Consider the following 57,123-nt stretch of genomic DNA (forward strand, 5'->3'; position numbering starts at 1 on the left):
TCGACCGTTGGAAGTCCTGCCTCCTGTTCCTTGATCATCCCGATGATCTGCGCCTCGGTGAAACGGCTCTTCCTCATGCGTCTGCTCCTTCTCGTGGGCAGACTCTACATCAGAATGAGGGACCTTTCGGGGGGCAGGTCAACGTTTTTTCAGTTAACTTATTGAAATTATCTATATTATGCAGAGAGGCGCCCTTTTTTTTGGCTGTTCAGTCCCTCAGCAGTGATGTGACTTCCTCCTTGTCACCCAGAATCACCCCAATGCGCTGATGAAGTTTTGATGGCAGGACTTCCATCAGTCGCTGTTCGCCGTCGATGGCTGCGCCGCCTGCCTGCTCTACCAGAAAGGCCATCGGATTTGCCTCGTACATCAGGCGTAGTCTGGCCGTACCATCCGGGCGGGCATCTTTAGGGTAAAGGAAGATACCCCCTCTTTTCAGGATGCGGTGTACATCGGCCACCATCGAGGCCGTCCAGCGCATGTTATAGTCCTTGCCCAAAGGCCCTTCCGCCCCCTGAATTCGTTCGTCGACATAGCGTATGATTTGCGGCGACCATTGGCGGCGACGCGCCATGTTTATGGCAAATTCGCGATTGCCCTGGGGCATCTGCATGGGGCCGTCGGTCATCCGCCATGAGCCGATTTCACGATCGAGAGTGAATTCATAGACACCAGATCCAATTGTCAGAACCAGCAGCGTTTGTGGTCCATATATGGCATAGCCGGCTGCGACCTGATGTATGCCGGGTTGCAGAAAGTCCTGCTCTGTTACCTCGCGCCCTGAAGCATTTTCGGGTGCCTTGAGTACGGAGAAGATCGTTCCGACGCTCAGGTCGACATCAATGTTGCTTGAGCCGTCGATCGGATCGAACAGCAGCAGATATTCGCCTTTGGGATAGCGGTTGGGAATAGGGTAGAGGGTCTCCATCTCCTCGGAAGCCATGGCTGCCAGATGGCCACCCCATTCATTGGCATCGAGCAATAGCTCGTTGGCAATGACATCGAGCTTTTTCTGAACCTCTCCCTGAACATTCTCGCTGCCCAGGCTACCAAGAACTTCACCCAGTGCGCCCTTGGATACCGCGTGACTGATCGTCTTGCAGGCGCGTGCGACCGTTTCGATGAGCAGGCGCAATTCTCCTGGCAAAGCCTGGGCCTGGCGTTGCTGCTCGATCAGGAAACGGCTGAGGGAGATGGCTTGCATGGAAGGCCTTTGCATTGAGGGGGAGGGGGCTTAATCAGCTATTCGTGCAGCGACGTCTGCGCCGTGGGCATATCGCGCTGCTTCACGGATGTCGTCGGCGCCGGGGCTCACGCCCGTGTAAAGAATAAATTGCTCCACCGCTTGCAGGACGATGACCTCTCCGCCGGAAATCACGCTCTTTCGAGCAGCTCTGGCTGCGCGGACGAAAGGGGTGTCGACCGGTTGGGCAACGACGTCGAAAGCGGTGCTGCAGGCCGCGATCTGCTCTGCGCGGAACGCCAAGGCGTCTCGGTCCTTGCCCTCCATACCCAATGGCGTGACATTGATCAGCAGTGGTGCGCTATCCGATGGTAGATCAGCCTGCCAGCAAAAGCCATATTGGTCTGCGATCGCCTGCCCGGCCATTTCGTTGCGCGCGATGATCGTGCCGTTGGCGAAGCCAGCATCTCTAAGCGCGGCCGCGACGGCTTTCGCCATTCCACCACTTCCTCGGAGTAGAAATGGTACCGGTTTTTCGATGCGCTTCTCGAGAAGCTGGCGAACCGCAACATAATCAGTGTTGTAGCCAGTCAGCCGGCCATCATCATTGACGATGGTGTTGACGCTGTCGATTGCACGGGCTGAGCTTTCAAGGTCATCGATCAGAGGAATGACCGCTTCCTTGAACGGCATGGAAATGGCGCATCCGCGCACATTCAACGCGCGGATGCCGCCGATCGCAGCTGCCAGATCCTGTGTACTGAAACTTTTATAGACATAGTCCAGCCCCAGAATCTCATAGAGGCAATTGTGGAAGCGGGATCCGGCGTTACCAGGGCGACCTGACAGCGACATGCACAATCTGGTGTCCCTGCCGATTGGCGGTTTCATATCCTCATACCCCATTCTGGTTTGCTGATTTTTCACGACGGATCGTAGATCCGCGGATGATGAGACGCCCGCTCAGAACCACCTTACGAGCGGCGGCGTTCGGATGGTCGAGACGGTCGAGCAGCATGGCCATGGCGGTGCGCCCGATCTCCTCCACGGGTTGTTCGATAACGCTCAGTCCATCAGCTGCAAATTCCGTCCAGGTGTCATTGTCGAACCCAGCCAATGCGAAGTCGCCGGGAACGCTCAGGCCCAGCGCATGTGCGGCTCGCAATACCGACATCAGCATCAGGCCATTGCTCGCAATGATCGCTTCGGGCCGATCAGGCGTTTGCAGGAGAGCGCTGACCAGCCTCTCCGCTTCACCCTCTCCATGCGGCACAGACAGGGATCGCGTAGGGATGCCGATCATTTGGGCTGCCTGCTCAAAGCCGGCGCGTCGTTCGGCACCCGTGGTGCTGGCTGCGCCGAACAGGCCGGTAATCGATCTGAATCCCTGCGCATGCAAATGGGCAACCAGTGTGCGAGCCATCGCATCATTGTCGAGCACGACGCAGTCTGTGGTCGTCGCTGCTACGCGATCGATCAGGATGATGGGATGCTCTGCCTTTGTCTGCGATGCCTTCTTGGCGCCTTGCCGAGTGGGTGCCAGGATCACCCCTGTCACCCGTTCCTCCTGCATCAACTGGAGATACATCGCCTCTTTGGCGGGATCTTCATCCGTATTGCACAATATAACCCGCAGGCCGCGTTCATAGGCGATATCCTCGACCGTGCGAGACACTGCCGTGAAAAAGGGGTTGCGGATATCTGCAACGATGAGGCCGATCGTGTTGCTGTGACGCGAACGGAGCCGACGGGCCGCGAGGTTGGGCCGGTAGCCTGTTGTCCTGACCGCTGCGAGCACCCTGTCGCGCATGGCTGGATCAACCGCACGCCCCGAAAGTACCCGGGAGACGGTGGCAGGCGATACTTCGGCCACTCGCGCTACGTCCTTGATTCCGACCGTCATGGGAAAATCGTTTTCCTCACCCTCTCTCAATTCTGCACGAGATATGGCCGATCGCAGGGGGTAAATGCAAGTGTATTGACAGAATCATGAGAAAACGTTTTCTTGAAAGGAAGAGAGAGGATGCTGAAGAGTCATGATTGCCGCCCCCCTAAGTGCGCTTCGCCATGAAGACCTGATCCGCATCGACGCGCAGGCGTCCGACAAGGAGGCCGCCATCCTCCAGGCCGGCCAGATATTGGTCGCCGCTGGCTGCGTTTCGGCCGGCTATGAACAGAGCATGGTCCGGCGGGAGGCGGTGGCAAACACCTATCTGGGGGCGGGCGTCGCCATTCCCCATGGCCTGGGTGAGGACAAAGGGCTGGTGCGCCACGACGGGATCGTGGTCCTGCAACTGCGCGAAGGGATTGAGTGGAATCCTGGGCAGCGCGCCCATCTCATTGTCGGTATCGCCGCCAGTTCCGACAGTCATATCGCGATCCTGCGCCGCCTCACCCGCCTGATTCAGGATGAGGCGCGTCTCGCGGCCCTTCTCGCCACCGACGATCCGGCGGCTATTGCCGCTGCCCTCCATGAAGACGCCAACCCCAGCGAGGCCCGTCCCGCTGCCGAGGATCTGGCCGAGCGGATCGAATGGACGGTCGACTATCCTGCTGGTCTGCATGCCCGGCCCGCCTCAGCCTGGGCGGAAGCAGCCAAGAGCCTGGCTACGCCCATACGCATCCGACATGACGAAGACATGGCCGATCCGCGCAGTATCGTCTCGCTGCTGCAACTGGGGCTGAAGGCAGGCGAACGCGCTACCATTTCGGCGAGCGACAGGAACACGCTTGACCAGTTCATGCGCACCGTCACGAGCCTCACGGTTCGTGAGAAGGCCGATGCCGCCCGTGCCGCCGAAAAGGCGAAGGCGCCGGTGCGCGGCTGGAAACCGGCCGGCAATCCCGCGATGATCGCCGGGGTCGCCGCCAGCCCCGGCCTCGCCATCGGTCCCGTCCACATCTTGGCCTCGGCGGAACTGGACGTGCCCGACCAGCCGGTCGATCTGGTCGCGGGCGGCGCGCTGCTGAACGATGCGCTGGTGCGCACCCGGGCGCAGATGAAGGCGCTGGTCGATGACACCACCCGCCGTCTGGGGGCGGAGGATGCCGCGATCTTTGCGGCGCAGGCCGGGCTGCTGGACGATACTGACCTCATCACGCTTACCTGTCAGTTGATGGTGGAGGGCCATGGCGTCGCCTGGTCCTGGCATCAGGCGATCGATCGCATGGCAGGACAGCTTTCGGCACTGGGTAATCCGGTGTTGGCTGCACGCGCTGCCGATTTGCACGATGTCGGCCGGCGCGTGCTAGCCCAGATTGATCCCGCGCTCAGCGCAGGGACATTGGCCGACCTGCCAGACCAGCCCTGCGTGCTGGTGGCGACCGATCTGTCGCCATCGGATACGGCGACGCTCGATACGCGCCGCGTGGCGGGTATCGCCACCGCATTGGGTGGGCCGACGTCGCACAGCGCGATCCTGGCACGTACGCTCGGCCTGCCGTCAGTCGTGGCAGGCGGGGCCGATCTGCTGACGCAGGCGGCCGGCACGACCGCCATCGTCGATGGCGACAGCGGTCGTATCTGGCTCGATCCCTCGGCGCAGGACATTGCCTCCGCCCGCGCCTGGATCGAGGAGATCGCGGCGCGACGCGCCGCCGAAGAGGCGGAGCGGGCTCTGCCGGCACGGACCAGCGACGGTCATGATCTGGCGATCGGCGCCAATGTGAACCGCCCGGATCAGGTGGCCTTCGCCATGGCACAGGGCGGCGAGGGGGTCGGGCTGATGCGCACCGAATTCCTGTTCCTCGAACGCGGCGACAGCCCGAGCGAGGAGGAACAATGCGCCATTTATCGCGGGATGATCGACGCGCTGGGTGATCGGCCGCTGATCGTCCGTGCGCTGGACATTGGCGGCGACAAACAGGTGCCGCATCTCGACCTGCCGAAGGAGGAGAATCCCTTCCTGGGGGTGCGTGGCGCTCGCCTGTTGCTGCGTCGGCCCGACCTGCTGGAACCGCAACTCCGCGCCCTGTATCGCGCGGCGAAGCTGGGCGGCGATCTGTCGATCATGTTCCCGATGATCACATCCGCAGCCGAACTGGTGATCCTGCGGGAACGTTGTGAAGCGATCCGGGCGGAACTGGCTGCACCGGCCGTTCCCATCGGCATCATGATCGAAGTCCCCGCCGCCGCCGTTCAGGCCCATGCGCTGGCGGAGCATGCGGATTTTTTCTCGATCGGAACCAATGACCTGACGCAATATGCACTCGCCATCGACCGTCAGAATCCGGAACTGGCGAGCGAAGCCGACAGCCTGCACCCGGCCGTTCTGCGCCTGATCGCCATGACCGTGGAGGGCGCGCGCAGGCATGACCGCTGGGTCGGCGTGTGCGGCGGCATTGCCGGCGATCCGTTCGGCGCGGCGTTGCTGGCGGGCCTCGGGGTCCATGAATTGTCCATGACCCCGCGCGACATTCCTGCCGTAAAGGCACGGCTCCGCGCCAGCAGCCTTGGCGATCTTCAGGGGCTCGCCGCTCGTGCGCTCGACGCGACAAGCGCCGCCGATGTGCGCGCGCTGGATGGGGAGGGGGCATGATGGCCGTCTTCACCGTCACGCTCAATCCGGCAATCGACCAGACGGTCATGCTCGACCGTCTCGTTCCCGGGGAGGTGCATCGCGCGCGCTCCGTGCGGCAGGATGCCGGCGGCAAGGGGATCAACGCGGCCAGTTGCCTGGCCGACTGGGATGTGCCCGTCACCGTCATGGGCCTGTTGGGCGGCGCCAATGCGGCGCCCTTCGATGCGCTTTTTGCCGAAAAGTCGATCATCGACCGCTGCCAGCGCCATGGCGGTAGCACGCGCGTCAATCTGAAGCTGGTCGATGTCCATGGCACGACCGACATCAACATGGATGGCGCACCGGCAACCGGAGCGCGTATCGATGCCGTCATTGCGGCGCTGGATGAACAGGTTGGCGTCGGCGATCTCGTCATCCTCTCGGGCAGCCTGCCGCCCGGCTGCCCGGTCGATATCTATGCCTCCCTTACCGCCATGCTGCGGGCGCGGGGGGCTCTTGTCCTGCTCGACAGCAGCGGCCCGGCGTTGCGCCATGCGCTCGCGGGCCCCGTTCTGCCGACCATCCTGAAACCCAATCTGCATGAACTGGCCGAATGGCATGATGGTCCGGTCGATGCGCCGCATCAGATCGTCGACGTCGCGCGCGGGTTGCTGGATCGGGGCGTCGACCTGATCGCCGTGTCGATGGGCGCGCAGGGCGCACTGTTTCTGACCGGCTCGGAAATGCTGCGCGCGCGCCTGACCGCGCACAGCGTGGAAAGCACGGTCGGTGCAGGCGATGCCATGGTTGCCGGTCTGGCCGCCGCCCTGATCGAAGGCGCGGGGCTGGATCGTATCGCGCGTCTGTCCACCGCCTTTGCCGTCGGCAAGCTGGGCCGTGCCGGACCGCATCTGCCGACAAGGGACGAGATCGAAGCCCTGGCGGCCAGCGTTGAGACGGATATTCTGATGGGAGAGACGCAATGAGCAGGATTTTCGCGGTGGTGGATGCCGGCGAAGCCGGTGTCGCCGGCGTCCTGGCCGGCGAAGCGCTGCGCAAGGCCGCAAAGGCCAGTGGCCAGGCCATCGAAATCGAATTGCGGACCGCACAGGGGATCGTCAATCCCTTGCCGGGCGACGCGGACGGCGATCTGCTGCTGATCGCACCGGAAGGCGCCGACGCCCCGTCGGAAAACCGCCCGCATCGCCGCCTGACGCTGGAGGCGGTTCTGGCCGATCCCGTCGCCGCGCTGCACGGGGGCAAGGTAGCGGGCGTGTCGAGCGCCGTGCCGCGCATCGTCGCCATCACCTCCTGCCCGACCGGCATCGCCCATACCTTCATGGCGGCCGAGGGGCTGGCCGAAGGCGCGCGCCAGCTTGGCTATGCCATTCGGGTCGAGACGCAGGGGTCGGTCGGCGCGGGCAACGCGCTGACGGCCGAGGAAATCGCTGCCGCCGACATCGTGCTGATCGCCGCCGATCGAGAGGTCGATCGCAGCCGCTTTGCCGGCAAGCGCGTCTTCGCCGGCAATACCAAGCCCGCCATCACCGGTGGCGCGAAGCTGATCGAGCGGGCGCTGGCGGAAGCGACCATACAAGGTGGCGAGGGGAGCGCATCGCAACCGGCCGAATCTGCCGCCGCGACATCGGGCGCGAAGCGCGCCGGCCCATATAAGCATCTGATGACCGGCGTGTCCTTCATGCTGCCCTTCGTGGTGGCGGGTGGCCTGCTGATCGCGCTCGCCTTCGCGCTGGGCGGTATTCACGCCAATGATGCGGCAGCGAAGGGCACGTTGGCCTATGCCCTGTTCGAAATCGGCGCCAAGGGCGGCTTCGTGCTGATGGTGCCGGCGCTGGCGGGCTATATCGCCTATTCGGTTGCGGACCGCCCCGGCATTGCACCGGGCATGATCGGCGGCATGCTGGCCGCCAATCTGGGCGCGGGCTTCCTCGGCGGCATCGTCGCCGGCTTCATCGCGGGCTATGGCGTCGACTGGCTCAATCGCCTGATTCAGCTGCCCAAGAACTTGCAAGGATTGAAGCCGGTCCTCATCCTGCCGCTGCTCGGCACGCTGCTGACCGGTCTGCTGATGCTCTATGCCGTGGGCACGCCGGTTGCCGCTGCGCTGGCTTTCCTGACCGATTGGCTGCGCAGCATGCAGGGGTCGAGTGCGCTGATGCTGGGCTTGATCCTGGGCGCGATGTCGGCATTCGACATGGGCGGGCCGGTCAACAAGGCGGGCTATGCCTTCTCGGTCGGCCTGATCGCCAGTCAGGTCTATACACCGATGGCGGCCACCATGGCAGCTGGCATGACGCCGCCGCTCGCCGTTGCGCTCGCCACTCGACTGTTCCGCAATCGCTTCACGCCTGAAGAGCGCGAAGCCGGCGCGGCCGCCGCGGTCCTCGGCCTGGCATTCATCACCGAAGGGGCAATCCCCTTTGCCGCGCGCGATCCGCTGCGGGTCATTCCGGCGCTGATGGCCGGTTCAGCTGTGACCGGGGCCATCTCCATGGCGATGGGCGTGGAGCTAAAGGTGCCGCATGGCGGACTGTTCGTGCTGCCGATCCCTGGCGCGGTCACCCATGTCGGCGTCTATGCGCTGGCCATTTTCGCCGGCACGCTGGTGAGCGCGCTGCTGGTCGGGCTGGTCAAGCGTCCCATAGCAAAAATCAAGGCCTGACGCCCCGAACGCGTCACGATAATCGGAGAGGCTATTCATGTATTTCAGGAAGATGGGTGCCGCCTGTATGGCCGGCGCCATGGCCTGTACCGCGCCCGTCGCGCTGGCACAGGATCAGGCGGTTGCCGATGTCGATCCGCCATCGGTCCAATCGGACGCGCCGGCCCCATGGCAACCGCTGGCAGCGGAGGGGGTAACATTGTCGCTCAGCTATACCGGCGAGGCGGCGACCAATGTATCGGGCGGGCTTCGCCGCGACGCGACCCATGCCGGGCAGGTCTATGTCGGCGCCGAACTAGATCTTGACCGGATGATCGGCATCGATGGCGCGATGCTGCATTTTGCCGTCACCAATCGCCATGGCAAGAATCTTTCCGCCATGGCGATCGGCAATAATACGTCGGTGCAGGAAATCTATGGCACCCAGAATACCCATCTGGCGATATTGACCTGGCAGCAGAGCTTCCTGGACGGGCGACTGGATATCGAGGCCGGGCGCAGCCAGGCGAACATCCATTTCCTCAACTCGCCGCTCTATTGCCATTTCCAGACCAATTCGGCCTGCGGCAATCCGACCTTCGTCTTCAAGAACAGCAATTTCACCTATTTCCCGGCATCCAGCTGGATGGCCCATGCCAAGCTGCATGTGACGCCACAGGTCATGCTGCATGCCGGCGTTTACGAAGTGAGCCCGGACCGCAAGCGCGCAAGCGACCATGGTTTCAATTTCAGCACGAAGAATGCGACCGGGGTGATCATACCCTGGGAATTAAGCTTTAGCCGGGATGCAGCCGATGATCGGCTGCCGGGCCATTATATTCTGGGCGGCTGGTTTGATCGTGGCGACTATGCCGATCCGCTGCGGGACGACCAGGGTGGCATTGCGATCCTGACCGGGCGAGCGGCGGCGACGCGGAACGGGCGGTCGGGCCTCTATGCCCGCTTCGATCAGCAGCTGACCCGTCCCGATCCGGCCTCGCCGCGGGGGGTGAGCATCTTTGGCGTGGCGATGACCAACCTGTCCGGCCAGGTCGAGGAAAGCCGTTATCTGGGCATGGGGATCGTACAGACCGGTACCTTCGCCGGGCGTGATCAGGACACGATTGGCTTCGCCATCAACGATCAGCGTTTCAGCGACCTGGCGATCCAGCGGATGAACACCGCGCGGGTTGCGGCGGGCGGGCGTGCCGATATTCGTCGCCATCAATATATGATGGAACTGGCCTATGGATTGCAGGTCAACCCGGCAATCCGACTGTCGCCCAACCTGCAATATATCCTGCATCCCGACCAGACCGGGGCGCCCGATCGCACGCGGAACATCCGGAATGCCTTCATCCTGGGATTTAAGTTCACCGTGGATGCGATGCAACTATTGTCTAGCTAATGCCATTATGATTGCATCGATCTGCAATCATCATTTCTCTGATCGTGTGCTCTAGCCGCCAATAGGCTAAATTGGAATTTGATGGGTGCGGCTTTGTAATTCCAAAGATGAGAACATCTGGTTTAGAAGGATTGAGGATTATACTTCCGCCAAGGAGGCGACGGCATCGCTTTTGAGCAAAGAAATCAGGTTCGGTGCGTAGGTAGAGAATAGCGGAAGCAAGCCAGCGCCTATCGCAGGAGCCTTTTCCCCATTCTCGCCAATCTTGAGTTCTGGGCAGAAGAAATCGCGGGGGGCGGTCTTTTGGATAGTATTTTTGACGCGTTCTGACAGATGGCGTAACTGGGTATGTGGTAGTCCGCCCCCGATGACCACGGCATCAAGGTCTAGAAGGCTGTTCGCGCTAATAATCACGAATGCCAGCGCCTCAGCGCAGTGTTTCAACCACGCTTCCCAAGCCGGATCGTGTTCGCCTTCCCCACTGGTTGTCATCTGGTACAGGGAGGCGGCGTGTAGGAGGAAGTCCGTGCTGGTACCTTGAGGAATTGGCATTGAGGCAAGAGCCCCAGCATTGCCGTTTTTACCGCGCTTGATCTCTCCGTTCAGGATAAGGCCACCGCCAACGAAACTCCCGATATGGACATAGAGGAAATTGGTCAGCCCCACGGCTGATCCCGACATCAGTTCGGCAAGGGCGCCTGCATTGCCGTCATTTTCGAAAATGACCGGGCCATCCAGTTCCTTCTGGAAATACTCCTCGAGCCCTGGTGCTGCCCAGGCAGCGGCCTGCTGGGCCGCGATGCCCGCCTCTTCGCGCCATTCGCCGATGAACCAGGGCATGGCGATGCCGAAACCCAGAAAGCCTTCGCGCTGTTCTTCCCTTAGCTGCGGCAAATGTTTTTGCGCAAAGCATTGGATAAGCTCCACGGCACTGGCGGGGCTGGGATAGGATGTAGTCGTGCTTTCGCAGGCGATGATGCGGCCATCAAAATCGAGCATGGTGCAAACCAGCCGATCGCGGCCGATTTCAGCTCCGATGGTGCAGCCACTGCCTCCGTTGATCCGGTAGATGATCGATGGCTGTCCCATGCCTCCTGTGCGCTTTCCGGCCTTTATCAGTCGCCCTTCGTCAGCAAGGCTTTCGACAATTCGGACAGCCGCCTGCGGTGAGAGACCGGTTATCCTGGAAAGGTCGGCCTTCGAGGCACCGTTGAGCCGTCGCACCGTCGCGAGAATGAGGCGCTCATTATACCGTCGCACGCCCACCGCATTGCTGCCACGCTTGTTCACCTGCGACTCCGCTCAATATATCGGCAGCAAGATGATGCGCGATAGGTGTGGTGGTTTGGAACAGCCTTGCTCCAAATGGCAAGGGCGAGTCATGGCAAGAGCTGCTTGACAGACTAAATCACATTGATAGATTTAGTCTGTCAGGTAGCAGATTCGAGTTTGAGACTATGGCAGGGCGGGCAGCATAGTTCCTTGTCATTTGGCTTCGTTCGGACCTGCGGGCGCGCGGCGGCTGAGAACCTCTCCTTTCTTCCACTGCGAGCGCCTGACCAACCCGACAAAGCTCGTCCAAACCGGACGGGAAGTGCCCAGTTTCCAGACTGCACGCTGGAAATGTAAGGGGGGAGGATAGGGGCTTACAGCCCAGATCCTCCCCCATTTTTTTGGGAGGTACGGGCCCCTCTTGCAATCGCAAAGAATGTGATTGACACACTAAATCACATTTGTAGATTTAATGGAGTCGCAAGGGCGGCTGGCAAGCACGAATACGTGCTGCAGGACAGGGAAGAGGATGACCTTGGAGGCTATTCCACATAATTTTTTACGCAGATTGCATGGCGCCTCGACGGTGTCTTGTTTCTGGTCATGTGTGGAGCAGGCGGCGCGCCATGCCCGCAGTCAATTCTTTCCCCTTGAAGCTTCATCCCCGGCCCTGTTGGGGGCGGGACAGCTTGTCGTGCGAGTAAAACATGCAGAATGACAACCTTCTCCTGGGTGCCATCGAAGCGGGGGGTACGAAATTCCTCTGCGGCATCGCCGACCGCAATGGGCGCGTCATCCGGCAGCAACGGATCGCCACTACGCTCCCTGCAGATACGCTGGGTGCGGCCACCGCATTCTTCGAGCAGGCCGAACTCGACCTGGGACGATTGTCCGCTTTTTCGATCGGCAGCTTTGGTCCCCTGTCTCTCAATCCAGTCGCGCAGGACTATGGTTCGATCACATCGACGCCCAAGGCGGGGTGGCAGGATGTCGACCTGCTTGGTCATTTTGCCCGGACGATCGATGCGCCGATGGCGCTCGATACCGATGTCAACTGTGCGGCAGTCGGCGAAAAGCTGTTCGGCAGCGGGCAGGGGCTCGATACCTTCTGTTATGTGACGGTTGGAACCGGCATTGGCGTGGGTCTGCTGATCGATGGTGCGCCTCATGGCGGTGCTAATCATCCCGAGGCGGGGCATATCCGACTGCCGCGTGCTGCGGGCGATGAGCTTTTTGCGGGCATTTGTCCTTTTCATGGCGATTGCCTTGAAGGTCTGGCTTGCGGCCCAGCAATGCGCGCCCGCTGGGGTGTTCCAGCTGAGCAACTTCCCCCAGATCATCCTGGCTGGGAGATTGAAGCGGACTATCTTGGCGCCCTGTGCGCGACATTGACCTACATCGTGCGCCCCGACCGTATCATCATCGGCGGTGGCGTCATGGAGTCTCCCGGCATGTACCAGCGCGTACGGCGCGCTCTGAACGGTAAACTTGCCGGCTATGACGCCAGTATGCGCGCCCTCGAAATGGACGACTATATCGCCGCACCCACGGCGGGCGCATCGGCGGGACTGACCGGCGCGTTCGCGCTCGCCTATCGGACCGCGACACGCCAGTGGCCGATGCACTGGTCTGTCGAACTTCCGTCATCTTCCAATCAATCCTCTCTCTCAGGAGCTGCACTTGCATAGTCCTTCCCTATCGGATCACGCGGCTCACAGGATGGCAGGGCCGAGCGACGCTCGGGTGACCGGTGCAATCGTCCTGAGCGCAGCCGGCGCGGCGCTTGGTGGCCTCTTGTTTGGTTTTGATACTGCCGTGATTTCTGGCACGACCTCGGCGCTGCAGGCGCGGTTTGGCCTGAGCGATGGCATGCTGGGCTTTACGGTTGCATCCGCTCTGATCGGTACCGTACTCGGCTCGCTGGTGGCGGGCGCGCCGGCTGACCGGTTCGGTCGGCGTGCGGTCATGCTTGCAGTTGCGATCTGCTATGTTGTGTCGTCGCTCGGCACGGGCCTGGCGGGCAGCTGGGGCACGCTCCTGGCCTTTCGGTTCCTAGGAGGTCTGGCGATTGGCGCTGCCTCGGTGGTTACGCCGATCTATATTGCCGAAGTTTCTCCAGCGCGTTTCAGAGGGCGGCTTGTTGCGCTGAACCAGCTCAACATCGTGATGGGCATTTTGATTGCTTTTCTATCCAATTACCTGATCGCCAATCTCGCCCCTGAACAAACCGCGTGGCGGTGGATGTTCGGCATCGTCACCCTTCCGTCAGCACTGTTCCTTGCCGTTAGTCTCCTATTGCCGGAAAGCCCGCGCTGGCTGGCGATTCATGGGCGGGGGCCGCAGGCGCTGGGCGTTATGAAAAGGCTGGGATTTCTCGATCCGACGGATGAACTTCGTCATATCCAGGAGGCCGAGGCCCGTCTTGATCGATCCATCGCACCGGGCCTGTTTCAGGCCGCCTATGCTCGCCCGGTCGCCTGCGCCATCGCAATTGCCATGTTCAACCAGCTCTCCGGTATCAACGCGCTGCTTTATTACGCGCCGCGTGTCTTTGAACTGGCCGGTGCAGGCTCTGACAGCGCGCTGCTGCAGTCTATCGCCATTGGCGGCACCAATCTGGTTTTTACCATCTTGGCGCTGTTTCTGATCGATCGCTTCGGTCGCAAGCCACTCCTGTACACCGGGTCGATCCTATGTGCCGTAGCCCTGCTTCTCGTGGGCTATCAGCTGGAAAGCTCTGATCCCGACGGCACGTTGATCCTTGTTGGTCTGTTGGGTTTCATCGCCGCCTTTGCCGTGTCGCAAGGCGCTGTCATCTGGGTGTTCATTTCCGAGGTTTTTCCCAGCGCGGTGCGCGGCAAGGGGCAGGCGCTTGGCAGCACGACCCATTGGGTCATGGCTGCTGCGATCACCTGGGCCTTTCCCGTATTTGCAGCCCGGGTCGGTGGTTGGGTCTTTGCCTTCTTTGGCGCGATGATGCTGCTCCAGTTCATCTGGACCTGGAAGGCGATGCCCGAAACCAACGGTGTCGCGCTCGAAGACATGGACCTTGGGAGTGCGCAGGCATGATCAGGACGCTTTTCTTGATGACCGCTACAGCTCTGATGGTTCCGGCCGCAACCCAGGCGCAGCGAGCCGATCCTCGCCCGACATATCATTTCGCGCCCAAGCGCAACTGGATGAATGACCCCAACGGTCTGGTCTATTTCGAAGGCGAATATCATCTCTTCTATCAATATAATCCCCATGGTGACCGCTGGGGGCATATGAGTTGGGGTCATGCCGTCAGCCGGGATCTTGTGACCTGGGAGGAATTGCCGGTCGCCATCCCGGAGACCGCCGACGTCATGGCGTTTTCCGGCAGCGCAGTGATCGACTGGAAGAATAGCAGTGGCCTGGGCCGTGACGGTAAGCCGCCGATGATCGCGGTCTACACCGGTCATAATCCCAAAGCCAAACTGCAGTCCCAATATCTTGCCTACAGCAATGACCGCGGACGAACATGGACCGTACATGGCGAGGTGCTGAGTGTGGGATCTCCGGAATTTCGGGATCCCAAGATCTTCTGGCATGAACCGACAAAGTCATGGGTCATGGTCGCTGTCATGGCGACCGAAAACCGCGCCGTCATCTTCACGTCACCCAATCTCAGGCAATGGACCTTTGCCAGCAGTTTCGGTCCGGCGGGCGGCCGGGGACGAAATTGGGAATGCCCCGATCTCAATCTCCTTCCCGTCGAAGGCGGAAAGCCCGGAGAGCAGCGCTGGGTTCTCAGCGTCAATCTGGGCGACCAAGCTGTGGGCGGCGGTTCGGGCGGCCAATATTTCGTGGGCGACTTTGATGGTCGTCGCTTCACGCCTGTCGAAGGGTGGGGCGGGGAACCGGTCTGGACGGATTATGGCGCCGATTTCTACGCGGCGGTCGCCTGGAATGATCTTCCCAAGGACGACCCTCGCCGCATCTGGATCGGATGGGCCAATGACTGGCGTTATGCCGAGGCGATACCCACCTATCCCGCCCGCGGTATCATGACTGTACCGCGCAGCATTTCCCTGAGGAAAACCGCCGAGGGCTATCGGCTGACGCAGCGGCCGGTGCAGGAACTGGAACAGTTGCGAGGCGGCAAACAGGCCGTGCGTCAATTGTCGCTGGGCGAAGAACCCGTTCCGCTCCCCGTCGAGGGTGGTGCCATTGATCTTCAGGCCAATCTTTCATTGGGACAAAGCGAGCAGGTGGCGATCACGCTGACCGATGGCGAGGGTTATCAGATGGTGATCGGCGTCAATCCGACGGTAAACGAGGTCTTCATCGATCGTTCGCGCTCTGGCCCGCATTTCCACGACGGGTTTGCAAACCGTCATGTGGCGCCGGTTGACCTGAGTAAGGGCAGGGTGTCTCTTCGCCTGCTTGTGGATGAATCGATCGTCGAGCTGTTCATCAACGATGGTGAGCAGACGATCACTGATCGCTTCTTTCGCGGTTCAGGAACCTTGCGCTGGAGCGCTTCTGCGCGCGGCGCACCTGCAATCATGGATATCACTGCATGGCCGATCAGGCCGGAGGTGTCCCGCTGACGATCACGCCACACGAGAGCTGAACAGCTCGATCACCATCGGATGATTTTGAATTTCCGCTGCATGGACAGTCGGAACGCAGCTTCGCGCGGCCTGCATAGCAATAAACAAAGGGAGGATAATCATGAATTTCAAGGCAGTGGCACTACTTGGATCAACGTCGCTCGCATCGCTTCTGCTGGCTGCGCCGGCCATCGCGCAGGATGCAGGCGGTAACGCGGCTTCGGCAAAGAAGAAAGGCGAGGAGACGATCGATTCCGCGTCGGTTCCAGACATTGTCGTAACGGGTTATCGTGCCGCGCTGGGCTCTGCGCAGGACATGAAGCGCCAGTCCGATGCGATTGTCGATGCGATCGTGTCGGAGGATATCGGCAAGCTTCCTGACAATAATGCGGCTGAAGCGATCTCGCGCGTCGTGGGTGTGCAGGTGCTACGCTATAATGACGAGGCGGGTGTGGTGCTTGTCCGTGGACTTCCGGACGTGAACACGACCTTCAACGGACGGGAATTCTTCACGGCTGATGATCGTGTACTGCATCTGCAGGATTTCCCGGCTGGCGTGGCCGCAGGTTTGGAGGTCTACAAATCGGGCACGTCCGATCTCATCGAGCCAGGGCTTGCCGGCTTGATCAATTTGCGTGCGCGTCGGCCGTTCGACGTCAAGGACACGCAAATTGCCGGCGAAGTGCGCGGATCCTATAATGACCAGTCCAAGGCCTTCGACCCTTCCGCCAACCTCCTGTTGACCAAGCGCTGGGATACGCCGATCGGCGAGATCGGTGCGCTCGTCAATTTCAGTTATGTCCGGATGACCTACCGCAACGCCGATCGTTATGCCGATTCCGCTATCATCAGCCCGCTGGGCTTTGGTGCTGATGACCCCGCCGATGACATGACCGTTACGACGCCAGGCGTGGGCAATTTCCGCTTTCCTGCCAATGCCGGCAATTTCTACGAGAAGGGCGTTCGGCATCGGCCCGCGATCAATGGCGCGATCCAGTGGCGACCGACCCCCGATCTGGAAATCTATGCGGAAGGCCTTTGGCAGGCCTATCGGGGCAAGGTTCTTCGCGATGGTTTCAACGTCAATTTCGAGCGTCGCAGCATCGATGGCATCGCCCCGACACTGAGCAATGTGGTCCTAGTCGAAGGCGAGCCCCTCAAGGCGGCAAGCTTCACCAAGACCGGCGGCTATGTGCCCGAATTCTTCCGGTCCACCCAGGACGACCAGACCGACACCTATCAGGCGGCACTGGGATTCAAATGGAAGACCGACCGAGCCACCTTGTCGGGCGACTTCGCCTACACCTACAGCAAATATGAGGCGGACGAAGACAGCGTCGATGGCCAGCTCGCCAGCTCGCCGACGATCAATGTTGAATGGGACGTCAAGGGTTCGGCCATCTTCGATCTGGGTGACTTCGACAAGACGAACCCCGCCAACTATATCTGGCGCGGCTATTATCAGCGGCATTTCGTCACCAAGGGTGATGGCGTGCAGGGACGGCTCGACCTGGATCTCGATACCGATTTTGACTGGCTGCCCAAGATCCAGGTCGGCATTCGGGCGAGCGACCGCACTGCGCTCATGCAGAATAACAACCGCTACGCCTACACGGCTGGCCTGGGTCTCCCGCTCGCGAGCCTGCCGACAGGCGAGCTTGAACTCATCAATGATGGCTTCCGGGGCGATCCGCAGCGCTTCCAGAACTGGCTGGCACCGACCCGCGGTTCCATCCGGGACAATGTGGAAGCGCTGCGGCAGCTGGCCTATGCGTCTGTGCAGCAATTGACGATCATGTTCCCTAATGACGGTGGTATCCGCGACGCCGTGACCAAGTTCGCGACCGAGGAAATACCGTTCGATCCGCTCAATGGCTTCACTGCCAAGGAAAAAAGCTATGCCATGTACGGCCAGGGCAAATATGAGTTTGACCTTGGGGATGTCGCTGTCGACGGTACATTCGGCGTTCGCGTCGTCAACACCGATGGCCGCTATTCCGGCTTCTCACGGGTAAACGGCTCTGATGGCACATCCCAGATCGTCCCGCAGGTATCGCGCCAGAACTATCTTGATGTCCTGCCTTCGTTTCAGACCCGGATCCGATTGACGCCCGAATTCCAGGTGCGACTGGCCTATAACCAGACCCGGACGCGGCCGAGTTTCGGCCAACTCAACCCATCCCTCAATATTACCCGTAACAGCCCTGGTCCTGACGGCTCGCCGCCGCAATATGCCGCATTTGGCAACGGCGGTAATCCGAACCTCAAGCCGCTGACGTCGAAAAATTATGACGCGACGCTCGAATATTATTTCTCCAAAAATGGGTCGGCGACACTCGCAGTCTTCTACCGGGATCTCCAGGGCTTCATCAGCAACTACACCCGGGACGTGATGGACCCGGATTACGGCCGTATCCAGATCAACCGCCCGGAAAATGCCGGTAAGGGCGAAATCAAGGGGGCCGAAGCGTCCTTCCAGACCTTCTTCGATTTCCTGCCAGGGTTCCTGTCCGGCTTTGGCGTCCAGGCCAACGTCACCTATCTCGACGGCACCAATGCACTTCCAACGGTGCTGGGCGAAGGCGCTCGCCAGGTACGGATTACCGGCCTTTCGAAATGGGCTTATAATCTGACCGGATTTTACGAGAAGGGACCGGTGTCTGCCCGTCTGTCCTACAATCACCGTTCGAGCTACATCAACAGCTACAACCGGAACTCGAACGAGGATCAATATGCCGGGGAAATTACCCGCGGCATTTCGCGCCTCGATTTCTCCGCCTCCTATGAAGCGATCAAGGGAATTACGCTCGTCGGCAATGTGAGCAATATCCTGGGCAAGCCGTTCAACAATTATCGCTATTATAACGAAACTCAGTATTTCCCCCGCGATCTTAGGGTTGAGGGGCGTTATTTCAGCCTGGGTGTCAGGTTCAAAATGTAGTCCAGGTGCATTGTTGTAGGGGGTGAGGCACTTGTCTCACCCTCAAAACCTGGAGAGCGGACTTCTGGAATCGATTCATCATCCGATCCATTAGGTTGACGTATTCAAAGACTATCCCACGCGGTTTTGAATCGGGCTATGCGCAGTCTTCAACAAAAGACTACGTGGGCAGTCTGAAGCAAGTTCATGGGGAATTATGATCATTCTCGGCGACGAAGTTGAAGATGTTGTGACCGATACGGGTGGCTTGATGCGCATCCATCTTTTTCGCCCTGCTCGAGAGGGGCGGTTTCCTGCTCTACTATTCTTTTCGGAAATATATCAGGTCACGGCGCCAATCAGAAGGATCGCTGCATTTTTAGCCGGACACGGGTTCCTGGTGGCCGTTCCGGAAGTCTATCATGAATATGAAAAGGCGGGCACGTTCCTGCCATATAATTCTGAAGGGACCGACAGAGGCAATGCGCTCAAGTTTCTCAAGCCGGTCGGTGCCTTCGATGCAGATGCCCGCGCGGGTCTTGATTTCCTGACTTCTCATCCGTCATCGACCGGACAGGTCGGCACGATTGGTAAATGCCTTGGGGGCCATCTGGCCTTGCGTGCGGCATTTGATCCTCGGGTGAAGGCGGCAGCCTGTTTTTATCCAACGGACGTCCATAGCGGAACATTGGGGGAAGGACGAAGCGACGACACATTTGCCAGGTTGATCGAGCTACGCGCTGAGACGCTGTTCATATGGGGACGGCAGGATCCTCATATTCCTTTTGAAGGGCGCGAAAGGATTCGCTCGCGGCTTGAGGCAGTCGGGGCGAGCTACGAATGGCTGGAGTTCAATGCCGCACATGCTTTCATGCGCGATGAAGGTCCTCGCTATGATCCTGCTCTGACTGTGCGCGCGCTCTTGGCATCCATCGCGCTATTCCAGCGAGCACTGTGAATACGAATACGCGGTGAATGCCATGGGCCAGCTCTCATGTTAGCCATCAAATAGATTTCAGAAGGTGAGAATAAGCTGTGGGTCGTCGCCGAACTGAAGATAATTCCGCGGGCCTTTCCAAGGCGCCTGCGATCACGCAGAATCCCGACATCCGTTATCTGGGACGCCTGCTGGGCGATGTCATTCGGGCCTATGGCGGGGAGAAACTCTACAAGCAGACCGAATATATCCGCTCCGCCTCGGTCGATCGCGCGCGCGGGCTGCAGGGCGCGGACCTGACCGACACGGGCCTGGATGCCCTCAATCTCGACGACACGCTCAACTTCACCCGCGGCTTCATGCTGTTCTCGATGCTCGCCAATCTGGCCGAGGATCGGCAGGGGGTGGCGGCGGAACCCGGCGCCGATGTCGCATCGGCGGTGGCCAAGCTCGAATCGCATGGCATCGGCAAGGATGCGGTGCTGGAATTGCTGTCGCACAGCCTGATCGTGCCGGTGCTGACCGCGCACCCGACCGAGGTGCGGCGCAAGAGCATGATCGATCACAAGAATCGCATCGCCGACCTGATGCAGCTGAAGGATGCCGGACGGACCGAGACGGATGATGGCGAGAATCTGGACGAGGCGATCTTCCGCCAGATCGCGCTGCTGTGGCAGACGCGGCCGCTGCGCCGCGAGAAGCTGTTCGTGCAGGACGAGATCGACAATGTCCTGACCTATTTCCGCGACATCTTCCTGCCGACGCTGCCGGCGCTTTATGGCCGGTGGGAACGGGTGCTGGGAGCGCGGCCGCACAGCTTCCTGCGGGTCGGCAACTGGATCGGCGGCGACCGTGACGGCAACCCGTTTGTTCAGGCGCCGCAGCTGCGATCGGCGCTGGGCCGCGGCTGCGAGGCGGCGCTGGCCTATTATATGGAATCGATCCATGCGCTGGGCGCGGAATTGTCGGTCTCGACCGAACTCGCCCATGTGCCCGAAGCGGTGCTGGCGCTGGCGCTGGCGGAGGCGAGCGGCGACGCATCGCCCAGCCGGCAGGATGAGCCCTATCGCCGGGCCATTTCAGGCATCTATGCGCGGCTGGCGACCACCTATGTCAATCTGGTCGGCAAGGCGCCGCCGCGCCCGTCGGCGCTGAAGGGCGAGCCCTACGCCGCGCCGGGCGATTTCCGCCGCGACCTCGTCACCGTGGCGCAGGGGCTGGCGAGCGAGGGTGATGGCGCGCTGTCGACCGGCGGCGCGCTCGGCCGGCTGATCCGCGCGGTCGAAACCTTCGGCTTCCATCTCGCCACGCTCGACATGCGGCAGAATAGCGACGTGCATCAGCGCGTGGTCGCCGAACTGCTGAAGGTTGCCGGGGTCGAGGCGGATTATGCCGGGCTGGACGAATTTGCCCGCATCGCCCTGTTGCGCAGGGAACTGGCGACCAACCGGCCGCTCGGCACGCGCTTTTCGGAATATTCCGAGGAAACGGCGTCGGAACTCGCGATCGTCCATGCCGCCGCCGAGGCGCACCGCACCTATGGGCCGCAGTGCATCACCCATTATATCATTTCCAAGGCCGAAAGCGTGTCCGACATGCTGGAGGTCAATATCCTGCTGAAGGAGGCGGGCCTGTGGCGCGCGCCGGAAAATGGCGATCCGGCCAAGGCGGCGATCATGTCGATCCCGCTGTTCGAGACGATCGGCGACCTTGAGGCCGCGCCCAAGATCATGACCGCCTATTTCGGCCTGCCGGAAATTGCCGGGGTGGTGCAGGCGCGCGGCCATCAGGAAGTGATGATCGGCTATTCCGACAGCAACAAGGATGGCGGCTACATCACCTCGACCTGGAGCCTCTACAAGGCGAGCCAGGCGCTGGAGCCGGTCTTTGCCGAGGCCGGGGCCGCGATGCAGCTGTTCCATGGTCGTGGCGGCGCGGTCGGGCGCGGCGGCGGCTCCGCCTTCAAGGCGATCCAGGCGCAGCCGCGCGGCAGTGTGCAGGGGCGCATCCGCATCACCGAACAGGGCGAGGTGATCGCCGCCAAGTTCGGCACGCGCGACGTGGCGATGACCAATTTGGAGGCGATGACCAGCGCGACCCTGCTCGCCAGCCTGGAACCCGAAGGCGTGTCGGCGAAGGATGCCGCCCGCTTTGCCGCGGCGATGGATGAACTGTCGAAGAATGCCTTCACCGCCTATCGCGACCTGGTATACGGCACCGATGGGTTCAAGGAATTCTTCCGCCAGCTCACCCCGATCCAGGAAATCTCCGGCCTCAAGATCGGGTCGCGTCCGGCGAGTCGGACCAAGAGCACCGCGATCGAGGATCTGCGCGCCATTCCCTGGGTGTTCAGCTGGGCGCAGGCGCGGGTGATGCTGCCGGGCTGGTATGGTTTCGGCCATGCGATCGCCGCGTTCGAGGACAAGGCGCTGCTGGCCGACATGGCGCAGCATTGGTCCTTCCTGCAGTCGGCGCTGGCCAATCTGGAGATGGTGCTGGCGAAGTCGGACCTGGGCATTGCGGCGCGATATTTGCCGCTGGTCGAGGATCAGGCGCAGGCGGAGACGCTGTTCGGGCGTATCCGCGATGGCTGGTCGCTGACCCATGACGGGCTGCTGGCGGCCACCGGCCAGTCGCGCCTGCTGGAACGGAGCCCGACGACCGAGACGTCGATCCGGCTGCGGCTTCCCTATATCGAGCCGCTCAATCTGTTGCAGGTCGAATTGCTCAAGCGCTATCGCGCCGGCGAGGATGATGCCCGGATCAAGGAAGGCATCGAACTGTCGATCAACGCGATCGCGACCGCGCTGCGCAACAGCGGCTGAGTTGGAACGCTACGGAGCGGGTGGGGATGGCCGACCCGCTCTGTAGGATGTGCCGCGCTTAACTTCGCACATTTCCCGCACATTTTGATCTTATCGATCAATTGTGGGAAATCATGTTGCGAGCGGCCAGCCGGTCCATCCCCCTTATAGCATCGCCCCGCTGGGTAGGACAGGCGCGGTCAGGGGAGGAGGGTGATGCGCCAGGTCTCGCCCTCGATCGGGTCGCCGAAGACGGTGTGAACGTCGCTCGATACGCAGACGAAGCCATGCCGGGCATAGATGCGGCGCGCAGGTTCCAATATCTTGTGCGTCCAGAGGGTGACGGCGCGATAGCCCTTGTCGCGGGCGAATTGCAGGCAGGTGGCGACCAGCGCGTCGCCGATGCCGCGCCGCCGGGCAAAGGGCTCGACATGGAGCAGGCGCAGCCGGGCGAGGCCGTCGCCCTCGTCGGTCAGGAATATCGCGCCGGCCATGATGCCGTCGATCTCCGCGATCCAGCATTGTTCCCGGTCCGGCTTGAAGTCGCGCAGGAAGGCGGCGACGGTTTCGGCCTCCAGCGTTTCGAGCGGCCGGCCCCAGCCATGGCTGGCGGCGTAGAGGATCGACTGGCGGGTGACGACCTGGCTGACCTCGCCGGTGCGGAAGGGGCGGATGGTGAAGGGGCCGCCGCTGGCGGGATCGAGCAACAGCCGGGCGCGGGTGAGCGCCTGGAGCAGGTCCTGCTGCTCGACGCTGTCGAGCCGGTCCAGATCCTGGGCGACGACGGCGCGCTGGCGGCTGTCGATCTGGTCGAAGGCGGCGCGGCCGGCAGCGGTCAGGCGGATCGGGCGGGCGCGGGCGTCTGCCGCTTCCTGGTCGCGGACGATCCAGTCCTTCTTCTCGAAGCGGGAGATCATGCGGCTCAAATAGCCGCGATCCAGATCCAGTTCGGCCTGGAGCGTGCTGGCCAGCACCGGTTCCAGCCGGGCAATCTCGAACAGCAGCCGCGCCTCGGGCAGGTTGGCGTCGCTGTCGAGGAAGCGCGCGTCGATTGCCCCCACATGGCGGGTGAAGAAGCGGTTGAAGGTGCGGATGGTTGCAATCGCCTGTTCCATGCCGACGCTTCAGCATAGATTGTTGACGGAGTCAACTATATTGGGGCAGGCGAATGCGGGACGGCCGCAGTCCATGGCCGTCCCGCACCCCATATCCCTTTATGGAAAGGGATGAAGGCTGGGCGGGTGGGCCGATCAACGACCGGCCCACCCGTTCATGCGATCAATATTTGACGACGACGCCGGCCATCGGGCGGATCGAATGGAAATTGCCGGTGGTGTCGGCCTGGACGCGCAGGCGGACATTGCTGCGCTCGGCCGAGCTGCCAAGGTCGGCGGGCGACAGTTCGAGGCCCGCGCCATATGTCATGCCATGATAGTCGCGGCTATCCTTGCCCAGCGCGTCGAAATTGGTCCACTGATAGCCGACCTTGCCGAAGAACATGCTGTCCTTGCCGGCCTTCACGCCGACGCGGCCGGCCGCGCCATATTCCCAGTCGATGTCGCCGCTGACGCCCTTGGACACGGTGCCTTCGACACCCAGCACAAGCGGGCCGGCGACATTATAGTTTACGCCCGCGACGCCTTCGACCATGCGGCCCTTGTAGCCGACGGGGGGAATGCCCTCCTTGCTGGTCTCGCTGTCATAATTATGCACGCCCGCCATCACGCCGACATAGGGTTCGATGCGGCGGGTGGAGCTGCTGTCTTCCTGCGCCATCGCGGCGGCAGGCAACAGGGTGGCGGCAGCAACTGCCGTGAAAAGCAGTGTCTTCATGGGGGTGACCCTTTATCTGTTTCTGAAATTGGGCCGGGGTGTGGACCCGCCGGCATGTCCCGTGCGCTGCAAGCGTCTGCGAGGACATGGGGGATCAATGGTCGGGGCCGGCGGAAGGTTTCCTGAACGAAATGCGAAATATCGGCCGAACCATGATTATGTGTCGGAAACGACACGGTTTCTGTCAGGGGGATGAACGAAAGTCGCTTTTTCTGAACCACAGATAAATGCCCGATCTTGAACCGCTTTTCATTCACCACCAATTCAACCGCGCGGCGTTAACCGGGGTCATGAAGCATATGAGGAGACAGGCAATGACGCGGACCGGATCACGATTCCTGGCTGTGCTTGGTCTCGCGAGCGCGATGGCCCTGGGGGGCTGCGCCTATGATGACGGCTATGGCTATGGCGGCGTGAGCGTCGGCACCGGCTATTATGGCGGTGGTGGCTATTATGGCGACGGCTATTACGGGCCTTATGGCTATGCGCCGGGCGGCTATGGCGGCTGGTACAACGACTTTTATTATCCGGGACGCGGCTATTATGTCTATGATCGCGCCGGTGCGCGGCATCGCTGGAATGACAGCCAGCGCCGCTACTGGGAAGCGCGCCGCAAGGACCGGCCGGGCAATGGTCGGCCCGGTGACGGCAGGCCCGGTTATGGGCGCCCCGGTGACGGACGTCCGGGGGATGGTCGGCCGGGCTGGGATCGTCCGGGTGGCGGGCGCCCCGAGGGCAATCGGCCGGGCGACGGACGCCCTGGCGGTCGCCCCGGCTGGAATGGCGGCGATGGTCGGCCCAATGACGGCAATTGGAGCCGTCCGCGTCCGCCGCGCGGCAATGACACGCCCGGCCGCGGGCGTCCCGGTGCCAGCGGCGGCGACCAGCGCTATGTGCCGCAACCCGGCCAGCGCCCGCCCCAGGCGAGCCGCCCGCCGCGCGACATGGGCGGCAGCGCCCGCCCGGCACCGCGCATGCGGAGTGGTGGTGAAATAAGGGGTGGCCGGGAGCCGGAACGGACCCGGCCCCAGTGATGCGGGAGAAATCTATGAGGGGGATGACCGGCGCTGCATTGCTGCTGGGCCTGGTGAGTTTGGCCGCCTGTGACGGGCGCGAGGAAAGCGCGATCGACAATCTGGCCAATGGCGCCAATGCCAGCCAGGTGGAGAATAATGTCCGGGCCGAGGCGCAGGCGCTGATGGAGCCGCTGGCGCCGCCGGTGCCCGGCACGCCCGGCGGCCTGCCGGTCGAACCGGCCCCGGCCGAGGAAGGCGCGATCGACCCCGACAGCGCGCAGGGCGCGGCCCAGGTGGTCCAGGGCTATTATGGCTTGCTGGAGGAAAAGCGCTTCAGCGACGCGCAGGATCTGTGGAACGACAAGAGCGCGATCGGCGCGCAGGATGATGCGCATTTCGCCGCGCGCTTCCGTGGCTTCAGCGAGATCCATGCCAATATCGGCAGCCCGGCCGAGATCGAGGGCGCGGCGGGATCGAGCTTCGTGACGGTGCCGGTGCAGGTCTATGGCCGGCTGAAGGCGAACGGCAAGCCCTGGTATCGGTTGCGCCAGGTGGTGCTGCGCCGGGTCGATGAGGTACCGGGCGCGAGCGAGGCGGATCGGCGCTGGCATATCGAATCGATCGGCGCCTATGTCGCGCCGCCGGCGGACGAGTCGGACAATGCGACCCAGACCGCGCAGCTGATTTCCGCGACCGACGGCATGGCCCGGAAACACTGACACCGGCGCGGCGGGGCCGCACCGGTGTCGGGGCTTGGCCTGCTGCCATGCCCATGAGGGCTGGCGGTGGCCTTGACGGCGTATCGCTTACGCGACGGTCGCCTTGACGATCTTGCCCGGAGTCTTGGGCGGCTCGCCCTTGGGCAGCGCGTCGACATGTTCCATGCCCGACGTCACTTCGCCCCAGACGGTGTACTGGCCGTCGAGGAAGGTGGCATCGTCGAAGCAGATGAAGAACTGGCTGTTGGCGCTGTTCGGGTTCATCGCGCGGGCCATCGAGCACACGCCACGGACATGCGGTTCGCGGCTGAATTCGGCCTTGATGTCGGGCAGCTTGGAACCGCCCATGCCGGTGCCGGTCGGATCGCCGCCCTGCGCCATGAAGCCGGGGATGACGCGGTGGAAGACCACGCCGTCATAGAAGCCGTCCTTGGCAAGGGTGGTGATGCGTTCGACATGGCCGGGCGCCAGATCGGGGCGCAGCTTGATCACGACGTCGCCGCCGCTGTCGAGGGAAAGGGTAAGGGTTTCGTCGGCCATGAAAGATCCTCTCATTGGGGAAGGCGTTGATCGCCTCATATAGAGGCTTGGGATGGGGATGGAAGCGGCTGTTTGGCAAAGCCTGTCCCATCTGTTGCCAAAGCACGTCCAACCCCATTGCAATTATATTGTGCATCGGCGAAAGCATCGAAATGTTACAGGAACCGGACAGTTGCGCGCGCCATGACCGAACGTGGCGATTTGGCCGAGCCGCGGCCGCACGAGGAACTTGCTGACGAGAGTCTGATCTCGGCCGGTATGGAGCAGGCCGAGTCGAGCCTGGACGAGGATGACCGGCTGAAGCCCGAATTCCTGTCCGCCGTGCTGGATGCGGTGGACGAGGGCGAAATCGACCATGCGCGCGAGCTGGTCTCGCCGCTGCATCCCGCCGACATTGCCGACCTTCTGGAATTGACCCCGGCGGAGCAGCGCGGCGATGTCGCCGCCGCGCTGGGCGACCTTGTCGGCGCGGAGGTTCTGTCCGAACTCAACGATTATGTGCGCGACGACCTGATCGGCGCGCTGGCGCCCGAGCAGGTCGCCGAATTCGCCTCCGAACTCGATACCGACGATGCCGTCGCGATCATCGAGGACATGGAGGAAGCCGATCAGCAGGCGGTGCTGGAGGCGATGGAGCCGGAAGATCGCGCTGCGATCGAGTCCGCGCTGTCCTATCCAGAAGAATCCGCCGGCCGCATGATGCAGCGCGACCTGGTCGCGGTGCCCGAGCATATGACGGTCGGCCAGGTGATCGACTATCTGCGCGACAATGGCGACCTGACCCGCGATTTCTGGGAAATCTTCGTCGTCGATGAAGGGCATAAGCCGATCGGCACCTGTCAGCTGAGCTGGGTGCTGACCTGTCCGCGCGGCATTGCCATGGCCGACCTGATGAAGCGCGAGCAGACGCTGATCCCGGTCGACATGGACCAGGAAGAAGTGGCGCTGCGCTTCCAGAAATATGCGCTGATTTCCGCCGCGGTGGTCGATGGCAGCGGCCGGCTGGTCGGCATGATCACGGTCGACGACATCGTCCACATCATTTCCGAGGAAGCGGGCGAGGATATTCTCCGCCTGTCGGGTGCGGGCGAAGGCGACATCAACGAGCCGGTGATGGACAGCTATCGCGCGCGCGTGCGCTGGCTGCTGACCAATTTGCTGACCGCGCTGGTGGCGTCCACCATCATCGGCATTTTCGAGAATACGATCGAGAAGATGGTGGCGCTCGCCACGCTGATGCCGATCGTCGCGGGCGTGGGCGGCAATGCCGGCAGCCAGACCATGGCGGTGACGGTGCGCGCGCTGGCCACCAACCAGATTACCGGGTCAAACGCCCGCCGCACCATATTGCGCGAAATACGCGTGGCTTTGCTCAACGGCTGCACCGTGGCGCTGGTGCTGGGGCTGGGCGTGGGGCTGGTGTTCCACAATGTCGCGCTGGGCAGCGTGATAGCCGCGGCGATGATGACCAATATTGTGACGGCCGGGCTGGCGGGTGCGGCGGTGCCGCTGGCGTTCGACCGGATGAACCTCGACCCGGCGGTGGCATCCTCCATCTTCGTCACCATGATCACGGATTCGATGGGCTTCTTCGCTTTTCTGGGGCTGGCGACGGCGGCGGGATTGACCGGCTGAACCGCCGCCCCATCTAGACGCCAATGCCGCTGCACCTGACCAAGATCGCCTTCCAGAGCGAAAGCCCCGCGACCCTCAAGGCCTGGCTGGAAAGCCATGCGGACGAAGCGCGCCTGACCACCCGTTACCTGCCCAAGCGGCTGGAGGAGATGGATGGCGGATCGCTCTACTGGATTCACGGCCATGCGCTGGTCGGCCGCAGTCCGATCCTGGGATTTCAGGAGACCGGGCAGGGGCGCTACTGGATCCGGCTGGCGCCGCGGCTGATCCCGGTAAGGACGGCGCCCAAGCGCGCGCATCAGGGCTGGCGCTATCTGGAGGACAAGGATGCGCCGCCCGATCTGGGCGGGGGCGAGGCGGACGATCTGGAAGCGATGCCGCCGGCCATGCTGAACGAACTGGCGCGGCTGGGGCTGGTCTGACGCCAGCCCCAGTCGAGGTTCAGATCATCGGCTTGCCATCGGCCTTCACCACGGCGCCGCCCTTCATGACGAAGCCGACCTTTTCGAGCTGGCGGACATCGGCCAGCGGATCGCCGTTGACCGCGATCAGGTCGGCATAGCGGCCGGCCTGCAGCGTGCCCACATCGGCGCTGCCCAGCAGGTCGGCGGCATTGGCGGTGGCGGCCTTGATCGCCTCCATCGCCGGCATGCCGGCGCGCACCATCAGCGCGAATTCCTGCGCATTTTCGCCATGGTCGGACAGGCCGAACGTGTCGGTGCCAAAGGCGATCTTGACCCCAGCGGCATAGGCATCGCGCAGATTCTTCTGCAGCAGCGGGCCGATCACCAGCGCCTTTTCGGCGGTCGAGGGATTGAGCTGTTCGGGATGTTCCTTGGCGCGCTGATAGACGCGCTCGCCCACCAGCATGGTCGGCACCAGATAGGCGCCATATTGCTTGAAGATCTTGTAGCTGCCGGCGTCGGCATAGGAACCATGCTCGATCGAATCGACACCCAGCGCAATCGTGTGGTCGATCGCCTCCTTGCCATGGGCATGGGCCGCGACCTTCATGCCCAGACTATGGGCGGTGTCGATCACCGCCTTGATCTCCTCGTCGGTCATCAGCTGATGCTTGGGATCGTCGCCGATCGACATGACCCCGCCAGACGGCATGATCTTGATGAGGTCGGCGCCCTCGCGCTTCAGGCGGCGCACGGCGATGCGGGCGGCTTCCGGGCTGTCGATCACATTGTCGCTGATGTGGGGAATGTCGGCAAATTCGACGCGCAGGCCGTTGACCGCGTCGCCATGGCCGCCAGTCGGGCCGAGCGGCGTGCCCGCCACCCACAGGCGCGGGCCGGGGATGACGGCGCCGTCGATCGATTTCTTGAGCGCGACGATCACCTGGGTATCGGCGCCGCAGTCGCGGACCGAGGTGAAGCCGGCGAGCAGTGTGTTGCGCACGAAGCCGGTCGCCTCGATCGCGTCCTCATAGGCGCTGCGCGTCACCGCGTTGCGGATCGGGTCGCCGCTGTGCCAGCCGGCGGTGATATGGTCATGGGTGTCGATCAGGCCGGGAAGCACGGTCTTGGCCGACAGGTCGATCACCTCCGCGCCGGCGGGCGTGACGAAGCCCGACTGGATCGCGGTGATGCGATCGTCATGGATCAGGATCGACACTTTCTCGCGCGCGGTGGCGCCGGTGCCGTCGATCATCCGTCCGGCATGGACCACGACATCCTTGGCCATTACGGCCGGCGCCGACACCGCGACCAGTGCCGCCATGCTGCATGCGGCCAGCGCCGCTGCCTTCCCCCAGATCATGTAACCCCCTGTTTAATTTGATGGCGGCAGCGTCGCGCGCAGCGGGCCGGCCGTCAACGAATTTATATCAGGCGAGGGCGTGGAGCCGTTCGCCGACCATTCGCAGATCGGCGACGAAGCGGGCCTGTTCTTCCGCCTGGCGATCGGGGTCGGGCAGGCGCAGCAGATAGCTGGGATGGACGGTGATCCAGGCTTCGGCGCCGTCGTCGAGCGGGAGGGGGCGGCCGCGCATCTGGCTGATCGTCACCGGCTTGCCCAGCAGGGCGCGGGCCGCGGTGGCGCCCAAAGCGACGATGATGCGCGGGCGGATCAGGTCCAGTTCCTGTTCCAGCCACCAGCGACAGGCCCTGATCTCCGGCACGTCGGGCGTCTGGTGCAGGCGGCGCTTGCCGCGCTGCGCATATTTGAAATGCTTGACGGCGTTGGTGACATAGGCACGGGCCCGATCCACGCCGGCCTCCGCCAGCGCCGTGTCGAACAAATGACCGGCGGGGCCGACAAAGGGGCGGCCAGCCAGATCCTCCTGATCGCCCGGCTGTTCGCCGATGAAGAGCAAAGATGCGTCGAGCGGACCTTCGCCGAACACGGTCTGCGTGGCTGGTCCGTGCAGCGGGCAGCGGGTGCAGGCCATCGCCTCGTCACGCAGCGCCTGCCAGACGGCACGGAGATTGCCGGGGCGGGCTGTCGGGCGGGGTGCGGGGCGCGGGGCGGTGGCGATCATCGCCGCCTCGCGCGCCTGGGCGCCGGCAACCAGATCGGGGATCAGGGCGGCTTCGGGCAGGTTGCGCCAATATTTGCGCGGCATTTCCGACAGCATCGCCCCGGTCTTCAGCCGGGCCGGGTTGAAGATGGCGGCATAATAGCCCTTCCACACATCTTCGACCGGATCTTCGGCCGGGGCGTCGCCGCGCTGTGCGCCCGGCCCTTCCGTCAGTTTCTCGCCATCCCAGTGGATGCTGACCTCCGGCGTCAGGATCGACCAGCGCATCGATGCGAAGCGGCGGGTGAAGAAGCCGGCATTGGCGCGGACGATATGATGGTCCGGTTCGAACCAGGCGATGAAGCGCGGGCCGTCGCCTTCATCCAGCTCGCGGAAGCGGACGAAGGCGCGCATCTTGTGGATATCGCGCCGTACCGCCTTGGCCAGATCCTCGACCCGGCGCAGCAGCGGATCGGCGCGATCCTCCATCCGGCCGGGCACTGTGCGCACCGCCAGCAACAGGCTGTAGAGCAGGGCGAAGCGGGCGGGATCGCGATGAAGGATCGCGCTTTGCGCCAGTTCGACAAAGGCGCGCGGCACGGAAAAGGCCGCATCCGCCGGAGCCGGGGGCAGGGGCGTCGCGTCGCTGCCGAACAGGTCTGGCGTGGCGCTGCCCGCGACATCCCAGAGGATGGCGTCGGCGGGAATGGCGGCCAGGGCCAGCGCGCGGGCCGCATCGCGCCAGCCCTCAAAATCGTCCGGCCCCGCCAGCGTCACCCGATGCATGGCCGTCCGGTCAGTCCTCCGCCTCGGCACGGGCCAGTTCGGCGGGCTTGCGGCGCGCGAACAGCTTTGCGAGCTTTTCCTCCTCGGCGGCGCTCAGTTCTTTGGCGGCGTCGGGGAACATCTCTTCCTCTTCCTCCTCGATATGGTGGAGGTAGCGCTTCTTGAGCTGGTCAAAGGTGCGGCGCCAGGCATCGCCATTGAATTTCAGGCCATCCAGCTCCTCCAGGAAATCGTCGATTTCCTTATGTTCGGACACGCTGTGCTGGGCATCTTCGCGCAGGTCGGGCTGGGCGAGCATAGTGGCGTAGAGCGTCTCTTCCTCGGCGGCGGCATGGGCCGTCACCTCGACCTTGAACTGGTCGAACAGCTTTTCCAGCCGGTCGTCATCCTTTTCGCGCGTCGCCTCCGCCATCTTGTCGAACAGCTGGCGATGGGCGTCATGATCCTGTTTCAGGCGATCGAAAATGCTGGCCTTGGCCATGGGCAATCCTCCTTCATGCGATGAAGGGGGAAACGACAGCCTGGTAAAAAGGGTCCGGCGCTTAGCCGAACAGCGCGTGGAAGATGATCGCGACTGGCACCCAGAGCAGCGCGCCCAGCAGGCTGGTGCCCCAGAGCTGGAGCAGGTCGCGCCGGAAGCGCAGCCGCAGGCCGGCATGGGACAGGCCGCTATGATCCAGCATCTGCCAGCGATGTTCGAGCGCGCGGGCGGCGATGGCGAAACCGCCGATCGCGATGATGACGCCAAGGTGCAGGACCAGCGAGCCGCCCATCTTGGCGACGATGAAGATCTGGAGCAGGCAGAAGACGACAAGGGCGGCCGCAAGATGCGTGCTGATGCGCTTGGCAAAGCCTGCGCCCTGCCGCTCCATGGCCTGATTGTCGAAAAGTGTCGCCAAAGTCCCGATCCCCTTGCTGATCGTGTTACAAGAGTTTCATGAACCGTGCTTGCGATCAACCGCAAAATTGCCTCGGCTCCCCTTAAAAAAGTTCGAGCTGGGCGGCGGGACGCCGCAATTGCGCGGACAGATCGACTCGGTCGGCCAGTTGCACCGGGCGCCAGTCGGCGGCGATCAGGAAGGGGCGCAGCTTGACGATGGATGTGGTCAGGCGGGCGACATCCTCCAGCCGCAGCCGGCGATGGCGCCGGCTGGCCAGGATGCGGTCGACCGCCTTCACCCCCAGCCCCGGCACCCGCAGCAGCATTTCGCGCGGCGCATGGTTGACGTCGACCGGGAAGCTGGCGCGATGCTGCAAGGCCCAGGCGAGCTTGGGGTCGATGTCGAGCGGCAGGCAGCCACTGTCCCGGTCGGTGGCGGCGGCGACCTCGGCCGCGGAATAGCCATAGAAGCGCATCATCCAGTCCGACTGGTAGAGCCGATGTTCGCGCATCAGCGGCGGGCGCTTGAGCGGCAGCACGCTGCTGGGCGAGGGGATGGGGGAGAAGGCGCTATAATAGACGCGGCGCAGCCGGTGCCGGTCATAGAGGCTGCTCGCGCGCTGGATGATGGCGCGATCGTCGGCGGCATCGGCACCGACGATCATCTGGGTCGACTGGCCCGCCGGGGCAAAGCGCGGGGCGTGGCGATATTTGCGGCGGGCGTCGCCCATATCGTCCATCTGGCTGCGCATCTGCGCCATTGCGCCCTCGATCCGGGCACCATCCTTTTCGGGCGCCAGCCGCTTGAGGCCGGGTTCGGTCGGCAGCTCGACATTGATCGACAGCCGATCGGCATGGAGGCCGGCCTGACGCAGCAGGTCCGGATCGGCGTCGGGAATGGTCTTCAAATGGATATAGCCGCGAAAATCATGATCCTCGCGCAGGCTGCGGGCGACCTCGACCATCTGCTCCATCGTATAGTCGGACGAGCGGATGATGCCGGAGGAGAGGAACAGCCCCTCGATATAGTTGCGGCGGTAGAAGCTGAGCGTGAGGTCGACCACTTCGCGCGCGGTGAAGCGGGCGCGGCGGACATCGCTCGACCGGCGGTTGATGCAATAATGGCAGTCGAAGATGCAGCTGTTGGTCAGCAGGATTTTCAACAGCGAGATGCAGCGGCCGTCGGGCGCATAGGTATGGCAAATGCCCATGCCTTCGGTCGAGCCTATCCCCTTGCCGTCGCGCGAATCCCGCTTGGTCGTGCCGGACGAGGCGCAGGACGCATCATATTTGGCGGCATCGGCAAGGATTTCGAGCTTTTCACGGGTGGACAGGGCGGACATATGTTCATGTTACGTTCCCCGTGCCGCCTTGTCCATAATCCAGATCAGGCCGGCTCCTCGTCCAGCACCTGGCGCACCTTGCCGGCGAGCTGGTCCATGGTGAAGGGCTTGGCCAGGAAGGCGACGCCGGGATCGAGCATGCCGTTATGGACGATGGCGTTGCGGGTATAGCCGGTGGTGTAGAGGACACGCAGCTCCGGCCGGTCGGCACGGGCGCGGTCGGCCAGGATGCGGCCGTTGATGCCGGGCATGACGATGTCGGTGAAGAGCAGGTCGACCCGCGGTTCGATCGCCAGCATCGCCAGCGCCTGTTCGCCATCGGCGGCCTGGACGATGGTGTAGCCCAGTTCGCGCAGGGAATCGACCGACATGTGACGCACCCGGTCCTCATCCTCGACCACCAGGATGATCTCATCCCCCTGGGCACGGGGCAGGTCGAGAGCGATGGCGGGCGCCACCGGATCGGCAACCGGCACGCCATAATGGCGGGGCAGATAGATTTTGATCGTGCTGCCCTGACCGGGTTCGGAATAGATTTTCACATGGCCGTGCGACTGGCGGACGAAGCCGAACACCTGGCTGAGGCCCAGGCCCGTGCCCTTGCCCACGCCCTTGGTGGTGAAGAAGGGGTCGAAGGCGCGCTCGACCACGTCGGGCGTCATGCCGGTGCCGCTATCGGTGACCGACACCAGCACATATTGGCCAGGGATCACCTCCGCATGGGCGGCGGCATAGGCATCGTCGAGATAGGCATTGCCGGTTTCGACCGTCAGCCGGCCACCATCGGGCATGGCGTCGCGGCCATTGACGCACAGGTTCAGGATCGCCGCTTCCAGCTGGCCGGGATCGATGCTGGCCCGCCACAGGCCGCCGGCCAGCACGCTCTCCACCCGCACCCGCTCGCCGATCGTCCGGCGCAGCATGTCCGACATGCCGCCCACCAGCTTGTTCACGTCGGTCGATTGCGGCGCCAGCGGCTGCTGGCGCGAGAAGGCGAGCAGCCGCGCGGTCAGTTGCGCGGCGCGCTGCGCCCCCTCGGTCGCATTGTCGAGTCCGTTGCTGATGCGCCGATCGATATCGGCGGGCAGGCGGCGCCGCGCCATGTCGAGCGAGCCGATCACGACCGCGAGCATATTGTTGAAGTCATGGGCGATGCCGCCGGTCAGCTGGCCGATCGATTCCATCTTCTGCAACTGGCGGACCTGCGCCTCCATCGCCGTGCGCTGTTCCGCTTCGCTGACCAGCCGGTCATTGGCGTCCGCGAGTGCGCGCTTGGCGGCGATCGCCTCCACCATGCGGCGGCGGGCGTTGCGCAGCGCCAGCAGGCCCAGGATGATGACCAGTGCGCCGCTGACCGCCAGGCTGGCCGTCACCATGGTGGTCAGCCGGTTAGCCTCGACACTGCGCAGGCGCAGCAGCTGCTCCTCGCGCGCCTTCATCCCGGCGATATGGGCGTGAATCGTCGCCATCGCCATCAGGCCGGGGGCGAAGGCGTTGGGATCGACCGGCAGGCCGCGCCGGCGCAGTTCGATGCCGCCCTCCAGCAGGGTCAGTCGCTGGCCGAGCATCCGCCCCAGCGCATCGACGGCCGCAGCTTGGTCCGCATTGTCCTGCACATCGGCGCGCAATTGCGCGATCTCGCGCGGCCAGTCCGCCTTGAACGTGTCGAACGGCCCCAGAAAGGGATCCTGCCGGGTCAGCATATAGCCGCGCTGGGCGCTTTCGGCGGCCTGCACGCGCGACAGGATCACCGACAGGCGGTTTTCGACGCGCAGCGTGTGGTTGACCCAGCCGATCTCGGCTTGCTGGCTGCGATAGAGCCAGATGGTGCCGCCTACCGCGATGATGACGGTGGCAAGCGCGAGCAGCAGAACGACGATGGATCGTTCGGGGCGGAGCGCATTCATCTGGTCTTAATGGGCAATTAACAACGGTGGGGCAACCCGATTGTGTCTGTCATGCGACGGGTCGTTGCGGTTATGTCCGGGCACTTCGTTGAACCGGTCGGCAGATAGGGGGCGGGATGATGGACAGACGCGATTTTCTGGCGCGGGGCCTGGGCGGGCTGGGCGCCCTGTCGCTGGCGGCGGGGGCCGATGCGGCCAGCCTGTTCGATCCGCTGGCAGGGCTGGAGCCGATCCGCGCCACGCCCGATCGCATCTTTCGCATCACCGTCTGCCTGCGGCCCTTCCGCGCGGCCGGGCCGCGCATTGCGGTGGAAGAGGTGGGACGCAAGCGGGTCGTCCATCATTATGGCCATGGCGGCAGCGGCTGGTCGCTGTCCTGGGGATCGGCCGAGATCGCGGTCGGCATGGCGCTGGCGGAGGGGATGACGGATATTGCCGTGATCGGCGCCGGCGCGATCGGCCTCACCACTGCACTCACCGCCCAGCGCGCAGGGGCGAAGGTGACCATCTATGCCAAGGAGCAATTTCCCGACGTGCGGTCGGCGCGGGCGACCGGCACCTGGTCGCCCGATTCACGGATCGCGATGGAGGGCGTCGTCGATGCCGGCTTTGGCGATCGCTGGGAGGCGATGGCGCGGCGATCCTTCGCTTTCTATCAGGGGCTCCTCGGCCTGCCGGGCGATCCGGTGGAATGGACCGACCGTTACATGCTGTCGGACGGTCCGGCCGTGGCGCCTGCCGTCGAGAGGGTGACGCCGGAGCGGCCCGATCGCTTCATCCGGCTGGAGGACCGGCTGCACGACATCATGCCGCGATCGGTCGAGCTGGCGCCGGGGACCCATCCCTTCCGCACCGAGCGGGCACGGCGCAGCAGTTCGCTGACCTTCAATGTCGCCGATCTCGCCCATCAGCTGACCACGGATTTCCTGATCGGCGGTGGCCGGATCGTGCCGATGGAGTTGCACGAACCCCAGGACGTGACGCGGCTGAAGCAGAAGACCGTCATCAACTGCACCGGCTATGGCGCGCGGGCCTTGTGGCGGGACGAGAGCATCGTGCCGGTGCGCGGCCAGATCGCCTGGCTGATCCCGCAGGCGGGCGCGACCTATGGCGTCTATCATGACAAGCTGGCGATGCTGGCGCGGCGCGACGGCATCGTGGTGCAGGAGGTCGGGGAGGATGACTGGTTCGGCTATGGCGATGCCAATGAAGCCCCCGACCGCGCAGCTGCCGAGGCATCGGTGCGCAAGCTGGCGGGCTTCTGGAAATAGCGCGGCGCCGTCCAGGCCCCTCGTCCCCGCCTGTCAGGCGAAGACCAGCGACTGGTGCGCGCCGACCCCGGCCTTGACGCCGGACGCGGATGCAAAGGTCGCATTATGCATGGGGGAGGTGGCGTCGCCGGCGGCATAGACGCCGGGCACCGAAGTCAGGCCCCAATTGTCGATGCTGATGAAGGGCCCGGTCGGGCCATCCTCCAGCGCGCAGCCGAGCTGGACCGCGACATCGCTGCTGAGCCGCGTTCTGGGGGCGGTGAAGACAGCGGCGATTTCGATCGTCCGGCCGTCGGCCAGTTGCACGGCGCTCAGCGCGGGCGCATCGCCGATCAGCGCGACGACGGGCACCCGCTCGATCGCGACGCCGCGCGCCTCCAGCCGGACGCGTTCGGCATCGTCCGGCTCATATTGGCTCTGGGTGGAATAGGTGGATGGCCCCCAGTCGGGGATCAGCGCCGCCTGATGCGCGGACATCGGATGGTTGGCGATGATGCCCAGCGGATGGTCGCGCACTTCATAGCCATGGCAATAGGGGCAGTGCAGCACCGTCTCGCCCCAGCGTTCGGCCATGCCGGGGATCGGCGGCAGCTCGTCGCTCACGCCGGTCGCCAATATCAGTCGCCGGGCCAGCCGGGTTTCGCCACTGGCCATGGTCAGGGCGAAGCCGTCGCTGGCGTGGGTGGCATGGCGCACTTCGCCGGCCAGCATCCGGGCGGTGGGATAGGCAAGCAACTGGCGCGCGGCATCGCGGATGATGGCGCGGGGTGTGCGGCCATCCTGACCCAGGAAACCATGGGCGGCGTCGGCAAAGCGGTTCCGCGGCAGGCCGGCATCGATCAGCAGCACATCCTGCCGCGCGCGGGCGAGCTGCATCGCCGCTGACTGGCCGGCAAAGCTACCGCCGATCACGATCACGTCATGCATGGGGCTTCCTTTCAATGGCTGCGTCGAATCACGATACTTTATAAGTTACATAATCGCGCCTCGCGCATTTGCAACAATTGATGTTGCGTGATAGGCGAGCGGAAAAGGAGAAGCCCGCGATGCAGCTGGATGCGCGCCTGTCGAGAATGCTGCATATCCTGATCCACATGGATCGGCTGGACGGCCCGATGACGTCGGAGCTGGCGGCGCAGATGCTGCGCACCAATCCGGTGGTGGTCCGACGAACCATGGCTGGCCTGCGCGACGCGGGCTATGTGCGATCGGAAAAGGGGCATGGCGGCGGCTGGACCCTGGCCCGGCCGCTCGACGCGATCCGCATCCTCGACATTTATCGCGCGGTGGGCGAGCCGCGGATCTTTTCGATCGGGCCTGCCGACCCCAATCCGCAATGCCTGGTCGAACAGGCGGTCAACGCCTCCATGGCGGCCGCGATGCAGGAGGCGGAGGCGATGCTGATTGCCCGGCTGGGGCAGGTGACGCTGGCGCAGATCGCGGCGGATTTCGACCAGCGTTATGCCGCGCTGCTGGCGACCGGGGCGATCGAACCGCTGACCGGCCATTGATCCAAGCGGCTTGCCAACCGCCTGTGGCGCGGCCATCAGGCGGGGCATGCAATGGCAATTCTGGATCGACCGCGGCGGCACCTTTACCGACGTGGTGGCACGCGACCCGCAAGGGCTTCTTCACACCGCCAAGCTGCTGTCGAGCGACCCCGAGCGCTATGCCGACGCGGCGGTCGAGGCGATCCGGCGGCTGACCGGCGCGGGCGACGGGCCGATCCCGCCCTGCACGCTGCGGATTGGCACGACCATCGCCACCAATGCGCTGCTGGAGCGCAAGGGCGAGCCGGTGCTGCTGGCGATTACGAAGGGTTTCCGCGACGCGATCCGCATCGGTTATCAGGACCGGCCGGACCTGTTCGCGCGGCGGATCGACCTGCCGCCGCCGCTCCATGCCGATGTCGTGGAGATGGACGAGCGGCTGATGCAGGATGGCACCATCCTGACGCCGCTGGACGAGGTCGCGGCGCAGGCGGCGTTGCAGCGCGGCTATGATGCCGGGCTGCGCGCGGTCGCGATCGTGCTGATGCACGGCTATCGCTATCCCGCCCATGAGCAGGCGCTGGCGCGGATCGCCCGGCAGATCGGCTTCACCCAGATTTCGGTCAGCCATGAGGTCGCGCCGCTCATAAAGCTGGTCGGGCGGGGCGACACGGTGCTGGCCGACGCCTATCTCTCGCCGGTGCTGCGCGCCTATGTCGACGGGCTGGGCGCGGCATTGGGCGAGGACGCCGACATGCTGTTCATGCAGTCCAATGGCGGGCTGACGCGCGGCGACCTGTTCCGCGGCAAGGATGCGGTATTGTCCGGCCCGGCCGGCGGCATCGTCGGCCTGGCCCGCACCGCCGAGCAAGCCGGGTTCGGCGAGGTGATTGGTTTCGACATGGGCGGCACGTCGACCGACGTATCCCATTATGCCGGCAGCTATGAACGCGACAATGAGGCGCGGGTGGCGGGCGTGCGGCTGCGCGCGCCGATGATGCGCATCCACACCATCGCGGCGGGCGGCGGCTCCATCTGTTCGGTGGTCGACGGGCGTTTTCGCGTCGGCCCGGAATCGGCTGGCGCGGTGCCGGGGCCGGCCTGCTACCGGCGCGGCGGACCGCTGACCATCACCGACTGCAATGTCATGCTGGGCAAGGTGCAGCCCGATTTCTTCCCCAGCCTGTTCGGCCCCAATGGCGACCAGCCGCTCGACCGGGACGCGGTCGAGGCGCGCTTTGCCGACATCTGTGCGCAGGTGGAGGCGCAGACCGGCCGGGTGATGACCGCGCAGGAGGCTGCGCAGGGCTTCATCGCCGTCGCCGTCGCCAGCATGGCCAATGCGATCAAGCGCATCTCGGTCGCGCGCGGTCATGATGTCGCGCGCTATACGCTGGCGAGCTTTGGCGGGGCGGGCGGGCAGCATGCCTGTCTGGTCGCCGACGCGCTGGGCATGGACCGGGTGATGATCCATCCGCTGGGCGGCGTCCTGTCCGCCTATGGCATGGGCCTGGCCGACCGGCGCGCGGTGCGCGAGCGGACGCTGGCGCTGCCGCTGGACGATGCGGGCGCCGACGCGCTGGCGGCGGCGATCGCCGAGTTGGCGGCGCAGGCGCGCGCCGGCCTGCCGGAGGCGGAGCGGAGCGAGACGGTGCTGCGGCTGCGCTATGATGGCACCGACAGCCTGTTCGACGTGATGCTGGGCGATCGGGCGGCGATGCTGGCCGATTTCGAGGCGCAATATCAGGCGCGCTTCGGCTATGGCGGCACCGGCACCATACTGGTCGACATGGTGCGGGTGGAGGCGATCGCGCCGACTGCCGAGGATATGGGCAAGGTCGCGACCATCGCGACCCAGCCGGCCGCGCCGCTGGCGCAGGTGATGCTGGCGGGCACACCGGCGCCGGTGTTCGACCGGGCGGGACTGACGCTGGACAGCGTCGTCGATGGCCCGGCGCTGATCAGCGACCCGGTGTCGACCACGGTGGTCGAGCCGGGATGGCGCGCGCGGCTCGATGTGATCGGCAATCTGGTGCTGACCCGCCATGCGCCGCGTCCGGCGCCCGCCGCCGATGACGGCACCGCCGTCGATCCGGTCCGGCTGGAGGTGATGGGCGGCCTGTTCATGGCGATCGCCGAGGAAATGGGCGCCGCGCTCCAGCACAGCGCCTCCTCGGTCAATATCCGCGAGCGGCTGGATTTCTCTTGCGCCCTGTTCGACGCGGCCGGCAATCTGGTCGCCAATGCGCCGCATATGCCGGTCCATCTCGGCAGCATGGGGGAAAGTATCCGCGCGGTCATGCGCCGGCGCGGCATCGGTGCCGATGGCCGGGCGATCGACGGGCGCGGCATGCTGCCGGGCGATGTCTATGCGCTCAACGCGCCTTATGATGGCGGCACGCACTTGCCCGACGTGACGGTGGTGATGCCGGTGTTCGTGGATGAGACGGCGCACGCGCCCGCTTTCTATGTCGCGGCGCGCGGCCATCATGCCGATATTGGCGGCATCTCGCCCGGCTCCATGCCGCCCGACAGCCGCAGCATCGAGGAAGAGGGCATCGTCCTCGACAATGTCCTCGTGGTCGATCAGGGCCGCTTCCTGGAGGGCGATCTGCGGGCGCTGCTGGGGGCGGGCCGCTGGCCCTCGCGCAATATCGACCAGAATATCGCCGACCTGTCCGCCCAGATCGCCGCCTGCGCCAAGGGCGCGGCCGAGCTGCAACGGATCAGCGGCGATTATGGCGCCGATGTCGTGGCCGCCTATATGGGCCATGTGCAGGATCAGGCCGAGGCAGCGGTGCGCCGGCTGATCGATCGCCTGTCCGACGGGCACTATCGCTATGCGATGGATAATGGCGCGGCGGTGGTCGTCCGCGTGACGATCGACCGGGCGGCGCGCGGCGCGACGGTGGATTTCACGGGCACGTCGGACCAGCTGCCGGGCAATTTCAACGCGCCTTTGTCGGTCGCGCGCGCGGCCCTGCTCTATGTGGTGCGGACCCTGGTGGACGAGGCCGTGCCGATGAATGACGGCTGCCTCAAGCCCATGACTTTGGTGGTGCCGGAGGGGTCGCTGCTGCGGCCGCTTTATCCTGCGGCGGTGGTCGCCGGCAATGTCGAGACCAGCCAGGTCGTCACCGATGCTCTGTTCGGCGCGCTGGGCGTGATGGCGGGCGCGCAGGGGACGATGAACAATTTCACCTTCGGCAATGCGCGCCACCAATATTATGAGACGATCTCTGGCGGATCGGGCGCCGGGCCGGATTTCGACGGCGCCGATGTGGTGCAGACCCACATGACCAACAGCCGCCTCACGGATCCCGAAATATTGGAAAGCCGATTCCCGGTGCTGCTGGAGGAATTTTCCATCCGGCCCGGATCGGGCGGCGCGGGCGCGCATCATGGCGGCAATGGCGGGCTGCGCCGCATCCGCTTCCTGGAGGATATGACCGCCGGCATCCTGGCCAACCGGCGCAGCGTGCCGCCGTTCGGGCTGGAGGGCGGCGCGCCCGGCGGCCTCGGGCGCAACTGGGTCGAGCGTGGCGATGGCCGGGTCGAGATGCTGGGCGCGACCGGATCGGCGCAGATGGCACCGGGCGACGTCTTCGTGATCGAGACGCCGGGCGGCGGCGGATTCGGCAAGGGCTGATCCGCCTCCGTCCGCGGCAAGCGAACGGAGGTCGGGAGGCGGGGTGCTAGTCCCGCCAGCTCCTGTCGGTGCGGTCGATCAGGCGGACCATCGCCTGGAAATCCGGCACGCCGACGCCGACCGGCAATTGCACGCCGGCGAGGTCGCGCTGATGCACGGCGATGACGTCGGCCGGGATCTCCACCGGCGTGCCGGCGGCGCAGGCGGCAACCTGAATCTCACAGGCGCGCTGGAGCATCCATTGCATCAGGAAGGCTTCGGGCAGGCTCTTGGCCATCACCAGCGTGCCATGATTGCGCAGCATCATGATTCGCCGCGCGCCCAGATTGGCGATCAGCCTTTCGCCTTCCTCCGGCCGGATCGTGACGCCTTCAAAGTCATGATAGGCGATCCGCCCGGCAAAGGCGGCGGCGTAGAAATTGATCGGCCGCAATCCTTCCTGCGTGGCGCTCACCGCCATGCCTGCGGTCGTATGGGTGTGGATGATGCAATGGGCGTCGGCCAGGTGGCGGTGGAACACGCTATGTTGGGTGAAGCCGGCGCGATTGACCGGATAGGGGCTGCCGTCCAGCACATGGCCGTCAATATCGATCTTGACCAGGTTGGACGCCGTCACCTCGCTGTAGAGCAGGCCGAACGGGTTGATGAGGAAGGCGTTTTCCTCATCGGGCACGCGCAGGGTGATGTGATTGTAGATCAGTTCCGACCAGCCGAAATGGTCGAAGATGCGGTAGCAGGCGGCGAGCTGCTGGCGCGCCTCCCATTCGGCAGGCGACATGTCGGGCTGTCTGGCGGCACTTGCCATGGCCATCCTCCTTTATATTATGGACGCCACTATCCTCCGCTCGACGCATTCTGTCGAGGGAAAGGGCGTGAAAGCCCTGCAGGGGTTGAATTTGCCCGACTCTGCTGGTAGGGCGCGCCCCACATGCCTCAGGGTGACCTGTGGCGACTCACGGATTTTTATATTCGGTCGGCCCGTCGGGAGGGTTTCATTCCTGGCGATCCGCCCGTTTTCGATTGGAGATTGACGGACTTATGCAGATCATCGTTCGCGACAACAATGTCGACCAGGCCCTCCGCGCGCTCAAGAAGAAGCTGCAGCGTGAAGGCGTGTATCGCGAAATGAAGCTGCGTCGTCACTACGAGAAGCCCTCGGAAAAGCGTGCGCGCGAAAAGGCGGCTGCTGTCCGCCGCGCCCGCAAGCTGGAGCGCAAGCGCGCCGAGCGCGACGGCGTCCGTTAAGGACTGCCGATATCAGGACGGCCGGTTCGCGGTCGTCCTGACTCTTTGCTGATTTCCCGTTCTTCATTGCGAGGCGTTCGCCCATGTCCACGACGGCTGTCCCCCTTCGTCCTATCGCCAAGGGGTCGCTGACGCGACTCTGGATCGGTGTCGCCGCGATCGCGCTGGCGGCCGGTGGTCTGGCCTGGGCAGGGCAGCAGGGCGTGGAAGCATCGCCTGCCGCCTTCCTGACGCAGAACGCCCATGCCAAGGGCGTGGTGACGACCGAGTCGGGCCTGCAGTACCAGGTGCTGGAGGAAGGCAGCGGGCCGAGCCCGACGACCGCCGACGTTGCGCTGGTGGGCTATAAGGGCACGCTGCTCGACGGCACCGTGTTCGACGAGAATCCGCAGACGCCGATGCCGGTCGACGGCGTGGTGCCGGGCTTCTCCGAAGGCCTGCAGAAGATGAAGAAGGGCGGCAAGTATCGCCTGTGGATCCCGCCGCAGCTTGGCTATGGCGAACAGGCCGCCGGCCCGATCCCGGCCAATTCGGTGCTGGTGTTCGATGTCCAGCTGCACGACTTCAAGTCGCGCGCGGAAATCATGCAGATGCAGCAGCGGATGCAGCAGATGCAGGGTGGCATGCCGCAGGGCGCCGTTCCGCAGGGCGTGCCGGGCAACTGATCCGATCGATCCGAGAGTAGAGAAGGGCCCGGTTTCCGGGCCCTTTTTCTTTGGTGGTCAGAGGGCTGCCTGATCGCCGGGGGCCGATGGCGGGAAGGCGAGGCCTTCGGCGCTGCCAATCTTTTCCTCGCCGGTGAACAGGCGGTCGAGTCGCGCCTTCACGTCGCGCCGATATTCGACGCAGGACACCGAACGCGGCGCGCCGATGTCGATATCGTCGGCGATCGCCGACTTGATCCGTTCCAGCGCGTCATTGTCGAGGATGCCGGCCCGATGCAGTTCCCGGCAGAGCTGGACCATTCCGGCGGCGGTTGCCTGAGCCCGCATGCCGACATTGGTCAGTTCGAAATGCAGCTTCTTCTGCTGCTCCATTGCCACGGTCATGCCATTCTCTCCTTTCGCTTTAGGATAGAAGCGCAGGAGCAATCGTTACGTTCCGGGACGCATTCGTCAATCGCCGTTTTTATCGTCGCTTTTCAGGATGGTCTGCCCTGCCAGAGCCTTTGACCGTTCCTCCAGATAGACCTTGATCATGGCAACGATCGGATCGGCCAGGAACAGGCCGAGAATGCCGAACAGCGCGCCGAGCAAGATCTGCGCCGCCAGCACCAGTGCCGGGGCCAGATCGGTCGCGCGCTTGGCTACCATCGGCACGATCAGATAGCCGTCGATGATCTGCACCGCCATGTAGACGCCAAAGGCATAGAGGCCGGTATGGGTGCCGCCGGAAAAGCCGACAAGGACGATCAGCACGCCCGAGATGATCGCGCCGATATTGGGCAGGAAGGCGAGCAGGCCGGTGAGGATGCCGAGCAGCCCGGCCATCGGCACGCCGCCGGCCCACAGCAGCAGCCATACGCCCACGCCCTCCACCGCCATGCCGATCAGCCGGCCGAACATCAGCCGGCGCAGGGTGAAGGCCATCTTGTCGGCGACGGTGTAGAAATGGGCGCGCTTGTCCATCGGCAGCATCCAGGCGACGCCGCGTTCGTAGAGCTTGGGTTCGACCGCGATGAAGATGGCCAGCACCAGCATCATGACGCCGCTGGTGATCGCGCCGACGGCGGTGCCGACGGCGGCGGTGACACGGCCCATGGAACTCATCGCCTGCTGGGCCAGGCTCTTGAGGTCTTCGGGCGTGGTGGTGATGCCAAGCTGCTGCATCCAGCCGCCGACCCGCTCCACCTGCGCCTCGACGATGGTGCGCATCGCCTGCGCCTGGGCGGCCAGGCTGGAGCCGGTGAGGTAGAAGGTATAGGCGAGGAAGGCGACGACGGCGAGCAGCACGATCGTCAGGCGCCAGCCCCGGCCGATCGGCAGCACGCGGCCGAGCAGGCGGGTGCCGCCATCCATCATGGTGGTAAAGACCAGCGCGCCCAGGATCAGCATGATCGGCTGGGCCAGCAGCACGATCAGGGCGATGCCGATCGCCATCGCGAACCAGACGCCCGCCCGCTTGATCTCATGCTGGACCAGCGGGCTGCGCAATTCGCTGGGGCCGGGTTGCTCGATATGCTGCTGCTGCGCGTCGCTCAAACCCGGAACCCCCGATTAATGGCTGTGAACTATTTCGCCTCGGTAACGCTCTGGGGGCGCAGGCTGTTCCCGGCGCGACCGCCACGGAAGGCATGGAACCAGCTGAGCGGATTCCAGCTCGAATCGCCGTCCAGGCTGAAGGTGATGAATTCGGCGCGGCCGCCGATCGCTTCCCACGGCACCGGGCCGCCCAGGCCATTTTCCTCCAGCGGGGCGCGGCTGTCGGCGCTGTTGTCGCGATTGTCGCCCATCAGGAAGACATGGTCGGCGGGCACGCGGACCGGGCCATACCAGTCGAGCGCGCTCGGCCCCATGTCGATCGTGACATAGGTCTTGCCGTTGGGCAGGACTTCCTGCCGCACCGGCAGTTCGCACCAGCTCTTGCCGGTCTTATCGGTCACCAGCGCGCCGGGGAACTGCATCGGCGGGCAGGGGGCGTTACCGTCGACCGCTATGCGCAGGGGCTTGAGCACCTTCTGCGGCACCGGCACGCCGTTCAGGATCACCTGACCGCCGCGCACCTCGACAATGTCGCCGGGCAGGCCGATGACCCGCTTGATATAATCCTCGCGCCGGTTCTGGGGCGAGACGATGACGATGTCGCCACGCTCGGGCAGATGGCCCAGGATGCGGCCCTTCAGGAAGGGCAGCGGATGGAAGCTGGGGCTGACATAGGACCAGCCATAGGGGAATTTGCTGACCACCAGCCGGTCGCCCTTCAGCAGCACCGGCATCATCGATTCCGACGGGATGTAGAAGGGCTTGGCGACGAAGCTGTGAAAGGCCAGCACGGCGAGGATGAGCAGCACGATGCTCTTCACCTCATGCCACCAGTTCACCCCGCTGGTGCCTGCCTCCTTGTCGTCGGCTGCCGTTTCGGGTGCGGCGGGGGGCAGGGGGTCGGTTTGTGTCATGTCGACTGCCGTCATGGAAGGGCTATGCTCGGATGGGGAGGGCGGCCCGCTCAAAGCGGCAGCGCCTCGATGATGACGAAGGCCTGCGCCCATGGATGATCGTCCGTGAGCGTCAGGTGAATGACCGGCTTGTAGCCCGCCGGGACCATCGATGCCAGCCGCTGTGCAGCGCCGCCGGTCAGCGCCAGCGTGGGGGCGCCGCTGGGCGCGTTGACGACGCCGATATCCTTCATGAAGACGCCGGCCTTGAAGCCGGTGCCGACCGCCTTGGAAAAGGCCTCCTTGGCGGCGAAGCGCTTGGCCAGCGTGCCGGCTTTGGTAAACGGCCGGCGTTCCGCCTTGGCCTGTTCGACATCGGTGAAGACGCGCTGGACGAACCGGTCCCCGAAGCGGTCGAGCGAATTCTGGATCCGCTCGATATTACAGAGATCGGAGCCGAGGCCGATGATCACGCTTCGGCGCCCTTCATCGGGCTAGGTCCATCTGTCGGCGCATTTCGCGGATGCTGGCTTCCAGCCCGCCGAAGATCGCCTCGCCGATCAGGAAATGGCCGATATTGAGTTCGGCGATCTGCGGGATGGCGGCGATCGGCGCGACATTGTCGAAGGTGAGGCCATGGCCGGCATGCGGCTCGATGCCGTTCTTGGCGGCGAGCGCGGCGGCGTCGGCAATGCGGCGCAGCTCGACCGCGCGGGCCTCGCCGGTCAGATGGGCATAGGCGCCGGTATGGAATTCGACCACGGGCGCGCCGAGCTGGATCGCGGCCTCGATCTGGGCGGCGTCGGCCTCGATGAACAGGCTGACGCGGATGCCGGCGTCGGTGAGCGCGGCGACGATCGGGCGCAGCACTTCGATCTGGCCGGCGGCGTCCAGGCCGCCCTCGGTCGTGCGCTCCTCGCGCTTTTCCGGCACGATGCAGGCGGCATGCGGCTTGTGCTTGAGGGCGATGCCCAGCATTTCCTGCGTCGCCGCCATTTCCAGGTTCAGCGGCACGTCGAGCGCCGCCATCAGCATCGCGATATCCTCGTCGCGGATATGGCGGCGATCCTCGCGCAGATGCGCGGTGATGCCGTTGGCGCCGGCCTTCACCGCCAGCAGCGCGGCCTTGACCGGATCGGGATGTTCGCCGCCCCGCGCGTTGCGGATCGTCGCCACATGGTCGATATTGACCCCAAGGCGCAGCGGAACGGCGGCCATCTTACTGCTTCCGGCTGCCGGGCTTGATCGCCGGCACTGCTTCCAGTTCGGGCGGCAGCTGATCGGCGTCATAGACCGGGAAATTGATGCTCACGAGCGGGTAGAAGGGGACGCCCAGGTCCACTTCGCCGGCCGAACGATCGACCAGCGCCACTTCGGCGACGACGATGCCGCCTTCGCGCTCGACCGCCTCGATCGCCTGGCGCGAGGACAGGCCGGTGGTGACGACGTCTTCCACCATCAGCACTTTCTGCCCCGGCGATATGGCAAAGCCGCGGCGCAGTTCGAACACGCCCTCGGGCCGTTCCAGGAACACCGCATCCTTGTCGAGCGCGCGGCCGACTTCATGGCCGATGATCAGGCCGCCCATGGCGGGCGACACGACCAGGTCGATCTCCTGGCGCAGCTCGCGCGGCAGCTGCTGCACGGTGGCGCGGGCCAGCTTGCCGGCGCGTTCGGCATTCATCAGCACGCGGGCGCACTGCAGGTAATTGGCGCTGCGGCGGCCCGACGACAGGATGAAATGTCCTTCGAGCAGCGCACCTGCTGCCCGGAATTCTGCCAATACTTCTTCGTCGGTCATTCCGCCCTGTTCCACTATTCCGTTGCGGGAGGTCGCGCAAAAACGGCGCCCGGCCCGCCCATATCGCACGGGCATGACATGCCCATGATCGCGCACCTGTGCGCGAGGTGCGAGATAGGCGGGAGCGGGAGGCGTTGCAACAGCGAAGAAAATCTGGTCCACACTGACTTGAGGCAGAAAAATTCGTTGCCTATAAGCCGCCACATAGACCGAACGGGCGGGCACGACGCGAAAGTGGACGTTCCCGTTGCAGCGGCAACAAGGGGTTAGGGGTAGATGAGGCTATGAAAAAGGTGAGATCGCTCATTCTGGCCGGCTTGCTGGCACTGGCGCCGGCAACGGTGATGAGCCCGATGGCATTGGCGCAGGAGAATGCCGCCGCTGCCGCCCCCGCTGCTGACAATGCAGCTATATCGACCGAATCACCCGACAATGCGACGGCCCCTGCGGCCGAAGCCGCGCCCGCCGCCAAGGTCGCCGCGCCGCCGCGGATGAAGCCGACCGAAGGCATCGGCATGCCCAAGCCCGGCGAGATCACGCTGCAGGAGCAGTTCACCTCCACCGGCCACACCGCGCGCTGGCTGCACGACAAGATGCTGCTGCCGCTCATCACCATCATCTCGGTCTTCGTGCTGCTGCTGATGCTCTATGTGATGGTGCGCTATCGCCGCTCCGCCAATCCGGTGCCGTCCAAGACCTCCCACAACACCGTCATCGAAGTGGTGTGGACGCTGGTCCCGGTGCTTATCCTGCTGGTGATCGCGATTCCCTCGATCGGCCTGCTGGCCGACCAGTACAAGCCCGCGCCCAAGGATGCGCTGACCGTGAAGGTCACCGGCTATCAATGGTATTGGGGCTATGAATATCCCGACAACGGCATCCCCGAATTCGTGTCGAACATGCTGCCCGAGGACAAGGCGAAGGAAAATGGCGAGCCCTATCTGCTCGCACCCGACAATCGCCTGGTCCTGCCGGTCGGTCGTCCGGTCAAGCTGATCATCACCGGCGCCGACGTGATCCACAGTTTTGCCGTGCCTTCGCTCTGGGTGAAGATGGACGCCGTGCCCGGACGCCTGAACGAGAAGAGCTTCACCATCGAGAAGCCGGGCGTCTATTATGGCCAATGTTCGGAACTGTGCGGCGCACGCCACGGCTTCATGCCGATCGCGATCGAGGCGCTGCCCCCGGCCCAGTTCGACCAGTGGGTCCAGTCGCAGGGCGGCACGCTGAAGGGCGCAGCGGCGGAGAAGACGGCTGAAGCCGCTGCCGCTACTGCTGAAAAGAAGATCTGAGGGGTAGGAACGTCATGACCACCATCACCGCCGACCATCATGGCGATCATCATGGCGACCATGCCCATGATCATCATGATGCCGACCACAAGCCGGCCTTCTTCCAGCGCTGGTTCATGTCCACCAACCACAAGGACATCGGCACCCTCTATCTGATCTTCGCGATCATGGCCGGCCTGATCGGCGGCGCCATTTCCGGCCTGATGCGCATGGAATTGCGCGAGCCGGGCATCCAGTTCCTGCATATCTGGGCGCAGTGGAGCGACGGTCCCGCCGCGACGCTGGACCAGGCCTATCACCTCTGGAACGTGCTGATCACCGCCCATGGCCTCATCATGGTCTTCTTCATGGTGATGCCCGCGATCATCGGCGGCTTTGGCAACTGGTTCGTGCCGATCATGATCGGTGCGCCGGACATGGCCTTCCCGCGGATGAACAATATCAGCTTCTGGCTGCTCATCCCCGCCTTCCTGCTGCTGCTTGGCTCCACCTTCGTGCCCGGCGGCACCGGCAATGGCGCGGGCACCGGCTGGACCGTCTATGCGCCGCTGTCGACCAGCGGGTCGGCTGGCCCGGCCGTCGACATGGCGATCCTGTCGTTGCACATCGCCGGCGCCAGCTCGATCCTGGGCGCGATCAACTTCATCACCACCATCCTCAACATGCGTGCGCCGGGCATGACCCTGCACAAGATGCCGCTGTTCGTCTGGTCGGTGCTGGTCACCGCCTTCCTGCTGCTGCTGGCGCTGCCGGTTCTGGCCGCGGCGATCACCATGCTGCTGACCGACCGCAATTTCGGCACCACCTTCTATGATGCGGCCGGCGGCGGCGATCCCGAACTCTACCAGCATCTCTTCTGGTTCTTCGGCCATCCCGAAGTCTATATCATGATCCTGCCGGGCTTCGGCATCGTCAGCCAGATCGTCTCGACCTTCAGCCGCAAGCCGGTGTTCGGCTATCTCGGCATGGCCTATGCCATGGTCGCGATCGGCGTGGTCGGCTTCGTCGTCTGGGCGCACCACATGTTCACCACCGGCATGTCGGTGAATGTGAAGATGTATTTCACCGCCGCCACCATGGTCATCGCGGTGCCGACCGGCATCAAGATCTTCTCGTGGATCGCGACCATCTGGGGCGGGTCGATCAGCTTCAAGACGCCGATGGTGTGGGCGCTGGGCTTCATCTTCCTGTTCACCGTGGGCGGCGTGACCGGCGTCGTGCTGGCCAATGGCGGCGTCGACGACGTGCTGCACGACACCTATTATGTGGTCGCGCACTTCCACTATGTGCTGTCGCTGGGCGCGGTCTTCTCGCTGTTCGCGGGCTTCTATTACTGGTTCCCGAAAATGACGGGGCGCATGTATAATGAAGTGCTGGGCCAGCTCCATTTCTGGGTCTTCTTCATCGGCGTGAACCTGCTGTTCTTCCCGATGCACTTCCTGGGCCTGAGCGGCATGCCGCGCCGTTATCCCGACTATCCCGAGGCGTTCGCCTATTGGAACAAGATCGCGACCCACGGCTATGAGATCATGGCGGTGGGCGTGCTGATCTTCCTGGTCAATGTCTTCTGGTCGCTGTTCGCCGGCAGACGCGCAGAGGGCAATCCCTGGGGCGAGGGCGCGACGACGCTGGAATGGACGCTGACCAGCCCGCCGCCCTATCACCAGTTCGAGACCCTGCCGGTCATCGACTGATCGCCATGCGGGTGCCCGGCCTGGACCGGGCACTCCATCCCCCTGCGGCGGGGCAGATGGGTAGGACCGTCTGTCCATTTGCCGGAATCGGTCAGGGCCTGTATGGGGCGCCGGCTGATCGAAGAGGAGTTTATGGCCAGTTCGCCGCTTTCGTCCGGGGCTAATGCCCCCGTCCTGCCCGCTCATTGGCGCGATTTCGTCGCGCTGACCAAGCCGCGCGTGATGACGCTTGTGGTGTTCACGGGCCTGTGCGGGCTGCTCGCCGCGCCCGGCCATATCCATCCGGTGCTGGGCTTTACCGCGATATTGTGCATCGCGCTGGGCGCCGGCGCGGCCGCCGCGCTCAACCAGTGGTGGGAAGCCGATATCGACGCCAAGATGAAGCGCACCGCCAGCCGGCCGCTGCCCGCCGGCCGGATGGAGCGGCAGACGGCGCTGCATTTCGGCGTCGGCCTGTCCTTCTTCTCGGTGATCCTGATGGGGATGGCGACCAACTGGCTCGCCGCCGCCGTGCTGACCGTCTCGATCCTCTTCTATGTCTTCATCTATACCATCTGGCTGAAGCCCCGGACGGCGCAGAATATCGTCATCGGCGGCGCGGCCGGCGCCTTCCCGCCGGTGATCGGCTGGGCGGCGGTGACGGGCGACATCACCGCGCTGCCGATCGCGCTGTTCATGCTGATCTTCTTCTGGACGCCGCCCCATTTCTGGGCGCTCGCGCTGTTCGTGAAGACCGATTATGCCGCCGCCGGCATTCCGATGCTGCCGGTCGTTTCGGGCGAGGTCGTCACCCGGCGCCAGATCCTCTTCTACACCTTCATCATGGCGGTTGCCGCGCTGGCCCCGGTCGCGCTGCACCTGACCGGCGCGATCTATGGCACGGCGGCACTGGTCGGCACCGCGATCTTCGCGGCCATGGCCTTCCAGGTCTATCTGCGCCGCGAAACCGACCCCGCGCGCATGGCGCCGGAAAAGCGGCTGTTCAAATATTCGATCCTCTATCTCTTCCTGCTGTTCGGGGCAGTGGTCGTCGACCGCTGGCTGCTGGCATGAGTCCGGAAGATCAGGATCAGGTGCGCGCACGGCAAAAGTCCCGTGCGCTGGTGACCGGGCTGCTGCTCGGCTTCCTCGCCATCCTCTTCTTCGCCATCACTTTGGCGAAGATCGGCGCGAGCCATAATATCTGATGGCCTCGCTCCCGCCCTCGCCCTTTGACCGCGACCGCCGCAACCGGCGGACGCTGGTGGCGATGGCGGGCATCGGCCTGGCGATGCTTGCCCTCGGCTTCGCCTCGGTCCCGCTCTACCGCATCTTCTGCCAGACGACCGGTTTCGGCGGCACGACCCAGCGCGCGGCGGCCGATGTGAAGCTGACCCCGGTGGCCGGGCGGACCATGTCGATCCGCTTCGATTCCAATGTCCAGCCCGGCATGCCCTGGGGATTTCGGCCCGAACATCGCACCGACACGGTGACCGTCGGCGCCCGCGACATGGCGATTTTCATTGCCAAGAACCTGTCCGACAAGCCGGTGACCGGCACCGCCACCTTCAACGTCACGCCGACCCAGGCCGGCGCCTATTTCACCAAGATCCAGTGTTTCTGCTTCACCCAGCAGACGCTGCAGCCCGGTGAGGAAGTGCGCATGCCGGTGATCTATTATGTCGATCCCAAGATATTGCAGGATCCCGACAACAAGGACACGCAGCAGATAACGCTCAGCTACACCTTCTATCCTGTTGAGCAGGGGAAGCAGCCAAGCTAAGCTGACGAGAATAACCGAAAAACAGGGAAGAGGTAGAAACCGTCATGGCAGGCGCCAAGAACCACGATTATCATATCCTTCCGCCCAGCATCTGGCCGCTGTTCGGCTCGATGTCGGCGCTGGTGATGGCGATGGGCGCGATCATGTGGATGCATCCCGACGCGATGCCCGCCGGCGGTGGCTGGATCTTCCTGATCGGTGTGGCCGGTGTCCTCTTCACCATGTTCAGCTGGTGGAGCAATGTGATTGCCGAGGCGCATGCCGGCGATCATACGCCGGTGGTCCAGCTGCATCTGCGCTATGGCATGATCCTGTTCATCGCGTCGGAAGTGATGTTCTTCGTCGGCTGGTTCTGGGCCTTTTTCGACTTCTCCCTCTTCCCCAGCGAACTGGCGCCGATCGAGGGGATGTTCCCCTCCAAGGGCATCGAGGTGATGAACGCGTTCGAGCTGCCCTTGCTCAACACGCTGATCCTGCTCTGCTCGGGCACCACCGTCACCTGGGCGCATCATGCGCTGATCCATGGCGATCGCGAAGGGCTGAAGAAGGGCCTGTGGTGCACGGTGATCCTGGGCGCGCTGTTCAGCTGCATCCAGGCCTATGAATATATGCACGCGCCGTTCCCGTTCGGCGGCTCGCCCTACAGCTCGGCCTTCTACATGGCGACCGGCTTCCATGGCTTCCATGTGCTGGTCGGCACCATCTTCCTGGTGGTGAACCTGATCCGCGCCTATAAGGGCGACTTCACCCCGCGCCAGCATTTCGGCTTTGAAGCGGCCGCCTGGTACTGGCATTTCGTCGACGTGGTGTGGCTGTTCCTGTTCGCCGCCATCTATGTCTGGGGCGGCTGGGGCGCGCCGATCCACGGCGGCTGATGATTCAAGCATGACGGCGAAGGCGACAGGCATGGACCTGCTTGCGGTCTCCGCCCGCGGCCTTTGCCCCCGTTGCAGCGCACCGACCCTGTTCGAAGGGCCGGTGCGTTTTGCGTCGGCCTGTCGCCAGTGCGGGCTGGATTATGGCCAATATAATGTCGGCGACGGGCCGGCGGCTTTCCTGACGCTGATCATCGGCGCGGTCATGGTCGCGCTGGCGCTCACGCTGGAACTGACGGTCCATCCGCCGCTATGGCTGCACCTGCTGCTCTGGGCGCCGCTGACAGCCGGCGCCGTGGTCGGCAGCCTGCGCGTCGCCAAGGGCGCGCTTCTGACGATCGAATATCGCAAAAATGCCCGCGAGGGGCGGGTGGTGGAGAAGAAGGACGCATGAGCGGACGGCGCATCCCGATTTTTCCGACCCTGCTGGTCTGTGTCGCGATCGCCGTCATGATCGCGCTCGGCATCTGGCAGTTGCAGCGCCGGGGCGAGAAGGAAACCATGCTGGCGCTGGCGGCCAGCAATGTATCGCGCCCGGCCGTCGCCTTCCCCAAAATGCCGCCGGTGCCCGACGAACTTCTGTTCCGCCCATCCTCGGTCCATTGCCTGCGCGTCGTCGGCTGGCAGGTGGAGGCCGGGCGCGCCGCCGATGGATCGACCGGCTATCGTCATATCGCCCAATGCACGACCGGCGCCGAAGGGCCCGGCGCGCTGGTCGCGGTCGGCGTCGGCCAGAAGCCGGATGACAAGCCGGCCTGGACCGGCGGGCAGGTCGAAGGCTGGATTTCGCAGGAACCCGATCACCGCTCGCTGATCGCGCGGGCAGGGGGCAGGACCATGCCGCTGCGGCCGATGCTGGTCGCGCGCGCCGCACCGCCGGGCCTGAAACCCATGGCGCCGCCCAGCACCGCCGACGTGCCCAACAATCATCTCGCCTATGCGGTGCAATGGTTCATTTTTGCCGCGCTGGCGGCAATAATCTATCTGCTTGTCCTGCGCCGACGCAATGCGGAGCCGCCAAGGCCGTCGTAAAGGCTTGCCCCGGCGCGCGCGCGTCGCTACCGCGCTTTCCCATTATGCAATATGTCAGCACCAGGGGAAGCGCACCGGCGCTCGGTTTTGAAGATGTCACGCTGGCGGGCCTGGCGTCCGACGGTGGGCTTTATGTGCCGGAGAGCTGGCCGCAATTTTCCGCCGCCGATATTCGCGCCCTCGCTGGTCTTTCCTATGTCGAAACCGCCGTGCGCGTCATGGCGCCGTTCGTCGCCGGATCGCTGAGCGAAGAGGAACTGCGCGAGCTTTGCACCGCTGCCTATGGCCGGTTCAGCCATGACGCGGTGACCCCGCTGGTGCAGCTCGACAATCGCCACTGGATGCTGGAGCTGTTCCATGGTCCGACCCTGGCGTTCAAGGATGTCGCGCTCCAGCTGCTCGGCCAGCTGTTCGAGCGCTTCCTGTCGCGCCGCGACGACCATCTGACCATCGTCGGCGCGACTTCGGGCGACACCGGTTCGGCCGCGATCGACGCGGTCGCCGGCCGCGAGAAGGTCGACATCTTCATGCTGCATCCCGAGGGCCGCGTGTCCGACGTGCAGCGGCGCCAGATGACCACGGTGCTGGCGCCCAATGTCTACAACATCGCGATCGATGGCAGCTTCGACGATGCGCAGGCGCTGGTGAAGCGCATGTTCAACGATGCGGATTTCAAGAAGCGTTTCAACCTGTCGGCGGTGAACAGCATCAACTGGGCGCGGCTGATGGCGCAGGTCGTCTATTATTTCTACGCCGCCGTGCGGCTGGGCGCGCCCGATCGCCCGATCGCCTTCTCGGTGCCGACCGGCAATTTCGGCGATGTCTTCGCCGGCTATGTCGCGTCGAAAATGGGCCTGCCGGTCGCCAGGCTGGTGGTCGCCACCAACGTCAACGACATATTGCACCGCGCCCTGTCCGAAGGCGACTATAGCCAGGGCCAGGTCGTGCCGACCGCGACGCCCAGCATGGACATTCAGGTCAGCTCCAATTTCGAGCGGCTGCTGTTCGATGCCGGCGGCCGGGATGGCGTTGCGCTCGCCCAGCAGATGCAGGGTTTCGAGGCGAGCAAGGCGATGCGCCTTACCAATGCCCAGCGCGAGGGCGCGGCGAACCTGTTCACCTCCGCCCGGATCGATGCCGACGGCATGACCATGGCGATGCGCTGGGCGTTCGACGCCGCCGGCCAGGTGATCGACCCGCACAGCGCCATTGGCCTCGCCGCCGCGCGCGAGGCGGACATCGACCCGTCGATCCCGGTGGTGACGCTGGCGACTGCCCATGCCGCCAAGTTCCGCGACGCGGTGGAACGGGCGACCGGCACGCGGCCGCCGCTGCCCGCGCGGGTCGGCGACCTGTTCGCGCGCGAGGAAAGCTATGCCAAGCTGCCCGGCACGTTCGAGGCGGTGACCGCCTATGTCGCGGAGCGGGCGACGCCGCGCGGCTGATCGCGGGTTGATCCCCTCTCGACAGGAGCGGCGCAAGAGACGATGAGGCCGAAATGGAACTCAAGACTCTCATCGGCGAACCCTGGTCCGACTATGGCCTGATCGACTCAGGTAACGGCCGCAAGCTCGAACGCTATGGCCGTTTCCGCTTCATCCGCCCCGAACCGCAGGCGATGTGGGCGCCGGCGACCGAGGATTGGCGCGCCGACGGCGAATTCATCCCCGGCTCTGACGAGGATGGCGGCGGCCGCTGGTATTATGACAAGCCGGTCCCGGCCGAAGGCTGGCCGCTGCACTGGAAGGAAGTGACCTTCCAGTCGAGCTGCACCCCCTTCCGCCATCTCGGTTTCTTCCCCGACATGGCGCCGGTGTGGGATTTCATGCGCGCCAGCACGGCCGACAAGCCCGAGGCTGAGGTGATGAACCTGTTCGGCTATACCGGCGTCGGCACGCTGGGCATGTCGGCGGCCGGCGCGCGCATGGTCCATGTCGATGCGTCGAAGAAATCGGTGGCGCAGGCGCGGGCCAATGCCGACCTTTCCGGCATGGGCGACCGGCCGATCCGCTGGATCGTCGAGGATGCGGCCAAGTTCGTCGCGCGCGAAGTGCGGCGCGGCCGCCGCTATGACGGCATATTGCTCGACCCGCCCAAATATGGCCGTGGCCCCGATGGCGAAGTCTGGCGGCTGGAGGAGGATTTGCCGGGCCTGATCGCCAATTGCCGCCAGTTGCTGGACGCGGACAGCCGCTTCCTGTTCCTCACCGTCTATGCGGTGCGCATGTCCGCGCTGGCGATCGGCGAATTGCTGCGCCAGGCCTTTGCCGACCTGCCCGGCGAGGTCGAGGCCGGCGAACTGACCGTGCGCGAGGAAGCCCGCGGCCTGCTGCTCCCCACCGCCATCTGGGCGCGCTGGAAGCGGTAAACGGAAGGGCGACGCCTGAAAGTCCTCTCCCGCCTGCGGGAGAGGGTTGGGTGGGGGCTTTTCTAAGACGACCCTCATGATAGGCTCTGCCGATGCCCAGCATCGGCCCGACCAGTCCCAACGCTTCACGTCTGCGGCGCAACGCAACCGAATGTGAGCAAC

At 64.2% G+C, this 57,123-nt stretch carries 51 protein-coding genes (1 of these 51 only partly in view); 30 read left to right on the forward strand and 21 right to left on the reverse strand.

From position 1 onward, the window contains the following. Positions 1-208 precede the first annotated feature (208 nt). From AC13EK_RS16370 to AC13EK_RS16380, 3 genes are read right to left on the reverse strand one after another with little or no spacing between them, the layout of a single operon-like run. Positions 209-1,204 (reverse strand): class 1 fructose-bisphosphatase, encoded by a 996-nt coding sequence (locus tag AC13EK_RS16370; RefSeq protein WP_017503365.1) that lies wholly within the window; start codon positions 1,202-1,204, stop codon positions 209-211. Positions 1,205-1,234: 30 nt separating this feature from the next. After that, positions 1,235-2,074 (reverse strand): shikimate 5-dehydrogenase, encoded by an 840-nt coding sequence (locus AC13EK_RS16375; protein ID WP_026109659.1) that lies wholly within the window; start codon positions 2,072-2,074, stop codon positions 1,235-1,237. A gap of 4 nt (positions 2,075-2,078) precedes the next feature. Continuing rightward, positions 2,079-3,086 (reverse strand): LacI family DNA-binding transcriptional regulator, encoded by a 1,008-nt coding sequence (locus tag AC13EK_RS16380; protein ID WP_037522334.1) that lies wholly within the window; start codon positions 3,084-3,086, stop codon positions 2,079-2,081. Positions 3,087-3,219: 133 nt separating this feature from the next. On the opposite strand from AC13EK_RS16380, the gene ptsP reads away from it, so the two are divergent. From ptsP to AC13EK_RS16400, 4 genes are all read left to right on the forward strand, one after another. Beyond that, complete coding sequence (gene ptsP / locus AC13EK_RS16385) at positions 3,220-5,721, forward strand: phosphoenolpyruvate--protein phosphotransferase (protein ID WP_037522332.1); 2,502 nt, start codon at positions 3,220-3,222, stop codon at positions 5,719-5,721. Beyond that, positions 5,718-6,668, forward strand: coding sequence for a 1-phosphofructokinase family hexose kinase (locus tag AC13EK_RS16390; protein ID WP_017503296.1), 951 nt, complete (start codon positions 5,718-5,720; stop codon positions 6,666-6,668). Before ptsP ends, AC13EK_RS16390 begins: the two co-directional genes overlap by 4 nt. Next, positions 6,665-8,365 (forward strand): PTS fructose transporter subunit IIC, encoded by a 1,701-nt coding sequence (locus AC13EK_RS16395; protein WP_017503297.1) that lies wholly within the window; start codon positions 6,665-6,667, stop codon positions 8,363-8,365. The genes AC13EK_RS16390 and AC13EK_RS16395 overlap by 4 nt, the downstream gene beginning before the upstream one ends. A 79-nt stretch (positions 8,366-8,444) precedes the next feature. Continuing rightward, positions 8,445-9,752 carry a carbohydrate porin gene (locus AC13EK_RS16400; protein WP_483022276.1) on the forward strand — a complete coding sequence of 436 codons (1,308 nt, stop codon included), beginning with the start codon at positions 8,445-8,447 and terminating at the stop codon, positions 9,750-9,752. A gap of 138 nt (positions 9,753-9,890) precedes the next feature. Here AC13EK_RS16400 and AC13EK_RS16405 read toward each other — a convergent pair whose 3' ends face one another. Then, positions 9,891-11,042, reverse strand: coding sequence for an ROK family transcriptional regulator (locus tag AC13EK_RS16405; RefSeq protein ID WP_017503299.1), 1,152 nt, complete (start codon positions 11,040-11,042; stop codon positions 9,891-9,893). Positions 11,043-11,731: 689 nt separating this feature from the next. Between AC13EK_RS16405 and AC13EK_RS16410 the strand changes: the two genes are divergently transcribed. The 6 genes from AC13EK_RS16410 (at position 11,732) to ppc (ending at position 22,283) form a co-directional block, all read left to right on the forward strand. Beyond that, positions 11,732-12,712, forward strand: coding sequence for an ROK family protein (locus AC13EK_RS16410; RefSeq protein ID WP_017503300.1), 981 nt, complete (start codon positions 11,732-11,734; stop codon positions 12,710-12,712). A gap of 55 nt (positions 12,713-12,767) precedes the next feature. Then, positions 12,768-14,093, forward strand: a complete 1,326-nt coding sequence (locus AC13EK_RS16415) for a sugar porter family MFS transporter (RefSeq protein WP_037522330.1) — start codon at positions 12,768-12,770, stop codon at positions 14,091-14,093. Further along, entirely contained in the window at positions 14,090-15,598 is a 1,509-nt protein-coding gene (locus AC13EK_RS16420) for a glycoside hydrolase family 32 protein (RefSeq protein WP_026109703.1), read from the forward strand. The genes AC13EK_RS16415 and AC13EK_RS16420 overlap by 4 nt, the downstream gene beginning before the upstream one ends. Positions 15,599-15,722: 124 nt before the next feature. Then, positions 15,723-18,542 (forward strand): TonB-dependent receptor, encoded by a 2,820-nt coding sequence (locus AC13EK_RS16425; protein ID WP_483022277.1) that lies wholly within the window; start codon positions 15,723-15,725, stop codon positions 18,540-18,542. A 196-nt stretch (positions 18,543-18,738) separates the two neighbouring features. Next, a complete protein-coding gene (locus AC13EK_RS16430; RefSeq protein WP_483022278.1) occupies positions 18,739-19,479 on the forward strand; it encodes a dienelactone hydrolase family protein in 741 nt (246 codons plus the stop codon). 77 nt (positions 19,480-19,556) lie between these two features. After that, complete coding sequence (gene ppc / locus AC13EK_RS16435; RefSeq protein WP_483022279.1) at positions 19,557-22,283, forward strand: phosphoenolpyruvate carboxylase; 2,727 nt, start codon at positions 19,557-19,559, stop codon at positions 22,281-22,283. Between the two features lie 179 nt (positions 22,284-22,462). Here ppc and AC13EK_RS16440 read toward each other — a convergent pair whose 3' ends face one another. After that, positions 22,463-23,377 carry a bifunctional helix-turn-helix transcriptional regulator/GNAT family N-acetyltransferase gene (locus AC13EK_RS16440; protein WP_483022280.1) on the reverse strand — a complete coding sequence of 305 codons (915 nt, stop codon included), beginning with the start codon at positions 23,375-23,377 and terminating at the stop codon, positions 22,463-22,465. Positions 23,378-23,540: 163 nt separating this feature from the next. Next, positions 23,541-24,095, reverse strand: coding sequence for an outer membrane protein (locus AC13EK_RS16445; protein WP_004208639.1), 555 nt, complete (start codon positions 24,093-24,095; stop codon positions 23,541-23,543). A 314-nt stretch (positions 24,096-24,409) separates the two neighbouring features. Between AC13EK_RS16445 and AC13EK_RS16450 the strand changes: the two genes are divergently transcribed. Together AC13EK_RS16450 and AC13EK_RS16455 are read left to right on the forward strand one after the other, a co-directional pair. Then, the gene (locus AC13EK_RS16450) at positions 24,410-25,129 is read left to right on the forward strand and encodes a peptidase (RefSeq protein ID WP_069338848.1); all 720 of its coding nucleotides are present in this window, start codon (positions 24,410-24,412) and stop codon (positions 25,127-25,129) included. 14 nt (positions 25,130-25,143) lie between these two features. After that, positions 25,144-25,830: a hypothetical protein gene (locus AC13EK_RS16455; protein WP_170828779.1), complete on the forward strand. Its 687-nt coding sequence runs from the start codon at positions 25,144-25,146 to the stop codon at positions 25,828-25,830. Between the two features lie 87 nt (positions 25,831-25,917). Here the strand turns inward: AC13EK_RS16455 and AC13EK_RS16460 are convergent, their stop codons facing one another. Beyond that, positions 25,918-26,370: a peptidylprolyl isomerase gene (locus tag AC13EK_RS16460; protein ID WP_004208636.1), complete on the reverse strand. Its 453-nt coding sequence runs from the start codon at positions 26,368-26,370 to the stop codon at positions 25,918-25,920. 183 nt (positions 26,371-26,553) lie between these two features. Between AC13EK_RS16460 and mgtE the strand changes: the two genes are divergently transcribed. Both mgtE and AC13EK_RS16470 read left to right on the forward strand, forming a co-directional pair. Then, positions 26,554-28,005 (forward strand): magnesium transporter, encoded by a 1,452-nt coding sequence (gene mgtE / locus AC13EK_RS16465; RefSeq protein ID WP_069338846.1) that lies wholly within the window; start codon positions 26,554-26,556, stop codon positions 28,003-28,005. A gap of 23 nt (positions 28,006-28,028) precedes the next feature. Further along, positions 28,029-28,427 (forward strand): DUF1489 family protein, encoded by a 399-nt coding sequence (locus AC13EK_RS16470; protein ID WP_007710206.1) that lies wholly within the window; start codon positions 28,029-28,031, stop codon positions 28,425-28,427. A gap of 19 nt (positions 28,428-28,446) precedes the next feature. Here AC13EK_RS16470 and AC13EK_RS16475 read toward each other — a convergent pair whose 3' ends face one another. The 6 genes from AC13EK_RS16475 to AC13EK_RS16500 form a co-directional block, all read right to left on the reverse strand. Next, a complete protein-coding gene (locus AC13EK_RS16475; RefSeq protein ID WP_069338845.1) occupies positions 28,447-29,772 on the reverse strand; it encodes a metal-dependent hydrolase family protein in 1,326 nt (441 codons plus the stop codon). 67 nt (positions 29,773-29,839) lie between these two features. Beyond that, positions 29,840-31,258, reverse strand: coding sequence for a UdgX family uracil-DNA binding protein (locus AC13EK_RS16480; RefSeq protein ID WP_313230573.1), 1,419 nt, complete (start codon positions 31,256-31,258; stop codon positions 29,840-29,842). A 10-nt stretch (positions 31,259-31,268) separates the two neighbouring features. Further along, positions 31,269-31,739, reverse strand: a complete 471-nt coding sequence (locus AC13EK_RS16485) for a hemerythrin domain-containing protein (protein WP_017500069.1) — start codon at positions 31,737-31,739, stop codon at positions 31,269-31,271. A 61-nt stretch (positions 31,740-31,800) separates the two neighbouring features. Continuing rightward, the gene (locus AC13EK_RS16490) at positions 31,801-32,157 is read right to left on the reverse strand and encodes a hypothetical protein (RefSeq protein WP_010339604.1); all 357 of its coding nucleotides are present in this window, start codon (positions 32,155-32,157) and stop codon (positions 31,801-31,803) included. Positions 32,158-32,239: 82 nt separating this feature from the next. After that, the gene (locus tag AC13EK_RS16495; protein WP_069338274.1) at positions 32,240-33,481 is read right to left on the reverse strand and encodes a putative DNA modification/repair radical SAM protein; all 1,242 of its coding nucleotides are present in this window, start codon (positions 33,479-33,481) and stop codon (positions 32,240-32,242) included. A gap of 44 nt (positions 33,482-33,525) precedes the next feature. Then, the gene (locus tag AC13EK_RS16500; RefSeq protein ID WP_069338275.1) at positions 33,526-35,388 is read right to left on the reverse strand and encodes a CHASE3 domain-containing protein; all 1,863 of its coding nucleotides are present in this window, start codon (positions 35,386-35,388) and stop codon (positions 33,526-33,528) included. A gap of 116 nt (positions 35,389-35,504) precedes the next feature. On the opposite strand from AC13EK_RS16500, the gene AC13EK_RS16505 reads away from it, so the two are divergent. Further along, positions 35,505-36,659, forward strand: a complete 1,155-nt coding sequence (locus AC13EK_RS16505) for an FAD-dependent oxidoreductase (RefSeq protein ID WP_277788434.1) — start codon at positions 35,505-35,507, stop codon at positions 36,657-36,659. Between the two features lie 33 nt (positions 36,660-36,692). Here AC13EK_RS16505 and AC13EK_RS16510 read toward each other — a convergent pair whose 3' ends face one another. Next, complete coding sequence (locus tag AC13EK_RS16510; RefSeq protein WP_069338032.1) at positions 36,693-37,586, reverse strand: NAD(P)/FAD-dependent oxidoreductase; 894 nt, start codon at positions 37,584-37,586, stop codon at positions 36,693-36,695. 119 nt (positions 37,587-37,705) lie between these two features. On the opposite strand from AC13EK_RS16510, the gene AC13EK_RS16515 reads away from it, so the two are divergent. Together AC13EK_RS16515 and AC13EK_RS16520 are read left to right on the forward strand one after the other, a co-directional pair. Continuing rightward, positions 37,706-38,170, forward strand: a complete 465-nt coding sequence (locus tag AC13EK_RS16515; RefSeq protein WP_004208622.1) for an Rrf2 family transcriptional regulator — start codon at positions 37,706-37,708, stop codon at positions 38,168-38,170. Between the two features lie 46 nt (positions 38,171-38,216). Beyond that, on the forward strand, positions 38,217-41,798 hold the full coding sequence (locus AC13EK_RS16520) for a hydantoinase B/oxoprolinase family protein (RefSeq protein ID WP_069338031.1): 3,582 nt from the start codon (positions 38,217-38,219) through the stop codon (positions 41,796-41,798). Between the two features lie 46 nt (positions 41,799-41,844). Here the strand turns inward: AC13EK_RS16520 and AC13EK_RS16525 are convergent, their stop codons facing one another. Beyond that, positions 41,845-42,603 (reverse strand): class II aldolase/adducin family protein, encoded by a 759-nt coding sequence (locus AC13EK_RS16525; protein WP_069338034.1) that lies wholly within the window; start codon positions 42,601-42,603, stop codon positions 41,845-41,847. A 233-nt stretch (positions 42,604-42,836) separates the two neighbouring features. On the opposite strand from AC13EK_RS16525, the gene rpsU reads away from it, so the two are divergent. Together rpsU and AC13EK_RS16535 are read left to right on the forward strand one after the other, a co-directional pair. Next, entirely contained in the window at positions 42,837-43,043 is a 207-nt protein-coding gene (rpsU, locus tag AC13EK_RS16530) for a 30S ribosomal protein S21 (RefSeq protein ID WP_004208618.1), read from the forward strand. Positions 43,044-43,126: 83 nt separating this feature from the next. After that, the gene (locus AC13EK_RS16535) at positions 43,127-43,708 is read left to right on the forward strand and encodes an FKBP-type peptidyl-prolyl cis-trans isomerase (protein ID WP_004208617.1); all 582 of its coding nucleotides are present in this window, start codon (positions 43,127-43,129) and stop codon (positions 43,706-43,708) included. A gap of 57 nt (positions 43,709-43,765) precedes the next feature. On the opposite strand, the gene AC13EK_RS16540 is transcribed toward AC13EK_RS16535, so the two are convergent. The 6 genes from AC13EK_RS16540 to pyrE all read right to left on the reverse strand — a co-directional run bounded on the left by AC13EK_RS16540 (position 43,766) and on the right by pyrE (position 47,938). Next, the gene (locus AC13EK_RS16540) at positions 43,766-44,092 is read right to left on the reverse strand and encodes a hypothetical protein (RefSeq protein ID WP_069338030.1); all 327 of its coding nucleotides are present in this window, start codon (positions 44,090-44,092) and stop codon (positions 43,766-43,768) included. 66 nt (positions 44,093-44,158) lie between these two features. Next, positions 44,159-45,244, reverse strand: coding sequence for an AI-2E family transporter (locus AC13EK_RS16545; protein ID WP_069338029.1), 1,086 nt, complete (start codon positions 45,242-45,244; stop codon positions 44,159-44,161). A gap of 29 nt (positions 45,245-45,273) precedes the next feature. Beyond that, entirely contained in the window at positions 45,274-46,173 is a 900-nt protein-coding gene (lepB, locus tag AC13EK_RS16550) for a signal peptidase I (RefSeq protein WP_069338028.1), read from the reverse strand. 35 nt (positions 46,174-46,208) lie between these two features. Continuing rightward, positions 46,209-46,610, reverse strand: a complete 402-nt coding sequence (gene acpS, locus AC13EK_RS16555) for a holo-ACP synthase (protein ID WP_004208613.1) — start codon at positions 46,608-46,610, stop codon at positions 46,209-46,211. Between the two features lie 13 nt (positions 46,611-46,623). Further along, positions 46,624-47,355, reverse strand: a complete 732-nt coding sequence (locus tag AC13EK_RS16560) for a pyridoxine 5'-phosphate synthase (RefSeq protein ID WP_017500080.1) — start codon at positions 47,353-47,355, stop codon at positions 46,624-46,626. A 1-nt stretch (position 47,356) separates the two neighbouring features. After that, complete coding sequence (pyrE, locus tag AC13EK_RS16565) at positions 47,357-47,938, reverse strand: orotate phosphoribosyltransferase (protein WP_004208611.1); 582 nt, start codon at positions 47,936-47,938, stop codon at positions 47,357-47,359. A 284-nt stretch (positions 47,939-48,222) separates the two neighbouring features. On the opposite strand from pyrE, the gene coxB reads away from it, so the two are divergent. From coxB to AC13EK_RS16620, 11 genes are all read left to right on the forward strand, one after another. Further along, entirely contained in the window at positions 48,223-49,230 is a 1,008-nt protein-coding gene (gene coxB / locus AC13EK_RS16570) for a cytochrome c oxidase subunit II (RefSeq protein ID WP_037521198.1), read from the forward strand. A gap of 14 nt (positions 49,231-49,244) precedes the next feature. Further along, complete coding sequence (ctaD, locus tag AC13EK_RS16575; protein ID WP_004208609.1) at positions 49,245-50,924, forward strand: cytochrome c oxidase subunit I; 1,680 nt, start codon at positions 49,245-49,247, stop codon at positions 50,922-50,924. 132 nt (positions 50,925-51,056) lie between these two features. Next, a complete protein-coding gene (locus AC13EK_RS16580) occupies positions 51,057-51,977 on the forward strand; it encodes a heme o synthase (RefSeq protein ID WP_026108937.1) in 921 nt (306 codons plus the stop codon). Beyond that, a complete protein-coding gene (locus AC13EK_RS16585) occupies positions 51,974-52,111 on the forward strand; it encodes a hypothetical protein (protein WP_010339616.1) in 138 nt (45 codons plus the stop codon). The genes AC13EK_RS16580 and AC13EK_RS16585 overlap by 4 nt, the downstream gene beginning before the upstream one ends. Next, positions 52,111-52,686 (forward strand): cytochrome c oxidase assembly protein, encoded by a 576-nt coding sequence (locus tag AC13EK_RS16590; protein WP_069338027.1) that lies wholly within the window; start codon positions 52,111-52,113, stop codon positions 52,684-52,686. Before AC13EK_RS16585 ends, AC13EK_RS16590 begins: the two co-directional genes overlap by 1 nt. A gap of 44 nt (positions 52,687-52,730) precedes the next feature. Continuing rightward, positions 52,731-53,561 (forward strand): cytochrome c oxidase subunit 3, encoded by an 831-nt coding sequence (locus AC13EK_RS16595; RefSeq protein WP_004208605.1) that lies wholly within the window; start codon positions 52,731-52,733, stop codon positions 53,559-53,561. 10 nt (positions 53,562-53,571) lie between these two features. Continuing rightward, entirely contained in the window at positions 53,572-53,955 is a 384-nt protein-coding gene (locus tag AC13EK_RS16600) for a DUF983 domain-containing protein (protein ID WP_069338026.1), read from the forward strand. Then, positions 53,952-54,593, forward strand: coding sequence for an SURF1 family protein (locus AC13EK_RS16605; protein WP_069338025.1), 642 nt, complete (start codon positions 53,952-53,954; stop codon positions 54,591-54,593). The genes AC13EK_RS16600 and AC13EK_RS16605 overlap by 4 nt, the downstream gene beginning before the upstream one ends. Before the next feature lie 44 nt (positions 54,594-54,637). Beyond that, the gene (gene thrC, locus AC13EK_RS16610) at positions 54,638-56,038 is read left to right on the forward strand and encodes a threonine synthase (protein WP_069338024.1); all 1,401 of its coding nucleotides are present in this window, start codon (positions 54,638-54,640) and stop codon (positions 56,036-56,038) included. Positions 56,039-56,091: 53 nt separating this feature from the next. Beyond that, positions 56,092-56,961, forward strand: coding sequence for an RsmD family RNA methyltransferase (locus AC13EK_RS16615; protein ID WP_017500086.1), 870 nt, complete (start codon positions 56,092-56,094; stop codon positions 56,959-56,961). A 92-nt stretch (positions 56,962-57,053) separates the two neighbouring features. After that, a protein-coding gene (locus tag AC13EK_RS16620; protein ID WP_069338023.1) for an endonuclease domain-containing protein crosses the window boundary here: on the forward strand, positions 57,054-57,123 show its 5' portion. Its footprint extends 281 nt past the window's final position; the window shows 70 of its 351 coding nt (coding positions 1-70); it begins with the start codon at positions 57,054-57,056; its stop codon lies off the right edge, out of view.

Source organism: Sphingobium sp. L-44 (assembly GCF_056859495.1).

What these genes read in the sequence shown, in the direction of transcription:
- AC13EK_RS16370 (WP_017503365.1), bottom strand. Translation starts at nt 1,204, where the DNA reads ATGCAAGCCATCTCCCTCAGCCGTTTCCTGATCGAGCAGCAACGCCAG.
- AC13EK_RS16375 (WP_026109659.1), bottom strand. Translation starts at nt 2,074, where the DNA reads ATGAAACCGCCAATCGGCAGGGACACCAGATTGTGCATGTCGCTGTCA.
- AC13EK_RS16380 (WP_037522334.1), bottom strand. Translation starts at nt 3,086, where the DNA reads ATGACGGTCGGAATCAAGGACGTAGCGCGAGTGGCCGAAGTATCGCCT.
- ptsP (WP_037522332.1), top strand. Translation starts at nt 3,220, where the DNA reads ATGATTGCCGCCCCCCTAAGTGCGCTTCGCCATGAAGACCTGATCCGC.
- AC13EK_RS16390 (WP_017503296.1), top strand. Translation starts at nt 5,718, where the DNA reads ATGATGGCCGTCTTCACCGTCACGCTCAATCCGGCAATCGACCAGACG.
- AC13EK_RS16395 (WP_017503297.1), top strand. Translation starts at nt 6,665, where the DNA reads ATGAGCAGGATTTTCGCGGTGGTGGATGCCGGCGAAGCCGGTGTCGCC.
- AC13EK_RS16400 (WP_483022276.1), top strand. Translation starts at nt 8,445, where the DNA reads ATGGCCTGTACCGCGCCCGTCGCGCTGGCACAGGATCAGGCGGTTGCC.
- AC13EK_RS16410 (WP_017503300.1), top strand. Translation starts at nt 11,732, where the DNA reads ATGCAGAATGACAACCTTCTCCTGGGTGCCATCGAAGCGGGGGGTACG.
- AC13EK_RS16420 (WP_026109703.1), top strand. Translation starts at nt 14,090, where the DNA reads ATGATCAGGACGCTTTTCTTGATGACCGCTACAGCTCTGATGGTTCCG.
- AC13EK_RS16425 (WP_483022277.1), top strand. Translation starts at nt 15,723, where the DNA reads ATGAATTTCAAGGCAGTGGCACTACTTGGATCAACGTCGCTCGCATCG.
- AC13EK_RS16430 (WP_483022278.1), top strand. Translation starts at nt 18,739, where the DNA reads ATGATCATTCTCGGCGACGAAGTTGAAGATGTTGTGACCGATACGGGT.
- AC13EK_RS16440 (WP_483022280.1), bottom strand. Translation starts at nt 23,377, where the DNA reads ATGGAACAGGCGATTGCAACCATCCGCACCTTCAACCGCTTCTTCACC.
- AC13EK_RS16445 (WP_004208639.1), bottom strand. Translation starts at nt 24,095, where the DNA reads ATGAAGACACTGCTTTTCACGGCAGTTGCTGCCGCCACCCTGTTGCCT.
- AC13EK_RS16450 (WP_069338848.1), top strand. Translation starts at nt 24,410, where the DNA reads ATGACGCGGACCGGATCACGATTCCTGGCTGTGCTTGGTCTCGCGAGC.
- AC13EK_RS16455 (WP_170828779.1), top strand. Translation starts at nt 25,144, where the DNA reads ATGAGGGGGATGACCGGCGCTGCATTGCTGCTGGGCCTGGTGAGTTTG.
- AC13EK_RS16460 (WP_004208636.1), bottom strand. Translation starts at nt 26,370, where the DNA reads ATGGCCGACGAAACCCTTACCCTTTCCCTCGACAGCGGCGGCGACGTC.
- mgtE (WP_069338846.1), top strand. Translation starts at nt 26,554, where the DNA reads ATGACCGAACGTGGCGATTTGGCCGAGCCGCGGCCGCACGAGGAACTT.
- AC13EK_RS16470 (WP_007710206.1), top strand. Translation starts at nt 28,029, where the DNA reads ATGCCGCTGCACCTGACCAAGATCGCCTTCCAGAGCGAAAGCCCCGCG.
- AC13EK_RS16475 (WP_069338845.1), bottom strand. Translation starts at nt 29,772, where the DNA reads ATGATCTGGGGGAAGGCAGCGGCGCTGGCCGCATGCAGCATGGCGGCA.
- AC13EK_RS16480 (WP_313230573.1), bottom strand. Translation starts at nt 31,258, where the DNA reads ATGCATCGGGTGACGCTGGCGGGGCCGGACGATTTTGAGGGCTGGCGC.
- AC13EK_RS16485 (WP_017500069.1), bottom strand. Translation starts at nt 31,739, where the DNA reads ATGGCCAAGGCCAGCATTTTCGATCGCCTGAAACAGGATCATGACGCC.
- AC13EK_RS16495 (WP_069338274.1), bottom strand. Translation starts at nt 33,481, where the DNA reads ATGTCCGCCCTGTCCACCCGTGAAAAGCTCGAAATCCTTGCCGATGCC.
- AC13EK_RS16500 (WP_069338275.1), bottom strand. Translation starts at nt 35,388, where the DNA reads ATGAATGCGCTCCGCCCCGAACGATCCATCGTCGTTCTGCTGCTCGCG.
- AC13EK_RS16505 (WP_277788434.1), top strand. Translation starts at nt 35,505, where the DNA reads ATGATGGACAGACGCGATTTTCTGGCGCGGGGCCTGGGCGGGCTGGGC.
- AC13EK_RS16510 (WP_069338032.1), bottom strand. Translation starts at nt 37,586, where the DNA reads ATGCATGACGTGATCGTGATCGGCGGTAGCTTTGCCGGCCAGTCAGCG.
- AC13EK_RS16515 (WP_004208622.1), top strand. Translation starts at nt 37,706, where the DNA reads ATGCAGCTGGATGCGCGCCTGTCGAGAATGCTGCATATCCTGATCCAC.
- AC13EK_RS16520 (WP_069338031.1), top strand. Translation starts at nt 38,217, where the DNA reads ATGCAATGGCAATTCTGGATCGACCGCGGCGGCACCTTTACCGACGTG.
- AC13EK_RS16525 (WP_069338034.1), bottom strand. Translation starts at nt 42,603, where the DNA reads ATGGCAAGTGCCGCCAGACAGCCCGACATGTCGCCTGCCGAATGGGAG.
- rpsU (WP_004208618.1), top strand. Translation starts at nt 42,837, where the DNA reads ATGCAGATCATCGTTCGCGACAACAATGTCGACCAGGCCCTCCGCGCG.
- AC13EK_RS16535 (WP_004208617.1), top strand. Translation starts at nt 43,127, where the DNA reads ATGTCCACGACGGCTGTCCCCCTTCGTCCTATCGCCAAGGGGTCGCTG.
- AC13EK_RS16540 (WP_069338030.1), bottom strand. Translation starts at nt 44,092, where the DNA reads ATGACCGTGGCAATGGAGCAGCAGAAGAAGCTGCATTTCGAACTGACC.
- lepB (WP_069338028.1), bottom strand. Translation starts at nt 46,173, where the DNA reads ATGACGGCAGTCGACATGACACAAACCGACCCCCTGCCCCCCGCCGCA.
- AC13EK_RS16560 (WP_017500080.1), bottom strand. Translation starts at nt 47,355, where the DNA reads ATGGCCGCCGTTCCGCTGCGCCTTGGGGTCAATATCGACCATGTGGCG.
- pyrE (WP_004208611.1), bottom strand. Translation starts at nt 47,938, where the DNA reads ATGACCGACGAAGAAGTATTGGCAGAATTCCGGGCAGCAGGTGCGCTG.
- coxB (WP_037521198.1), top strand. Translation starts at nt 48,223, where the DNA reads ATGAAAAAGGTGAGATCGCTCATTCTGGCCGGCTTGCTGGCACTGGCG.
- ctaD (WP_004208609.1), top strand. Translation starts at nt 49,245, where the DNA reads ATGACCACCATCACCGCCGACCATCATGGCGATCATCATGGCGACCAT.
- AC13EK_RS16580 (WP_026108937.1), top strand. Translation starts at nt 51,057, where the DNA reads ATGGCCAGTTCGCCGCTTTCGTCCGGGGCTAATGCCCCCGTCCTGCCC.
- AC13EK_RS16585 (WP_010339616.1), top strand. Translation starts at nt 51,974, where the DNA reads ATGAGTCCGGAAGATCAGGATCAGGTGCGCGCACGGCAAAAGTCCCGT.
- AC13EK_RS16590 (WP_069338027.1), top strand. Translation starts at nt 52,111, where the DNA reads ATGGCCTCGCTCCCGCCCTCGCCCTTTGACCGCGACCGCCGCAACCGG.
- AC13EK_RS16595 (WP_004208605.1), top strand. Translation starts at nt 52,731, where the DNA reads ATGGCAGGCGCCAAGAACCACGATTATCATATCCTTCCGCCCAGCATC.
- AC13EK_RS16600 (WP_069338026.1), top strand. Translation starts at nt 53,572, where the DNA reads ATGACGGCGAAGGCGACAGGCATGGACCTGCTTGCGGTCTCCGCCCGC.
- AC13EK_RS16605 (WP_069338025.1), top strand. Translation starts at nt 53,952, where the DNA reads ATGAGCGGACGGCGCATCCCGATTTTTCCGACCCTGCTGGTCTGTGTC.
- thrC (WP_069338024.1), top strand. Translation starts at nt 54,638, where the DNA reads ATGCAATATGTCAGCACCAGGGGAAGCGCACCGGCGCTCGGTTTTGAA.
- AC13EK_RS16615 (WP_017500086.1), top strand. Translation starts at nt 56,092, where the DNA reads ATGGAACTCAAGACTCTCATCGGCGAACCCTGGTCCGACTATGGCCTG.